We start from the raw sequence: 57,671 nt of genomic DNA on the forward strand, positions 1-57,671 counted from the left end.
AGCTAGCAATTAAAGATTTTAATGAAGCAATTAGACTAAATTCAAAGTACGCATATGCCTACATTGGTCGGGGAAATGCTTACTCCAGTCGGGGAAATACTAACAATAACAAGGATGATTATAAGCTAGCAATTAAAGATTTTAATGAAGCAATTAGACTAAATTCAAAGTACGCATATGCCTACATTGGTCGGGGAAATGCTTACTCCAGTCGGGGAGATGCTAACAATAATAAGGATGATTATGAGCTAGCAATTAAAGATTTTAATGAAGCAATTAGAATAAATTCAAAGTACGCATATGCCTACATTGGTCGGGGAAATGCTTACTCCAGTTGGGGAGATGCTAACAATAATAAGGATGATTATGAGCTAGCAATTAAAGATTTTAATGAAGCAATTAGACTAAATTCAAAGTACGCATATGCCTACATTGGTCGGGGAAATGCTTACTCCAGTCGGGGAAATACTAACAATAACAAGGATGATTATAAGCTAGCAATTAAAGATTTTAATGAAGCAATTAGAATAAATTCAAAGTACGCATATGCCTATAACGGTCGGGGAAATGCTTACTCTAGTCGGGGAAATGCTAACAATAACAAGGATGATTATGAACTAGCAATTAAAGATTATAATGAAGCAATTAGGCTAAATCCAAAGTACACATATGCCTACACCAATCGGGGATATGCTTACAAAAATAAAGGTCGTAAAGATAAAGCTGTAGAAGACTTCAAGAAAGTCCTGGAATTAAAAGATAATATTGAATTAAGCCGAGAAGCCGAACAGCAACTTCAAGAGTTGTCCCCGAAATAGCTCAAAACGTGTAATCAGAGTCTCAAACTTTTCTCGCTTCATTCATGTTCCCCATGCGATCGCCAGGAGAAAAAGCCATTATTGCGCAAGAAGGGTAAACAGCACTGGCGGTATGGTGTCGCCATCTGAAGCGTCTTAAACTATAGCAGTTCTTATCTCCAACGCCGATTTAGCCGCAGTAACCTTTTTATCCGCTCACAAAATCTTTTTACCAGAGGTCTAGGCTTTGATACAGCACTAGGTGAGCCTGATGTCCGTGCAGCGCCCGGATTTCTTAACTCTTGTTCTATTTGTGCAGCTTTATTTAAATCTGAAGCAGCTCTATATTCGTATCCGAGTTGTGAGCAAACTAGCCCACGATATTTATATGCGTCAATATAGTGAGGATTGAGACGAATTGCGTGGGTAAAATCTGCGATCGCATCCTCATATCTTCCTTCTGTAGCATTTTCTACTCCCCAAGTATAGAATGTTTCTGCATCCCAACGATTGACAGATATTTTTGTGGGATTTGTCGGCGAAGATGAAGATGAAGATGGATTTTCACTAGTGAGAGGCTCAGATGGACTTTCAGATTTGAGCTTGTTATAAGCTGCGTTGATTGATTTGATTTTTTCCTCAGCTTCCTGTTTTTGCTTTTGATCAAGAAAGCGATCAGGATGCCAAATTTTCACCAGTTGACGGTAAGCTCGCTTCACCTGTGCTGGCGACGCACCAGGTTCCAACTCAAGAATTTCATAAGCATGATTGAGATCAAGGTCATCGTGCATACTGAGAAATAGGCAACTATGTAAATCTATGTTAACTATTCCCCTAAATCTCCTTCAATTAAGTCAAACCCCCCATTCTGGTTATCACTGGGATGGTAGTAGTCGCCGCTTCTTTGAAGGCTGGTATTACCGCGTCACTTTGCCGGAAATTAGGCAAACATTCGCCTTTATGTACTCCATTGAAGACCCCATCGGCGGTAAACCCTATAGCGGCGGTGCAGCCCAAATCCTCGGCCCAGATGATGAGTATTTATGCCGTACTTTTCCTGATGTAAAGAAATTTTGGGGTAGTCGAGATGTCCTGGGTTTAGGTCATTGGGGTAAAACGGATTTGCAAGTTTCTCCTTTATACCTCCTGCCAGCAGAGTTTGAGTATCATGTTCAAGAGGGTTATCAAGCCACAGCCACCTTGAATCAGGGAATAATTCGCGATGGCTTCGCCAACGCCAAGGGCGAACGTGCCACCAATAATTATTGCCGTTGGCAGTATGAGATTCAACCAGTATACGGTTGGGGCAATCAAAATAGCATTCAGCAATCAACCGCAGGCTGGCTGTCATTCTTGCAGATTTTTGAACCCGGATGGCAAATTTTGATGGCTCACGGTTTAGCCAGTGGGAAGATTGACTGGAATGGCAAAATCTACGAATTCACCAACGCCCCAGCCTACGGCGAGAAAAATTGGGGTGGTGCTTTTCCCCAAAAATGGTTTTGGATAAATTGTGATTCCTTTGAGGGCGAACCCGACTTAGCATTAACTGCTGGCGGGGGACGGCGGGGTGTGCTGTGGTGGATGGAATCTGTAGCGATGATTGGGTTGCACTATCAAGGCAAGTTTTATGAATTCGTTCCCTGGAATTCCCAAGTAAACTGGGAAATTCAGCCTTGGGGCAGATGGCAAATGAGAGCTAGTAACTCTAATTACGAAATTGAATTGACAGGAACTACGCATTTACCTGGTACACCTCTACGTGCGCCCACAGCAGAAGGTTTAAGATACTGTTGCCGAGACACCATGCAAGGAAAGTTAAATTTAGAGTTACGAGAATTAAATGGCAGAAAATCTCAAATAATCCTGAAAGCAGAAAGTTTTCTTTGTGGTTTAGAAGTAGGCGGTGGGTCTTGGGATAATTGTTGGCAGTCTCGCTAAAAATACTGCTATGATTATATATGCTTCGTAATTGGGGTTGTAGCTCAGTTGGATAGAGCGGACGCCTCCTAAGCGTCAGGTCGTGCGTTCAAGTCGCACCAGTCCCGTAAGCAAAAAATCTCTAAGACCTTGACTAAAGAGGCAGGGGGCGGGGAGCTCTTAGCTGGGGAGAAAGATTCACCGAATCCACTGCCAACTGTCTTTTCAGAGCAACTAAATTTATTTATGCTCAAAAGATAAACATTTATTTCGAGCTGCAACACATTCCTAAATAATACGTCCAAGTTTTCAGAGCAACTAAATTTATTTATGGGGGTTCTTCCCCTGCTAAGAACCCCCTGCCCTTTTTCCTCTTCCTTGACTAATAGAAGGTCATAGGGATTTTATCGTAGTCGCTGGAAAACAGTAAAAGTATCCTATGTGTGAACCACAATCCCCGCTAAGGGCGCATAGCTAGCCATTGGTGTCAACTTAAGTGCAAACCCTTTTAAAACCTCGTTTCCAGTCAGAGGCTGGAAACAAACCTGATAGCGGTTCTGCCGCAAGTCTTGAGGCGGCAGCCCCCTATTATATCATGTCTGCTTGATTGCTTATTAAACTCCGAAGAACCCCACCCCCAACCCCTCCCCGCAGGCGGGGAGGGGAGCTAAAGCGTAGCTTTTGCGGGGTGGGGTTCTTTTATTATGGGTAATTTGGCGGACATGATATTACTCATTCCCAGTCAAAGACTCTTGACGAGACAATCGCTAAAAGCTGGTTCTAGACTGACTTTCACTTAAGCTGACAGCAATGACAGCTAGCTAGCTGTGCGCCCCGACAGTATGGTTTAATTACCTAAAAATTGCTGTAACAGAACTCTATATTCAAAAACACTCCAAAATTGTACCTAACAGTACCTTTTTTTGAATTAGATATTTTTATGATTGATAAGATAAACTTATTTTGTATCCGAAATTTTTGGAAGTATTACTTCTAGTAGTATTTCTGCTTATTTAAAATAAAATATCTGGATTGCCTTGTGCTAGATGAAACCTAGATATGAACAATTATCCGGAATACTGCTAATTTAGTTAGTATTTTAAGTGAGATGTACTTAAATTAAGGCAGAAATTTCTTAAAACCAATATATTTATTCAGTAGATTTTGTCATCCCTATTCCTGAGTGAACTCGATTAGTTATGCTCCTAGATTTAGAAAGATTTTATCAGGCTTGCAATCCAAGCAGACCTCTAATGATAGGAAATGCCAGCGATCGCAGGTACTATATCGATTTTGCTGCGGTGCGGGGTGGTAAAATCATTGAGGCTTTGCAGCGCACGATCGCTCGAATATCGCCGGATGCACCAACTTGTCAGCTATTTACAGGACATCTCGGCTGTGGAAAATCAACGGAGTTGTTGCGCCTCAAAGCCGAGTTAGAGGAGCAGCAATTTCATGTAGTTTACTTTGAGTCTACCCATGTCTTAGAAATGGCAGATGTGGATGTGACTGATATTTTGTTAGCGATCGCAGGGCAAGTGAGTGAAAGCCTAGAAGCGATGAAAATTAGGCTCAAACCTACCTACTTTACCAGGTTGTTTGGTGAACTTGTCGATTTCTTGCAAACGCCAATTGACCTTGGGGTAGAAGCAGAGTTGTCTGTGGGAATTGCCAAAATTACAGCTAAAACTAAAGAAAGTCCCCAATTGCGGCGGCGGTTAAGAGATTATTTAGAACCGCGAACAGCAAATATTTTACAGTCAATTAATCAAGAATTGCTAGAACGAGCCATCAAGGAACTGAAAACCAGGGGTAAAAAAGGACTGGTAGTGATTGTTGATAACCTAGATAGAGTCGCAATTCGACCTTTACCATCGGGGCGATCGCTGCCAGAATACTTATTTATTCAGCGCGGTGAACAGTTACGCAAACTGAATTGTCATGTAGTCTACACTATTCCCTTAGCCTTGACTTTCTCCAATGATAGTGCCGAACTTCAGCATCGTTTGGGAGGAGGAGTCGCGCCCAAAGTGTTACCGATGATACCTGTACGTCTGCGCTCTGGGGAGATTTTTCCTCAAGGGCTAACAATGTTGCGGCAAATGGTGCTAGCTAGAGCTTTTCCAGACATTTTGGCCAGCGATCGGTTAGGCTTAATTACAGAAGTGTTTGATAGTCTGGAAACCTTAGATCGGTTGTGCCTGATTAGTGGTGGTCATGTACGCGACTTGCTAGGGTTACTATTTGACTGTCTGCGAGAACAAGATCCACCTTTTGATCGGGAGTGTGTCGAACTGGTGATTCAAAGACAGCGGGATTACCGAACTAACGCTATCGATCCCCATGAGTGGGAATTAATTTTTCAGGTAGTGCAACAGCAGAGGGTCAGAGGTGATATAGAATACCACACCCTATTGCGAAGTTTATTTGTATTTGAATACCGCGATCATCAGGGAGCTTGGTTTGCCGTCAACCCAGTTCTAGCAGAGACAGAAAAATTTAAATCATGGTTGAACGACACCCACAAGCAGATATAACAGCAGCTAACGAGCGTGCTTTGCGGAGTTTGGGGAGAGCAATTGCCCTTTCTAACGGTCAATTCTCCCTGGTTTTGGTGTGCTGCAATTATCGAGTTTTGCAAGAGCAAATGCTGCAACAACTCGAAGAACTCTCTTCGGCAGTAGACCAAATTCAAAAGGTAGTTCTGCCCCATAATGCTAGAAGCCTTTACACAACTATTCATTTACAACTGGTAACTGAAGCTAATCCGCCATCAGCGTTGATGATCTTGGGTTTAGAGTCAGTAGATGGACTTGATGATCTACTTAGGTCTATCAATCATATTCGTGATGAATTTCGCAAACGCCACCCATTTCCGATGATTTTGTGGGTGAATGAGGAAGTATTGCAAAAAGTAGCGCGTTTAGCACCAGATTTCGCTAGTTGGGCAGCTACACCAATTCAGTTTGAAATGACAACTCAGTCATTGCTGCAATTTTTGCAACAGGAAACTGACTCTTTGTTTGCCACAGTGTTATCAACCGATGCTGCACAACACCAACCTCCTCAAGTTGCAAAGCATTATTCCACTGTGGAGCAAGTCTGGGAACATAGCTATGAACTTCACTTTGCCATTAGAGAATTGCACAATCGTGGTATTACCTTAGAGCCAGAATTACACGCTAGTTTAGAATTTGTTTTTGGTTTAGATAATTATATTAGCGATCGGATTAATACAGCTTTAAGCCATTTTCAACAAAGCTTGCAAGTTTGGCAAAAGTTGGTGGAGACAGGGGATGAGGGAGCAGGGGGAGCAGGGGGGGATGAAGAAGTATTTTCTTCCCTATCTCCTCCATCCCCGCCATCTCCCCTACTTCTGCGACAGGGAGTTTTACTGTTTTATATTGGGCTGTGTTATTGCCGTTTTGCAGAGCAAAATCAAACAGAAAACCGCCGCCATTGGTACACAGCTAAATCTTATTTTCAGCAGTGCTTGAATGTTTTGCAGGTGGCTGGGCGTTTAGATATAGTTGCTGGATTTATTAATCAACTGGCTGAGGTTTTGGAATATCTGCAAGAGTGGGAAGAATTGCAGACTGTTGCTCAAAAGTCTCTGGAGTTACATCAAACTTATGGTAGTCAAATCCAATTAGCTTGTGACTACGGTTTTCTGGCGCAAGTGGCTGTGCAGGAGTCGCGGTGGGTACAGGCGAGTATATTAGCACACGTATCACTGCTGAAATTAGCTGAGGCGCAAAAGCACAGCGACCCTTACAACTGCTTCTTTCCATTATTATTAGGGCAGATTTACTATTTAGTTTTAGCGAAAGCACAGCGAAATTTAGGTGAGCTAGAAGTAGCTCGTGAATACCTTGACAAGGCGACAAAAGAACTTTCGGCAGCCTTAGAAAGCAGCACCCATCAATACGATGCCCATCGTTATATTCGCCTATTGCGGAGACTGCGATCGCTGTACTTTGAAGAAGGGCGCTATTTGGAAGCCTATTACATTCGCCAGAAACGGCGTTCTGTTGAGCAGCAGTATGGTTTTCGGGCTTTTATCGGTGCAGGACGTTTACAACCGCAAAGACAGGCGACAAACCCAGCATTGATGTCATCTTCTGGGAGTAGCAGCGTTGCTTTAGAAATTGCTGCTTCTGGTCGGGAGCGTGATATTAATAACTTAATTGGCAGAATTAGCCGCGCCGATCAAAAGCTGACAGTAATTCATGGTCAGTCAGGGGTGGGTAAAAGTTCTACCGTGACTGCGGGCTTAGTTCCAGCATTGCAAAATCGAGCTATTGGCGATCAAATAGCTGTACCTGTAGTGCTACAAGTTTATACCGATTGGGTACGGGAATTAGAGAAATCTTTGAGTGAAGCGATGTCTAGTGACGCATCCCTTGCCATCTACGCTGATATTAAGCCAGAAGCAGCCATTGCACCGGAAGCTTTGCCCTACTCTGCCACACCTATTACCATCGTTAGAATTTTACAACAACTCCAAGAAAATGCTGATAACCATTTGATTACAGTTTTAATTTTTGACCAATTTGAAGAATTTTTCTTTGGTTATAGCGATCGCAATCAAAAGCAAGAATTTGATAAATTTATTAGTGACTGTCTCAAAATACCCTTTGTCAAAGTTATCCTTTCCTTGCGAGAAGATTATTTACATCGGTTATTAGACTTTAAACATCTTTCGGCACTGGAAGCGATTAACAACAATATTCTCGACAAGCATATTCGCTACCAGTTAAATAATTTTACGCCAGAATATGCGAAAGCAATTATCCAAAAGTTAACGGAGCGATCGCAATTTAATTTAGAACCTGCTTTAATTGATGCCTTAATCGAAGATTTATCAACAGAATTTGGAGAAGTCCGCCCCATTGAATTGCAAGTTGTGGGAGCGCAAATCCAAGATGAGCGCATTACTACATTAGAAGAATATCAGCCATATAGACCCAACAAACTAATTGAGCGATATATTAAGGAACTGATCAAAGACTGCGGGCCAGAAAATGAACGAGCCGCTTTACTTGTCTTATACTTATTAACAGATGAAAGTAATAACCGACCTTTTAAAACTCGTGCTGAGTTAGCAGCACAGCTAGCAGAGTTAGAAGATGCTGGCAAATTAGAGTTAGTATTAGACATTTTAGTGCGCTCTGGTTTAGTGGTACAATTTCCTGATGTACCAGAACGCTATCAACTGATTCACGATTATTTAGTAGACTTAATTCGCTACCTGCAACAACAAGAATCGAGCTTACAGGTACAACTAAATCAGTTGCGCTACAAAGTAGAACAAAGTCAAGCTGAGATTGAGCGACTTAAGAGCGAACTTAGCCAAAACAAGCAGCGATCAAAATTGGTAGATCCTCATCCCCAATCGGGATTGGACTTATTGACAGAATTGAGAGAATTACACAAACGGGAAGAATTGAGTCAGTTAGAAATTGAGCAATTGCGAGCCGAACTCAAAGAAAAAGAGTTAACAGCTAAACTTGTAGAAAGTCAAAAAAAACAAAGGCTCAGTGAAGCTCAATTAAATCATTCGTTGAAAATTGCCCTGACTGTTTCTGTTCTCGCCATATTAGGATTAAGTGTTTCCATAGTAACAGCAGTAGATAGCGAAATTAAAACCCTGAGTGTATCCAGTGAAGCCCTTTTTGCCTCGCAAAAAGGTATTGATGCTTTAAAAGAAGGTTTAAAAGCGGCGAGAAAATTACAACAAACAGTCTGGGTAGATTCCTATACAAGAGAGGAAGTACAGACGGCACTTTATCAAGCAGTTTCTGGGGTAAGAGAGTATAACCGCTTGGAAGGGCATATATCTGGGGTAAATAGTGTTACATATAGCCCCGATCGCTCTTTAATTGCCTCAGCCAGTGCGGATACTACAATCAAACTTTGGCGTCCTGATGGTAGCTTGGTCAAAACCTTGTTGGGGCATGAAGATGTAGTTAATAGCGTCAGTTTCAGCCCAGATGGTCAAATCATTGCTTCCGCCAGTCAAGACAAGACAGTGAAACTTTGGAGTCGAGAGGGTCAACTGCTTGCTACTCTATTAGGGCATCAGGGTGTAGTGAATAGTGTCAGTTTTAGCCCTGATGGTCAGATTATTGCCTCGGCGAGTACAGACAAGACAGTGAAACTGTGGAGTCGGGATAACAAGCTGCTCAAAACCTTGCAGGGACATGATGGTGCAGTCTTAAGTGTCGCTTGGTCGCCTGATGGTCAAACTATTGCTTCTGGGAGTGCTGACAAGACGGTGAAATTATGGAGTCGAGATGGCAAGCTGCTCAAAACCTTGCTCTTACATGATGATGCAGTTAAAAGTGTAGCTTGGTCACCCGATGGGAAAGCGATCGCTTCTGCTAGTTTAGACCAGACAATCAAACTGTGGAATCTGGAGGGGAAGCTACTGCGAACCTTATCGGGGCATAGTGGTGGAGTCACCAGCGTCAGTTTTAGCCGTGATGGTAAAACGATCGCTTCTGCAAGTACCGATGAGACAATCAAACTCTGGAGTTCTGAAGGTGTGTTGCTCGGAACCTTGAAGGGACATAATAATTGGGTTAACAGCGTCAGTTTCAGCCCAGACGGTCGCACCCTCGCTTCTGCTAGTCGGGACAAAACTATTAAACTCTGGCATTGGGACGATGTGTTACTGCGAAAGCCGAAAGCTGATAATGATGACTGGGTTACTAGCATCAGTTTTAGCCCAGATGATCGCACCTTGGCAGCAGCAAATCGAGACAAAACTATAAAACTTTTCAGTCGAGATGGGAAACTACTCCGTATATTTACAGGGCATCAAGGTCAAGTTTGGGGAGTTAGTTTCAGCCCCGATGGTAAAGCGATCGCTTCGGCTAGTAAAGATAAAACGGTGAAGCTTTGGAGTCAGGACGGTAAATTACTCAACACCTTACAGGGTCATCAGGATGCTGTCTTAGGTGTAGCTTGGTCGCCTGATGGTAAAGTAATTGCCTCGGCTAGTAAAGATAAAACAGTAAAGCTTTGGAGTCGCAACGGTAAACTGCTCAACACCTTGCAGGGACATCAAGATGCGGTGAATTGGGTAAGCTTTAGCCCAGATGGCAAGTTGCTAGCCTCAGCCAGTGATGACAAAACCGTGAAAATATGGAGTGTAGAGGGTAAATTGCTATACACCTTAACTGGTCATAGCCGCCGGGTAAACGGGGTTGCTTGGTCACCAGATAGTCAGGCGATCGCCTCAGTTAGTATTGATAGCACAGTGAAGATTTGGAGTCGGGATGGTGATTTGCTAAATACTCTCACAGGAGATGGTGATAGTTTTATCAGTGTGAGTTTTAGCCCCGATGGCAAGACTCTGGCAGCTAGCAGTGATGACAAAGTGAGGATTTGGAACCGAGAAGGGACATTGCTAATTGCTTTGAAAGGCGATCGGGATGAGTTAACCAGCGTCAGTTTCAGCCATGACGACAAAACTTTGGCTGCGGGTAGTGGTAATGGCACAGTAATTTTCCGAGATTTGGCAGATATCAAACTCGAAAATTTACTGGCACGGGGTTGCTATTTGCTACACGATTATTTGCAGACTAACCAGAAAGTGATGAACAGCGATCGGGCCTTGTGTTCTAGTAAGTGATGGAGAAGAATGATAAAAGGCGTTATATATATTAATTATCTATCCAAAAAATCCTAATTCATGCAAAAAATCGTATCCGATCCAAAAATAATTATGGGCAAACCTGTCATTTTAGGAACTCGTATTACAGTTGAGTTAATTCTTGAAAAACTTGCTGCGGGTGAAACATCTGAGCAAATACTCGAAGCGCATCTGCGACTTAGAGGATGTCTGAGAAGTATCAAATATTTGTTGATCTCCCCTAACCCCCCTTAAAAAAAGGGGAATAAGAGTCTCAAAGTCCCCCTTAAAAAGGGGGATTTAGGGGGATCTCCAAGGGTTAGGTGTATACAAAAAAACTTTTCAGATATCCTCTTAGCGATGAAGGAATTAAAGCAGCTTTGGCATTTGCGGCTCAAGCTTTGCGTTATGATGTGGTTTATCCAACAATTGAGAAAGCTTCTTGAAGTTTTTAGGAGACGAAAATTTAGATTGGCAAATCGTAATAATCACTTCTGTAGCCAGTAAGTATGACAATTAAACAAATTGAAAAACTTAAAACTCCTAAATTTATCCAACAAATCGAATCGACCCTAAAACCATTAGAGTTTTTGGATCGTTGTGCCAAAAATTATGGAGAACTTTTTTTTACTAATTCTTTTGGTAATTTAGAAACTTTAGTTGTTAGTCATCCCCAGGATCTTCAAGAGTTATTTAATCCCACAAATAAAATTCTTGATGCTCCAGGTGCTGCAAATGAAATCTTCAAACCTCAACTCGGAGAAAACTCATTAATTGTACAAGATGGAGAACGCCATCAGCGTCAGCGAAAGCTAATCATGCCTCCGTTTCATGGGGAACAGATGCTCAATTATGGGCAACAGATTTGTGAGATTACCCAACAAGTAGTACAACACCTCAAACCAGGTGAAACCTTTATTGCTCGTCATCTCAGTGAAGACATTACCATGACGATTATCTTAAAAGTAGTCTTTGGTATTGATCAGGGATTAAGATTTGAAAAACTGAAAAATTTAATGGCAACTTGGCTGGGTTTGACTAGTTCACCACTCAGTGCCAGTGTTTTATTACTTCCGTCTTTACAGAAGGATTTAGGTGCTTGGAGTCCTTGGGGAAGATATCTGCGTTTGCGACGACAGATTGATGAAAAACTGATGGTGGAAATATTAGAGCATCGCCAACAAGCGCAAACAAGTCGTGTTGATATTCTGAGTTTGCTAATAAAAGCAAAATATGAAAACGGAGAGAGCATGAGTGATGCCGAATTAAGAGATAACCTCTTAACTTTACTTAATGCTGGTCACGAAACCACTGCTACTGCAATCGCTTGGGCTTTGTACTGGATTCATCAACAACCAGAAGTCTATCAAAAAGTGTTGCATGAGTTACAAGGTTTAAATACTCCCGATCCGCTCCTCATTGCTCAACTTCCTTATCTGACAGCAGTTTGTCAAGAAACTTTGCGGATTTACCCTGTAGTTCTTTTCACTTTTCCTAGAATTACTCTACGCTCTGTGAATTTAAGGGGATATGACGTTGCTTCTGGAACATATGTGACACCTTGTATTTATTTAACTCATCGTCGAGAAGATTTATATCCCCAACCAGAGAAATTTCAACCAGAAAGGTTTATTAATCGGAAATACTCATCTTATGAATTTTGGCCCTTTGGAGGAGGTTCTCGTCAATGTCTAGGTCAAGTATTTGCTTTGTTTGAAATGAAATTAATTCTGGCGACGATTCTGTTAAATTATCAGTTGAAATTAGAGGAGAAAGCCCCTGTTACTCCAGCACGTCGAGGTTTTTTATTAGCCCCTAAAGGTGGAGTAAAAATGAGTCTTGTGGTGGATACTATTTAAACTACTTATGCGCTTTTCCGTATTTTCTCACGAATGATTCCGGATTGCTATAGGTGTGATTATTTGTCCTCTGGGACGTGCAGAAGTAGAGATTGAATGTATTGTTGATACAGGATTTGAAGGGTTCTTAACCTTGCCATCTACAGTAGTCACAGACCTGAAAGCGTAGCATTAGCACGAGGAACGAGCGTCACTCAAAGGGCTTGCCACAGGCTACTGCAGAGGCGCAGTGAAAAGTCGGAGCGGCGGTTTCCGCTGTTGGCGCAGCCCGCCGCAGGCATCTGTTAGCGCAGCGTTAGCAACGCAGGAGCGTCACTCTTTAAGACAGAGGAAACAGAGAGAAAAAATGCTTAACCCAAGCGTATTGGATAAGAAGCGAATATCTGTTTGTAATCTACAACCCCATCGAGTATAAAATTATCCGGTCATGCAGCTTATCGGGCAAAATATGCTTCAGCACAGATCCAATTTTGGCATCTTGTCCAACAAGATAGCGTGTCTTGGGTTGTTTTGCAGTGAGCGCATGGACAACAGTCTGAGCAACAATATCCGCAGAAATTCCCTTAGATGCGATAATCTGCATTTTCTTCCGGACAATATTTATCGCCTGACCGTAGAGATTTTGTGCCCATTCTGGTAAATCCTGCTGTGCTATTTCAGATTGACTTAGGGACTTTTCCCAGATTGGGGTAGCGATCGCACCAGGTTCGATAATGGAAACGGAGATTCCCCAAGGACGTAACTCCATTCGCATTACATCATTGAGTGCAACGAGCGCAAATTTTGACGTGTTGTAAGCTCCCAGGAACGGTGTTGGACTTCTACCAGCAATTGAACCCATATTGACAATTCGACCCCGACTTTGGCGTAAGAGACCAAGAAATGCTTGTGTCACTGCTAATTGTCCGGTGACATTCACCTGCATCTGGTGTTGAAATTCTGCGATCGGTAATAATTCTAAGGGGCCTGGGACAGCAATTCCGGCATTATTTACTAAACCTAAAATTCCTGCACCACCGGCTGCATTTGTGACCTTATCAACTGCAGATGCGATCGATTCGGCGTCAGTAACATCTAAAAAAATCGGAATGAGCCTTTGTGACCCTTTTTGTTTAAGTGTTTGAGCATCGATATCTTGACGCACGCCAGCAAAAACAGAGAAGCCCATCTTGTCTAAAAGTAAAGCACACGCCTGACCAATTCCTGTTGATGCTCCTGTAACCACTACTATAGGTTGATTTACTGCTATCATTAACTCTCTCCGTACTATGATGGAATTGCTATAATTAGGAATTAAAAATTACGAATTTAGTATCAATCTCTGCAAGTACCAGCGCGAAGGCAATCTTCGGTTTGGTCATCTCTAGCCGATATTTGCCACGAAAATTTGTGTGACTGAGTATTTGTGCTGTAAACGACTAGAGCAGTTATTCTGGAAAGCTGGTTTTCGACAATTGCCACGTCACTACTACAAGTATTACCTAGTTCAGCATTGTATAAATAAATAGGCAATGCCATCAGTCCGATGCAAATTGTCCGATTCATAAAACCTCAGCTAAAAATTTCCGATTGCGCTATGTATAGATGCCACCTTGATGAACCGGATTTTCAAAACTGAGTATTATATGTTGATGTTGTGTCAATTTACTCAGCGCTACTAGCCGCAGAGACGTGATTTCTAAATTATCGGTTCCACTCTATTTTTTAGGTTAAAAATTGCCTACAAGATGGCTTACTACTAACTTATGCAGATGCAACCCCAAAAAACAGGACAAAAAACCCACAGCACCCAAAAACATATCTTGATAGCTGCATTCCCCGGATAAAATAATGAAGGTGCTGAGTTAAAAGTGCTGAGTCACCGAAATAGACGATGACCGACAAAGACTCATCATACAAGCCCATAAATAAATGATGCTGTTGGTCAATTAACTTTAGGTCTGACCCTTCACCATTATACTTGGGGTTTTGGAGGAAATATTTGCTTGAATTTTCTCCCCCTGCTTCCCCTACCCTTGGTGTAACCCCCGATTAATTCGCCAACAACATCATAAATTTAGGGGATTGTAAATGCATGAATTTTGAATTTTGAATTCGGAGCGAAGCGACGTGACGCCTTCACAAGACGTAGATACTGTAAACGTTCCCGACATCGACCCAGAAGGATATAGCAACTCAGACACTGATCCTCTTGATGAGTTGCCAGGTGAAGTCGAAATGTCCCTTTTCGACCACCTAGAAGAGTTGCGACAGCGGATTTTCTATTCGCTGATTGCCGTAGCGGTGGGTGTTATTGGCTGTTTCTTTGCCGTTAAACCAATTGTCCAGCTACTTGAGGTTCCAGCACAAGGAGTAAAATTTCTCCAACTTGCACCCGGAGAATATTTCTTTGTCTCCCTCAAAGTTGCAGCCTATACTGGTTTCGTACTTACTAGTCCTTTCATTCTTTACCAGATTATCCAGTTTGTGCTTCCAGGACTGACTCGCCGCGAACGCCGTTTACTGGGGCCTGTGGTTTTGGGTTCGAGTGTGCTATTTGCGGCGGGATTAGTATTTGCCTATTTACTCCTTATCCCCGCAGCTTTGAAATTTTTCATTAGCTACGGAGCAGATGTAGTCGAACAACTTTGGTCAATTGATAAATATTTTGAATTTGTGCTGCTACTTTTATTCAGCACTGGTTTAGCATTTCAAATTCCGATCATCCAACTGTTGCTCGGTAATTTGAATATTGTCTCGTCTGAAAGGATGATTTCTGGTTGGCGTTACGTGATTATGGGAGCAGTGATTTTAGGAGCCGTTCTTACACCTTCTACTGACCCCTTGACTCAAAGTCTCTTAGCGGGAGCAGTTTTAGGGCTTTACTTCGGTGGTGTTGGACTGGTGAAGCTTACAGGTAAATGACGATCGCATTACTTCAATTCCAAATTCCAAAAAATCTCAACTTAGTTGATAAGTGCAGTTAGTAAGATCCTAATCACTATTTCCAACTCTTCGGTAACTCGATAAAGGTTGATTACTTGCTGAATACACTGTGTCTGTCGATACAATCTGCCAAATTGCCAAACATTCCTTGTTGTTACTGCTCCTAATATTTCTGTTTGAGTGGAATCAGTCCACCGATCAAGAGCTATCATCTCAGTTGCCAGTTGTGTAAATCCCCTATTTATATCTGCTTGCTTGGCTTCAATCACAATTAAATTAGTTTCTGTTCTGAGAAAATAATCAAAATTACCTTGGAGTCGATTATCAACTTTGATAGTGTATTCAATTCGTAATTTAGCACGGGAATAGTGAATTAAATCAGTAACAATGGGCGCAATTAGCATTTCCCGGCGTGTAGATTCGTTCTCCAAATTTACATACGGTAAAACTTCCTCAATTCGCTGCTTGAGATCACCAAGTCGGTCTAATGTGCCAGAATATTGTGGTAAATCAATAAATTTCCGCTCGAACGAATAACCAAATTCAGCAACTAAATCGTCAACCGCAAACCCTAACTCAAAGTAATTACTAAAAGTATATGAACGATTTGGGTCTAGCAATGGTTGGCGGCTCATCTGAGTTTCCTCTAATTTGTCAAAGCAATAGCGGGTCATAATATCCATTCCGAAGAACGTTCACCCAAATCTAGAGGAATGCTAACAGCTTTGCCGAGCCGGGGGCGATCGCGTGTTTGGGCAATAAATTTTTGTACCTGTGTTGACCCACCCAAGGCATGAAGATAATTGGCAATACTATCGAGATGCTCTTGGTACTCCGCCTCGCTTAAGGGAAAAGAAACTTGCTCCAGATATTTCCACATTACTTGCAAAAATATCTTTCCCTGTGCCCGCCGTAACTGGACATCGTAAGAGTATCCCCACTTATCAAGCAACATCTGGCGTAATTCCTGTCCTGTCATAGCTTTTCTCAATCAGATTTTACATTTAGTTATGATGTTAAGTTCCGTGACTCCAGTATGATAAGGATATAAAGAAATGTAATGCTAACAGAAAAGATGCCAAATATATCTTGGAACAGAGAAGTACGGCATCGTTGTGAGCGCTAGCATTTCGACTTAGACAAGAGTTGCTCAAGTACTAGTACTTTTGTCAAAATGCTTAACAAAATACACAAAGAGCGCGTAGATTATGGCTCAATTTTCTGAATCAGCAGACGTGCCCGATATGGGGCGTCGTCAGTTCATGAATCTGCTCACTTTCGGGACTGTCACTGGAGTGGCTCTGGGTGCATTGTATCCCGTTGTCAAGTACTTTATTCCACCTGCAACTGGTGGTGCTGGTGGCGGTGTAACGGCAAAAGACGAGCTAGGTAACGATGTTAGCGTCGCTAAATTTCTAGAAAACCGGAATGCAGGCGATCGCAACCTAGTCCAAGGACTAAAGGGAGATCCCACCTATATTGTGGTAGACAGCAAAGAGGCAATCAAAGATTATGGCATTAACGCCATCTGCACCCACTTAGGTTGTGTTGTCCCCTGGAACGTTGCTGAGAACAAATTTAAGTGTCCTTGTCATGGTTCCCAGTATGACGAAACTGGTAAGGTTGTTCGGGGCCCAGCACCTTTGTCTCTGCCTTTGGCGCATACCAATGTAAACGACGACAAAATCGTTTTGACCCCTTGGACTGAAACCGACTTCCGCACAGGTGATGCACCTTGGTGGGCTTAATCAGTGCTGTTAGCGGATAGCTATGGTTTAGCCCGTGCTGAGTTTATAAAGCTAGAGTCCAAAGTTCTAAATTTTTAAATTTTAGACTCCTAACTCCTGTACAGACGCGATTAATCGCGTCTGTACTCCTGACTCCTGAACCTCGACTGTTGACTAATCCATCAGAGAATCGTTGTCCTTATTAGAGATGAGAAATGTTTTCATAACAGCGAGGTTAACTCGCAGTGCTAGAGCGATTGTAAAAACATTGCTCATAGCGATCGCTACCGTGACATTTTACTTCACCAGCGATCTAGCCCTTCCCCAATCAGCTGCCGCCTATCCCTTTTGGGCACAGCAAACCTATCCCGAAACCCCCCGCGAACCAACTGGGCGGATTGTTTGTGCCAACTGTCACCTAGCGGCCAAGGTTACAGAAGTGGAAGTTCCCCAATCGGTGCTACCTGACACTGTATTCAAAGCTGTGGTGAAAATCCCCTACGATATCAGCGCCCAGCAAGTTGGTGCCGATGGTTCTAAGATTGGCTTGAACGTCGGTGCTGTACTGATGCTTCCCGAAGGCTTTAAGATTGCCCCCGAAGACCGTATTTCCGAGGAACTTAAAGAAGAAGTTGGCGACACTACCTTCCAACCCTACAGCGAAGACAAAGAAAATGTCGTCATCGTCGGGCCTTTACCCGGTGAACAGTATCAGGAAATCATCTTTCCAGTTCTTTCTCCCAACCCCGCAACTGATAAAAACATCCACTTCGGTAAATATTCAGTTCACGTAGGTGCTAATCGGGGACGCGGACAAGTTTATCCTACTGGCGAAAAGAGCAACAATACTGTTTACAATGCTTCCGCTACTGGCACAATTACCAAGATTGCCAAAGAGGAAGATGAAGACGGTAACGTCAAATATCTAGTCAACATCCAGCCTGAATCTGGTAATGTTGTCGTTGATCCGATTCCTGTAGGGCCAGAACTGGTTGTTTCCGAAGGGCAAGCAGTAAAGACTGGTGATGCTTTGACCAGCAACCCGAATGTTGGTGGATTCGGTCAAATAGATGGAGAAATCGTATTGCAAGACGCCTCTAGAGTCAAATGGATGATTGCGTTCATCGCTCTTGTAATGTTGGCTCAGGTTATGTTGGTGCTGAAGAAGAAGCAGGTTGAGAAAGTCCAAGCTGCTGAGATGAATTTCTAAATTCTTTGCTAAATGATTATTTTTAGGACAGGCTTATTGCCTGTCTTTTTTATATGTTATGGTTCCAAATCTGTATATAAAACTTAGAGGTTTATATTGAGACTTAGACAAAAAACACCAAGAAAAAACCCTCAAACCTATATACAGAGAGACTTTGACATCGTTTTGCTTGGTTTATTGATATATCTGGGTTTGAGCCATTTTTGAGCATTTGGTGTATTTACCTTAACCTGCATGGGTTTGAGGCTTGTTTATCCCTCAAAAATGTTTAAGTCCCGATATGCAATTTGCTTTAAAATATATCTACTTAATCAAAAATTCTTATATTAACTTCTAGTCTTTTTTTAGGGAATCTGTTATAGTTTAATTGTAAGTTATAACAGTTGTTATAACAAAACGTAACTTCTCACATCAAATTTATAGTGTCTAGGTATTCTATTTAAATGCCTAGTATCTTCCTATTTAGGAATTAGCTCATGGCTGTAAAAAGTTATCCCGTAACTCATGCAAAGGTAGGAAATCAAGATGGGTTTCGCTTACCTCGTGCATTCTCTAAGGATTATCCCCATTTAGCTAATGCTTCAGGCCATATTGAAGTGCTATCTGATAACACGTTCTTAGTTAGATTAGAAACTGATAATGTTGATGAAGCTGATGGAGATGAGGGCATTATGATGAGCCTTTTTCTTGACTTTCTCATGAAGGATGCTATGCAAAGCCCTTCTAAACTCGTTCCTTATACTCAAGAAATGAGCGATGAAATGGATGATTTACTGGCTGATGTAGTTATAGATTAATGGCTGCATTTACTTGTAGTGGCTGGCAGATTTTTTTCTACCCATTGTTTAACGAACAATGGGTAAAATTGCGTAATAGGGTTCGTGTTTTAAAAAATGACTTACCTAAAGAAGAATTTATTACACGTTCAGATGTCAAATTCTTAAAAGCATTAAATATTGGCATTAAAGAAAAAATTCCTCAAGACCCTTTTGCTAGTCACTTTGCTTTACAAAAACCTTTGCAAAAGTATAGTCGTCTTAAAAAAATGGGGCTACCTGAACGATATAGATTATTCTTTAGAGCATTCAAAGAACCAAAAATTATTATTATTCTTTGGTTAGGTTTTCCTCGGAAGGAAGGCGATAAAAAAGATTGTTATCAAGTTTTTAGCAAAAAAGTAGAAAATGGGGATTTTCCTGAAAGTATTGATAATCTGCTTGCAGAATGTGAATTAGAAAATACTGGCGAGGAAAAAGAAGATTAAAATAAGTTAGATATCGCAAATATCACTACACTGAAATCACACATTAAACTGATTAACAAAACAATTATTCTCTACCTACCACTGATAGAATACTCAACCGAACGAGGGTTATCCATGCGTTTAGAAGCGTCTATTATTTCCAATCCTACTATATTTCCAGCTTCGTCATAGTGTAAAATTATTCCTGGGTTATCTTCATCACTTTCTTCAATTGGCGTATTACTAAATATAATTCTTAAAACGTCAACATCTGGGTCATAGGTAATCTTCATGGTTGTCTCTAATATTTATCAATTTTCGTAGTTCTGTAAATAGTAATTACAACTTTATGGTCAATATCATCTGCAACAATAACACGTAGTAAGAATAGTTTGCCGTTACCAAAGTCAACTGAATTGTAAATGTTGGATTAGGAAGATAACAAGTCTCGACGCGAGAGAAAAAAGCACCCAACCCGCCTTGACGCAACCAACAAACTGGGAGATGGGCGATAGGTGCTTTCAGGGTAAAAGTAAAATCGGTGTAGTCAATCCAACCGTCCTTTCTCAATAATATCTATAGGTTTAGGTTGAACGCAGTGAAACCCAGCTAGAGGTCTTTCAATTTTGAATTCACAGCGGTACTATTTATGGCGATCGCATCTTATACCAATTCAATTAATGATTGCAACACATCCTTGGGTGAAGACGCGATGAATCGCGTCTCTACAGATGATCTATTTGTCGCATTCTTTTTTTAAATTGGTATTAGTTAGTTAACCATAGTCAAATGTTAAATTAAACTTAGCCCTAGTTGAGTTTAAGTATCCGGCCATGACAGCCTCAGTAGAGTATATTCCCGTTACCCCGATTAAATACCCAGACGAGGACGGGAAGCCGATGGCTGAAGGTGATTTACAGCGTAAGTGTCTCGTATACGCTATCACAGTACTGGAAATTTATTTCCAAAATCACCCAGATGTATATGTGGCTGGTAATCTATTTATCTATTACGAAAAAGGTAATCCAGAATCAGTTGTCGCACCAGATGTATTTGTAGTCTTTGGAGTGGAAAACCGTGACAGACGCTCTTACAAAACCTGGGAAGAAAATAATCAAACCCCAGATTTTGTTCTAGAGATTACCTCAAAAAGCACCCGCAGCAAAGACCAAGGGGCAAAGAAAGGAATTTACGCCTTTCTGGGAGTGCGTGAATATTTCCAATATGACCCCACAGGCGATTATCTCAATCCCCAACTCCAGGGTTTACACTTGGTCGAAGGTAATTATTTCCCAGTGGTATAAGGTGGGCATTGCCCACCTTACTGCTATTGATTACTTTTTGTGAGACTATAGCGGACGATAGACGCGATAGTTGATTTCAGGGAAGATATTATCCATTAACTCGACTTTTTCTAGCCAACCACTGTCAATTTTGCCGATTTTAACGTCTTCGTAAAGCTTATTGAATCGCATCAAGTGCGATCGTGTCCGTCTAACCGCATAGGGTACCATAGTTCCCGTCCGCATAATAAATGCCCAGTCAGAAGATTGTGCTAGTAACAATTCCCGCGCTGCTTGATTCAAGGCTTTCCACCCCAGATCATCCTCTGGTTCCAGGTGCGATATTTCAATCATCCGTTCAGCGGCTTTGTGCAAGTGCGGATAAATCCACGCATTTGTTTCGTTCAACCAATACTCGTGGAAACCCTTGAAACCCCAACTCGATTGCGAAGGACGACAGACTTGCTGATTTGGCTGATCCCGCAAATAGTCTGCTAAATGGATCATTGCATAGGTTCCTTGATCATACCATGACTTGCGGAATAGGTAATCGATGAACCAAGGGCCTTCATACCACCAATGTCCAAATAACTCCGCGTCGTAGGGCGAAACGATAATTGCTGGCCGCTGCATTATAGCATAGAGATGTTCAGATTGCCTCTCTCGGTTATACATAAAATTATCAGCATGTTCTGCCGCCTTTTCTCGCGCCCAATAAGGATCGTAGAGTGCCTTATCTGATAGACCTAAGCCACGCCCCGTAATTTTGTGATACTTAATGCCCGTATTTTTCCGTTGACCATTGGGCATGATGTAGGGCTTGATATACTCATATTCTGCTTCCCAGCCCAAATCTTTGTAAAATTCTCGATATTCCGCCGCTCCAGGATAGCCCACCTCAGAAGACCATACCTGTTGGGATGATTCATGATCTCGACCAAAGACAGCAACACCAGTTTCTGTATAAATTGGAGCATAAGTGCCAAAGCGCGGACGGGGACGGGCGTAAAGGATGCCATGCCCATCAGTAAGGAAGTAGCGTAACCCAGCATCGGCTAGCATCCGCTCTAAACCTTCATAGTAGGCGCATTCAGGCAACCAAATCCCTCTGGGTGCTTGTCCAAAGGTTTGCTCATAATGTTCGCAGGCTACCTGAATTTGCGCCCATACTGCTTCTGGATACATTTTCATCAACGGTAAATAGCCGTGGGTAGCACCGCAAGTGATGATTTCCAGGTTGTTACTGTCTTGGAACTTCTTAAAAGCTGTCACCAAGTCACCGTTGTAGCTTTCCCATAGCTGACGCGCTTCCTTAAACTCAGTAACGTAATGTTCGGCTAAATAACGAAGATGCCCGTTATTGACATTATGTTCTGCTTCTAGTTGTATAAGTTCTTCTAGTTGGGCTAAGTGTGCGTCATAGCGTTCTTGAAGTAGAGGATCACGAAGCATCGACACTAGAGGTGGTGTCATACTCATCGTGATTTTAAAGTCGATACCGTCTCGCTTTAAGCCTTCAAATACTTTCAATAAGGGGATGTAAGTTTCTGTAATGGCTTCATAGAGCCATTCTTCTTCCAGCACGTAGTCACTTTCCGGGTGACGAACGAAGGGCAGATGTGCGTGGAGTACAAGCGCGACGTAGCCGATAGCCATAGTGATTTTGGGGTGATACTTGTAAGTTGAAGGTCGAGAGGTTTGGCTGAAATTAACAATATTTTAAGACTTTATGGGGATCGTAAGAATAGTTTTCAATTGAGTTAAAGACAGTACTTGTGGAGGTACAACATAGAAGTGCGACGCTTCGCTATCGGCGTCGCCAGAATTATCCAAAAAAATGCTGAACTCGAATGCAGAAACCTGGTAACAATGGTGATATGATTTCGTCATCAGCCAGCAAGGTTGCTATCAATTTTAATTGGGCAGTTTCTCTGCGATAAACTTCTAACTGCTGTAATTGCCAATTTGCAATCCAATATTCTTGGACTCCTGTGGATGAGTATAGTTTCAGCTTGGCTTCTCGGTCTCGACGTTCGTTGGTTGTCCCAGGAGAAAGCACTTCTGCAATCAGTTCTGGCGCTCCTCTCAAATGTCCTTCATCATCTAGCAATTGTGCTAAACGCTCACGACTAATCCAAACTACATCCGGTATGACATTATCGGCATCTGTAAAAATTATGCCGGGAGTTTGACGAGTTTCCCCCAGCCCACTAGAGCGAGACCAAATTTGTAATTCTAAGCATATATTACCCGCAGTCCCTTGATGTCTCCAGTGAGGCGCTCTAGTCACAAATAATTCTCCGTCAATAATTTCATAGCGCTTCCATTCGTCAGTTGTAAGTAATTCTAAGTCTGAGGTTGTCCAATGGACTTTATTAGATATTGTTTGGTTCATAGCACTATTTTTCCATGCCTATTTTAGAGATAAAATTCTATTTTCAGAAAATTTGCTCAGGATCAATACCTGCGGCTCGCAAGCGTTCTGCCAATATTGCAGCTCGTTGACGTTCTTGTTCTAGTTGTTGGTTTGTTTGCTGTAACTGTTGATTTATTTGCTGCAACTGTTGGTTTGCTTCTTCTTCTGGCAATATTACCAGATGCCCATCTGGGGTAAAAAAGCGTAATTTACCAGACTCAACTCCTAAATACAAATCTAGCTGCTGACTCCACAGCCTACCCAACTCAGTGGGAGCAAGTTCTTGGTATTGCCCATCAACGATGTGAAACCCTTGTAATTCTAGGTTATTTGGGTCAAACCAAAAGTAATCTGGAGTCCGAAATGTGTTTTGATATATCTGCTTTTTCAAACCTTTATCAACCGAAGCAGTGGAATCAGATAACATTTCTATAATCACATTGGGATATTTACCATTTTCTTGCCACACAACCCAGCTTTTGCGGTCTTTTCTTTCTGTATCTAAAACCACAAAGAAATCAGGACCTCGAAATTCTTCTGACTTTTTCTGGTTGGGGAGGCAGCGCTGTGCGGGGATTCCCCCCGTTGAAGCGACTGCCGTACTGAAATAAATAGTCAGGTTATCGGTAGCATAAAAATCCTCACGATCGCGCCACCACCACTTAATCAGGCGGATGAGTAAATCAATTTGTTCGCGGTGTAAATCAGATTCCAAGGGGGGTTCGTCACTGTAGATATCACCTGGTGGAAAAATTATACTCTCAGTGACATCTTGTAAACTATGGGTGGCGGTAGGGAACTGAGACATACAAGATAGGTTTTCTATTTATATCCATGCTATCGCGACCAACTTTTGCATAGGAATGCGACACCGATAGCAAAGCGTTAGCGAGTCTTCTCCCTTCGCGCAGCGTCTCGTAGAGAAGGGGAGACGCCAAGGGCGAACGAGCGTCACAGCCCGTCTTAGACATCGTACTCCTTATTCCTCATCCCGATACAACTCCTGCAAGTCCTGTAACTGAGTCTTGCGGGAAATTCGGCGATATTTTTTACTTTCTAGCTTGGGTTCGTATTGACTCTGCCCTTTGCCTTTGCTTTTTAACTTCATGGTAGATTCTGGATCACCTTGTTGATGAAGTTGAGCTTGATGAGCGATCGCAGCATCCAAAAATTCTAAATAATGTTCATATCGTTCCCAGTCTCCCCGCACTGCACACTCAGGCTCGTCTCGATGCAGACAATCACTAAACCGACAGCTAGCAACTGCTAACCGCTTTCTTGCTTCTGGGAAATAATGGATTAATTCTTCTGGAATACAATCCATGTCCGGCTGATTAAAGCCGGGAGTGTCTGCAAGCATTCCACCGCTAGGTAACTTAAATAATTCTATATGGCGAGTGGTATGACGACCACGAGCTAGTTTGCCAGAAACTTCTCCGACTCGCAGCTGAAGAGAGTCAATTAGCGTATTAATCAGGCTAGATTTGCCAACGCCGGAAGGCCCGGCAATTACAGTAATTTTATTGCTCAAATATCTGGTTGCTTGGTCAGTATTTATACCATCTTTGACACTGATAAATATCGGTTGATAGCCCCAACCAAGTAGACGATCGCTAATTTGTTGCTGTTCGTGCTGTGAAATTAAATCACTTTTATTCAAGCATAAAAGCACATCTAAGCCAGTAGACTCAGCCTTAATTAAAAACCGACTCAGCTGATAAGGTTCCAAAGGTGGATCAGCGACAGCAAATACCAAGAGGATTTGGTTGACATTAGCGATCGCCGGACGATCTAACTCACTTTGCCGGGGTAAAACATCAGCGATCGCTCCCCGTCCTCCAGCCCAATCTGGCTCTTCTACCACAACGCGATCGCCTACCATCACCTGTTGTCCGATTTTTTTCAGACGTGTTCTCCGCGTACAAAGCAGGAGAGGGGGATAAGGAAGATGAGCAGGATCTTGCTCTCTTATCTCCCTTATCTCCCTCATCTCCCCATCCTCTTGATCCAGCTGTACTCGGTAAAAATTAGCCTGCACGGCTACCACCGTACCCAATAACTGTCTAGTTGCGGCAAAATTTTCCCCTGTCATTGGCTAGCAAGTGGACGACGCACTAACAGAGAAAAATAACTAGTACAGTCTATAATTTGTTCCACCTGATAACCTGCCATTGTCAGACTATCAGGAACCTGCTCAATCGGCTCACCTGGATCTAGCCAGACTTCTAGCAAACCTCCCAATGGCATTTTCTCCAAACGTAGTTTTGTCCGCACAAAATTAATTGGGCAAGGGGTGCCGCGTAAATCAAGTTGAGCATCGGGAGTTAAAAGAAAAGAGGGCTTCATTATTTAAATAGATTTCCCAAGAATCCTTCTAGACCGCCTTTACCAGTGCGATCTCCCTTAATTTTAGCCAGCTTCTCCAACAGTTCCCTCTCCTCTGGGGTAACTTTATTGGGAATATCAATTAATACGTTCAGCATATGATCCCCACGACTAACGGGATTACCCAAGCGGGGTACGCCGCGATTTTCCAACTTCATCACCGTATTCGGCTGGGTTCCAGCTGGAATAATCAGTTCTACCGGCCCATCTACCGTATCTACCTCTAACCGACAACCTAAAATTGCTTGCAGGTAGCTAACTTTGATTTCCGAGAGAATATTAATGCCATCCCGTTGGAATTCTTCGTCCTCATTCACGAACAAGTAAACGTATAAATCCCCAGCAGGGCCACTGCGTTGACCGGCATCTCCTTCACTTGAAATCCGCAAGCGTGTGCCATTATCCACTCCAGCTGGAATGGTAATTTTGAGTTTCTTTGTGACTTGATTTGCACCCTTACCATCACACGCATCACACTTATCTTCAATTACCATCCCTGTCCCATTACATGTGGGACAAGTTGAGACTTGGGTGAAACTGCCAAAAGGTGTTCTGGTGACACGGCGGACTTGACCCGATCCGCTACAAGTCGAACAAGTCCGAGGACGGGTTCCAGGTTTAGCACCAGAACCGCTACAGACTTCACAATTTTCTAGATGGGAAATGCGAATTTCTTTTTCACCGCCAAATACCGCTTCCCGAAAGTCTAACTTCAGGTCTAGCCGCAGGTCATCACCCCTGGCTGGCCCGCTGCGCCGTCTTTGTTGCGTGGGACTACCCATACCGCCAGCAAAGCCACTAAAAATGCTTTCAAAGATATCGGCAAAACCGCCCATATCACCGACATCTTGGAAGCCCGCGCCAGCAGCACCTGAGACACCCTCTGGGCCAAAGCGATCATAACGAGCGCGGGTTTCTGGTTCCGAGAGAACCTCATAAGCGCGGTTAATTTCTTTAAAGCGATCCTCCGCTCCCGGTTCTTTGTTCACATCTGGGTGATACTTCCGGGCTAAACGGCGATAGGCTTGTTTGATTTCTTCTTTGTCGGTGTCACGAGAGACACCCAGGATTTCATAATAGTCGCGGGCCATATAGCAAAGGTAAAAGTTAGAAGGAAGAAAGCAGAAGTCAGTAGAACGTCACAGTCACTTGCTACCCTACGGAAAAGCGTTTTGCTTACAGATATGGAAGAGCAACACAGTATCCGTATAGAGGGCGGCTTGCCGGAGGTCAGGTAGAAGATAAAATTAATTTTTGTTAATAACTGATTTTACCCTTTACCTTTTACAAAAATCACCGACAAATCTTGAGCAACAGGTGCTTTCCTCGTGGGAGACGACAAAAGCTATAAAAGTTAAGAGCAGGGGAAGCCTCTGCTCAGACTTCTCACTGCCGAGTCGGCTGTCTCTTTTACAATTGTGCTACGTAGGAGAGCAAAACCCCGCCCATCAACCAGAGGAGCTAGCCGCACCATTAGGTGTGGAAAACCACCCATATGCAATGGAAGTGCATCGGAACTGGCACACTGCCTAGCCCAAAGTAATTTGCTTCTACAATCTAGCAAACCGCTGGGGTCTTGTGAAACTTCGCTAAATTTATAATCAATATATTTAGATATATTAAAGTGTCTTAATAAAAATCTGCAACTCAGTGAGGCAGGGGAAGTAGGGGAAGAAGAACTATTGATTATTGCCCAATACAACTCTTGGAGAGGCTGCGCCCTAAGCGTAACTATGCCGCAGGCTTTACGGCAACTCTTCTCTTCTTAGGCTGCGCCAAGGAGACGCTCTTGCGTTCGCTCAGTACAAGTGCCCAATGCCTAACCCCTAATCTATCGCCTCATAATCAGCCTGTGCAGTACTTTCTTCGTCAAAATCAAAGTTGAATTGTGGTATTAGTGTACCATTCATTGGTGAGTCTATTTCTGGGGTAAAAAGACTAGCTGAAGCCTCCTCAATCTCATCACTTTGGCTGTTAGCTCGATTGTAGACATCAGCACCAATTGCCAGCAGGGTTTGTTGGAAGTCGTCTAAGCGCTGCTTAAATTCCATTGTGGAAATGCTGGAGTCAATCATTGCAGCTTGGAGTTGTAAAACTTTTTCACTAGCCAAGGTTTTCATCTGCTCGCCGATAAAGTTGCCATTATCCTTGATGGTGGATTCGTAACTGAACAACAAATTATCTGCTTGGTTTTTAAGTTCAACCAGTTCTTTACGTTTTCTATCTTCTTCGCTAAACAGTTCGGCCTCTTGGCGCATCCGTTCGACTTCGTTGTGACTCAAGCCACCTGTATTGGTAATCCGAATACTCTGTTCTCTACCTGTACCTTTGTCTTGGGCAGAAACTTTCAGGATGCCGTTGACATCGATTTCAAAGGATACTTCAATTTGCGGCACACCACGGGGAGATGGGGGAATGCCTGCTAGCAGAAACTTGCCGAGACTCTTGTTATCTCGTGACATTGCTCGTTCACCTTGAAGAATGTGAATTTCCACTGAGGTTTGCCCATCAACTGCTGTGGAAAAAACTTGTGACCTACTCGTAGGAATTGTGGTGTTGCGTTCAATGATTTTGGTGAATACTTCACCCAAGGTTTCAATTCCCAAGGACAGAGGGGTGACATCCAATAGTAAGAGATTATCGACTTCGCCACCTAACACACCTGCTTGGATAGCCGCTCCCAATGCCACGGCTTCGTCAGGGTTAATAGAGCGATCGGGGGCTTTGCCATTGAAAAATTTAATTAGCGCGTTTTGGACTGCGGGAATACGGGTAGAACCACCTACCAAAATAATCCGATCTATGGCTTGTGGTTTGAGATCCGCATCTTTGAGCGCTTGGCTCATCGGTTCGATGGTCGCTTCAATTAAATTAAGTGCGAGTTCTTCAAATTTAGAGCGGCTGAGTTCCATTTCGAGATGCTTTGGGCCGGTGTCATCAGCCGTGATAAACGGCAAGTTAACGGAGGTATTCACCATGCTGGAGAGTTCAATTTTTGCCTTTTCTGCTGCTTCCCGCAGGCGTTGCAGTGCCATCTTGTCTTGAGAAAGGTTGATTTTTTCCTCTTGCTGGAAGCGTTCCATCATCCAAAGCACGATCGCATTATCAAAGTCGTCTCCACCTAAGTGGTTGTTACCACAAGTTGCCTTAACTTCAAAAACGCCATCCCCAAGTTGTAGAATCGATACGTCGAAAGTGCCGCCTCCTAAGTCAAATACTAAAATTAGCTGCTCTTGGTCTTGCTTTTCCAATCCGAAAGCTAAAGCCGCAGCTGTTGGTTCATTGATGATTCGTAGGACTTCTAATCCTGCAATCGTGCCAGCATCTTTAGTAGCTTGTCTTTGGGCATCTGTGAAATATGCGGGTACGGTGATCACTGCCTGAGTCACCTCCTCACCCAAGAAGTTTTCCGCATCCTGCTTGAGCTTTTGCAGGATCATGGCGGATAATTCTTGCGGCGTGTAGTTTTTTGAGCGAATTTGGACATCAACGGTATCGTCTCGACCTTTGACACAGTTGTAGGGTACGCGATCGCGTTCTGTTTCAGTGTCTTCCCAACGCCGCCCGATGAATCGTTTAATACTGTAAATTGTATTTTCAGCATTGGTTACGGCTTGACGCTTTGCCAATTGACCAACCAAGCGATCGCCACTCTTTCCAAATCCCACAATACTTGGAGTAGTTCGCCCACCTTCAGAATTGGAGATCACAAGTGGTTGACCGCCCTCCAAAACTGCGACGCAACTGTTAGTAGTGCCTAAGTCGATCCCAATAACTTTTCCCATACTTATCAGTATTTTTACTGAGTTGTTCTGCTGTAATCTGTCGCGGACTAACTTTTTTTGCTCCGAACCAAGGCTAGCGGATAACACCTGTGGAACCCCTGCTGCTAGTAGCAACGCCAGAAGTTGAAACACACAGAGTTATCCAAAGCCTTGTCCAAGTTTAGGTACGCGATGCAAGTCCTTACTAGAACCCAGGCACTTTAGGTCAGCAAGGCGAGCGACTACAGCTTAACTGTTGGCTTGACTCGACTGATCCTCTTGTGCAGCAGGTGTATCTTCCTTGGGAGCAGCTACTTTGACCATTGCATGACGCAGCACGCGCTCGCCCAAGTAATATCCGCGTACTAACTCTTCTAACACTGTTCCTTCAGGATGTTCATCCGTAGGTTCCCGCATTACTGCTTCGTGCAGGTTAGGATCAAATTCTTGACCTTCAGGACGCATTGGTGATACACCCAAGCGTTTCAGGCTATCTACTAATTGTTTGTAAACGCCTTGGTAACTTTTGTGCATTGTCATTTCGCCATCAGATTGCGGTTTGAGGTGCGATCGCGCCCGCTCAAAATTATCGACCACTGGCAACAATTCCAAAATCGTGTTCCGCTTCATCTGCACTTCTAGCTCTTCTTTTTCTTTGCTAGTGCGTTTACGGTAATTCTCAAAATCAGCGGCAATCCGCATATATTGAGTACTACGCTCTTCCAATTGGGTTTTGAGAGACTCGATTTGTTGAGTCAGTTCTGCCAAAGCTGCTATTTCCACTTCAGTTTTCTCAGTTGCAGTGACGCCATTTTCTTGATTGAGACTAGCCGTATCCCCCGGTACATTAGTTTGGGCTGCCACTTGCTCTGTAACCTCGCTGCCAGATTCATTGAAATTAATTTGGGCTGAGGAGTCACTCTTCATTGCTTGCTTTACCTCTGTTGGTTCACCTAATTGCTGGCTTGGATTGTTTATCTGTTTATTTTCATCCATCATTGTCTACTCATTCCAGATGCTTTTTATGGCAGTGTATCTCCACAGCTTGCAACCGTCGTCATCTACAACTTGCCACTGAGGCTAATTTTGTTGCCGACAAGTTCCTGGAAGTGATGTAACCGTCCTTTTATTGTGACAAATGGTGAACACGTTAGCGTAGACGCCATTAATGCAGTAACCCGAACGAGTAGTGTACCTCTAGGAGTAAGTAATTTGGAAGAGTGGCGCTGAATGTGATTCGCCCCTCATCTTATTCATGAGTCAGTTTTTTAATGAATTACTACTTAAAATTTAACCATTTATCAAATATTGTCATTCCTTCAAAAGTGCTAACTGTTGAATGCTGAGTCAGATGTTTTAAATCTTGACTTTTCACGTCATGTGAAAAAATTAACGCGAAATCTAACCCCCAACCCTAGAACAATTCAAAGCCTCTTCCCTACTTGAGCATGGATTCAGTAATCAAAAACCTAACCTCCCAGGCCCCTTCCCGACAAGGGAAGGGGGAGCCAAACTCCCTTCTTTGAAGCAAAGAGGGGTTGTGGGAGAGGTTCTTTCAGAATTACTGGATTGGTGTTCTAGAGAGAGGTTTTCCAGATAAGAGTGAAAAGTTAGGTTCTGAGTCTTGGATTGTACCCCATAACTGAAAGTTTGTGGATTGAGCGAGTCAGGAGTTTCTATTTTCTCCACTACTTCTTTTTGACTCAGCATTTAGCGAGAACTCTGAGGATCACAAGCCGCCACTCAGAAGTTCAGTGATTCAGGACTTTTTTAGTAAATGAGAATTCTGTCTCACAGTAGGGGAATACTTTAAACAGAGGTTTCCCCTACTCATTCGCTCATTTATGACTTACTCGTCACCACAACGGCGCAGTACCGCTCTAACTACCAGAACAGAGTTTTCGCCCTTCGGCAATAAGCTAGTGCTATCTGGCTATGTCAATACCGAACAGATGAGGCAGGCACTAATTGAAAGCCGCAAATCTAGCAGACCTTTAACGGAAGTATTAGAGTCAATCACTGGGCAACAACTATCACCTGAGTTGCTCAGGCAATATAAAAAACAGCAGCTATTTGAACTTAAAATACTATACGGTGTTGAATTCCTTGATCCAGAAGTCAACTCCTTTGGCAGCACGATGATGGCGAACCTGATTGAAACCCTTATCCCAGTGGATATCTGTCGTCGCCATCGTTTAGTACCACTGTCGAAACACGAAGACCAAACCCCGCCCTCAGTTTTAGTGGCGATGGTCGCTCCAGATAATCTAGAGGCTTCCGATGACCTGAACCGCATCTTGCGCCCCCAAGGCTTGGCATTGCAGCGGATGGTGATTACACAGGAAGACTACCAACAGCTAATCAACCAATACTTGGATGAAATGGCTGTTAAGCAAAAGCACCTGGAACAAGCAAAGTTTACAGATATTAATCAGGATTTAGAAAACCTCGGAAATCTCGATATTCAGGATGCTCCTGAAGAAATGGAGGCTGATCTAGGGGCAGCGATGAAGGGTGCAGAGGATGCCCCAGTGATCAACCTAGTTAACAGAATCCTGGCTAAAGCCTTGCATGAGGGCGTTTCTGACATTCATATTGAACCACAAGAAGAAAACTTACGCATTCGCTTTCGGAAGGATGGCATACTGCGCGAAGCTTTCGATCCCCTACCGAAAAAAATTATCCCGGCGGTGACAGCCCGATTTAAAATCATCTCCAATCTAGATATTGCTGAACGGCGTATACCCCAAGATGGACGTATCCGACGGATGTTTGAGGGACGTAAAGTAGACTTCCGTGTCAGCACCTTACCCAGTCGTTACGGGGAAAAGGTGGTGCTGCGGATTTTGGATAATTCCTCCACTCAACTGGGATTGAATAAATTAATTACCGATCCAGAGACTTTGCATATTGTCCAGGAGATGGTTAGCCGTCCCTTTGGTCTGATTTTGGTGACTGGGCCAACTGGTTCTGGGAAAACAACCTCGCTGTATTCTGCACTATCAGAAAAGAATGATCCCGGTATTAATATCAGTACTGTGGAAGACCCAATTGAGTACAGCCTTCCAGGGATTACTCAAGTACAGGTGATTCGGGAAAAAGGGCTGGATTTTGCTACCGCTCTGCGGGCTTTCTTGCGGCAAGATCCAGATGTGCTGCTAGTAGGTGAAACGCGGGATAAAGAAACGGCAAAAACAGCAATTGAGGCTGCCTTGACTGGTCACTTGGTATTAACTACCTTACATACCAATGATGCCCCAGGAGCGATCGCTCGTTTGGGAGAAATGGGTATTGAGCCTTTCATGGTTTCTAGTTCCTTAATTGGCGTTTTAGCTCAACGTTTGGTGCGGCGTGTATGTTCTGAATGTCGTATTCCCTACACTCCTACCGTCCAGGAATTAGCTCGCTATGGTATATCAGCTTCCTCAGATATCGAAGTCACTTTCTATAAGGCTAACACCTTGACATTAGATGCGATCGCAGAAGCCAAAAGTAAAAATCAGCTTTGCCCAGTGTGTAATGGCGTCGGCTACAAAGGGCGTTGTGGTGTCTATGAAGTCATGCGAGTCACCGAAAACCTGCAAACTCTCATCAATGAAGATGCACCCACGGAACGGATCAAGGAAGTGGCAATAGAAGAGGGCATGAAAACCTTGCTGGCTTACAGTTTGGACTTAGTGCGTCAAGGTTCTACCACTTTAGAAGAAGTAGAACGAGTGACGTTTACTGATACCGGTTTGGAAGCCGAATTAAAAGCCAAACGTAAGACTGGCCTTACTTGTCTGACTTGCGATGCCACATTGAAACCAGAATGGCTGGATTGTCCCTACTGTATGACATCTCGGTTTCAAAAGTAGTTATTAGTTATTGGTTAGTAACTTTAAACAAATCACAAATAACAAACATTAAAAGGAAGCACAACTATGGAAATGATGATTGAAGACCTGATGGAGCAGTTGATTGAAATGGGTGGCTCGGATTTGCATTTATCCGCAGGTTTGCCTCCCTACTTCCGGATCAGTGGCAAACTCACCCCTATAGGTGAGGAGGTATTGACAGCTGATCAATGTCAAAGGCTGATTTTTAGTATGCTCAACAATACCCAGCGTAAAACCTTAGAGCAGACCTGGGAGTTGGATTGTTCCTATGGTGTTAAGGGTTTAGCTCGCTTCCGGGTCAATGTTTATAAAGAACGTGGTTCTTATGCTGCTTGCTTACGGGCATTAAGTTCTAAAATTCCTAACTTTGAAAAATTAGGTCTGCCAGATATAGTGCGGGAAATGTGCGATAAGCCCAGAGGACTAATTCTAGTGACAGGCCCTACAGGTTCCGGCAAGACAACTACTCTAGCGGCAATGATCGACTTGATTAACCGCACCAAAGCGGAGCATATTTTAACGGTGGAAGACCCAATTGAATTTGTCTACGAACCAATTAAAAGCTTGGTTCACCAGCGGCAACTGGGAGAAGATACTAAGAGCTTTGCTAATGCCTTGAAAGCAGCTTTGCGGGAAGATCCAGATATTATTCTGGTGGGAGAAATGCGCGATTTAGAAACAATTTCTTTGGCGATTTCTGCTGCGGAAACAGGACACTTGGTATTTGGCACACTACACACCAGTTCTGCCGCTCAAACTGTTGACCGGATTATCGACGTTTTCCCCCATGAAAGACAAACCCAGGTGCGGGTGCAATTGTCTAACTCGTTAGTGGGGGTATTTAGCCAAACCTTGGTGTCCAAGAAAAACCCTAAACCCGGTGAGTATGGTCGGGTGATGGCTCAAGAAATTCTGATTGTCACTCCCGCTATTTCCAACTTGATTCGAGAAGGCAAAACATCTCAAATTTACTCAGCTATTCAAACTGGCGGCAAATTGGGGATGCAAACTCTGGAGAAGGTTTTAGCCGATTTTTACAAAGCAGGAACGATTTCCTTTGAAGCGGCGATGTCTAAGACTTCTAAGCCAGATGAAATTCAACGTCTTATCGGTACTTCTACACCTCCCGGAGCTGCCGCAGGTGCGAAATCCGGTGTGGCTGCCAAAGCGCATTAAAGGAACTGAGGTTTGGGGAGATGAAGCGGATAAAAAACCCTTGACCGTACCAATTTTAGATTTTAGATTTTAGATTTTAGATTGAAGAATTAAAAATTATTTCGGTTCATCCCCCAATGCCACTTGCTTTATGCCGGGAAACCCGTCCACCGCAATGGCTCCCCCTAGTGAGCGGAACAAATCCCAAATTTAAAATTTTTAAGCCCTGTAACCTTGTGGTCAGGGTCAATCCAAAATCAGCAATCCAAAATCAAAAATTGATTGACCATTCTAAATTTTTAATTCGGAATTTTGAATTTATTTATGCCAAACTACGTTGCCCGTGTTCGGGATTCTCAAGGAAAATCCCGAACAGAAAAAATTGTTGCCGAATCCTTGGTACAAGCTCGTACTAATCTCAGAGAACAAGGTTTTGTAGTCCAAGAACTCAAACAATCTCAAGGATTTCAGGCAAATTTTGACCTAAAAAAATTCCAGAATTCCTTAGTTAAGGTTTCTGTGAAAGATAAAGCAGTTTTTTCCCGTCAATTTGCCGTTTTGATGAATGCGGGAGTTGCGATCGTTAGAAGTCTGGGGGTACTTTCTGAACAGTGTAGTAACCCGAAACTGAAACAAGCTCTTGTGGAGATTAGCATTGATGTTCAAAGCGGAATGAATCTTTCAGAGTCAATGCGGAAGCATCCTGACTGCTTTGATGGATTATATGTGAGTATGATTCAAGCTGGCGAAGTTGGTGGTGTTCTAGACGAAGTATTGAATCGTTTAGCCAAGTTGTTAGAAGATGTTGCCCGCTTACAAAACCAAATTAAATCAGCATTGTCTTATCCAGTAGTCGTGGGTTTTATCGCAGTTGCGATCTTCCTCGGCATGACCATTTTTCTTATTCCCATTTTTGCCACGATTTTTGAACAAATTGGAATTACACTACCACCTCTAACGCAATTCTTGATGGATGCTAGTAAATTTTTGAGAAGTCCGAAGGCTGTCATCCTTCTGTTTATTATTGTCGGACTGAAAATTGCTTATTCACAATTCGGTAAAACTCCTGGTGGTCGCCTAACAATTGATCGTCTTTCCCTAAAGGTGCCCTTGTTTGGCGACTTAATTCAAAAATCTTCAGTTGCCCGCTTTAGCAGAACTTTTGGTTCTTTGACTCGTTCAGGTGTACCAATTTTAACTTGCTTAGAAATTGTCCGAGATACATCAGGAAACCAAGTGATTGCCAATGCTATAGATGCAGCCCGCCTTGAGATTCAACAAGGAGGTATGATTAGCATTGCTTTACAAGAAAATGATGGCGTTTTTCCAGCTATGGCAATTCAGATGATTAGTATCGGAGAAGAAACTGGAGAATTAGATGCAATGTTGATGAAAGTTGCCGATTTCTATGAAGATGAAGTTGAGCAAGCAGTAAAAGCAATGACCAGTATTTTGGAACCAGTAATGATTGTAGTTCTAGGGGGAATGGTTGGAACCATTTTACTAGCGATGTATCTGCCTATGTTTAAGGTATTTGAAACGTTGGGATAGAGGATTAAAAGTTAGGAGTTAGGAGTTTAAACTCTTTATTTTTTATCTTCATTCTTAACTCTTAACTACTTAATTTTATTTCTAACTCCTCACTCCTAACTAATTTAATCAACTATGACTGTGCAAAAATCTCACTACGAAGCAAGTTTGGCAGAGTACAGCAATCATCTAGCTGCGATCGCCTTACTAAAACAACATCGGCCATACTTGGAGATGATTCCCAGTCTGCGCCGTCCAGATGAAAGTGTTATCACTATACCCTTGCCAATTGTCCGTCTTCGCAACACTGCTACAACAGCCCCACAAACGATTTGTTTACCCTGCGATGTGGCAATTTTGATGTGCGATCCAGAGTGGAAAATCAAAACTGGAGCAGAAATTTTAGTCTTTATTCATCGTCCTCATGAAGACTTTTCTGATTTGTTAAGACGTTGGCGACAAACCCAAGTTTGGCTGGACAATGATTATGAGTGGTTGATGCCTCTGCGCCACAGTCATATTTTGAGTGAGGGAGCTAATACTATATATCCTCTGTTTGTCGTTTTTAGTGATACTTTAGAACGCATCCAAAGAGGTCTAGTGGGAGCCGAACTTCCATTTATTATGCAAACATCAGATTCGCTGCTTGAGGAGAATTTCACAAATATTTTCTCTCCACAAATTCCACCAGCTTAGAAAAAGTTAAGAGTCAAAAGTGAGGAGTTAAGAGTTTTAAATTACAAATTTTAAACAAAGCCAGAGATTTTTAAGTCTCAAGTTTAGGTTTTTAACTCCTAACTCCTGTAGAGACGCAATTAATCGCGTCTCTACTCCTAACTATTACCTGACAAATTGGGGCATAATTTCGGCAGCGGTGAATATTCCATAAATGCCGCGTTGGTGCAATTGCTTACCAGCTTTGAGATAGCCAAAGGCAGGGCCGCAGACATTGGCTGCCATACTGGTTTCATCTCCCAGAGTAAAGGTATGGGTGGAAATCTTCCCTTCAAAGGTGCGCCCTGTTACCTTAACGTTAGTGCTGAGGGGCTTTTTGGAATTGCGAGTATCAACTACACCACCAACAGTAACGCGATCGCGCCCCACTATTCCCGCTACCTCTAGCATCACATCATCGGCGTGTTCCATATTCGTCAAGGTAAGCACGCCATTAGTTTTATCTAGTAGTGCTTCTACTTCGGCATCAGTCATCGCCTTAGCAGTTTCTACTGTGTAACCAGGCATATGCCCGATGTCTTCCCGAACGGTGGCGCGGTAAGCTTCCCAGTTGGCTATTCCCACCCCAAAGGTAATTTCGACTTGATGAATTTCGGCGTAGCTTTGGGCGGCTAAAGCGGCGGCGGCGGTTAACAGTCCGGGTGTAGCACCACAGCCTGTCATGTACGTAATTCCAGCTGCTTGCAGTTCCTCTTTCATTGCTAGTAGTTGTTCTACAGCAGTAGTGCGCTTAATCGCATCCACTAATACACCACGCCAACCAGATTTGATAAACTGCTTGGCTACAGAGGGAATAAAATCATTTGGTAGGTTGGGTAAAGCCAGAAAATACCCATCCACAGATTGAGCTATTTCAATTAGATCCTGAATACTTTGATTTGTTAACGTACCAACTGGCTCTAAATGACCTACCGAATCTTGGGACTGGTAGGTGGCGATGCATTCTTGAGTATTTAAACCATCAGCAGCGTAAGCGTAGCCTTTATGATCTGCTGCTGCAACTAAAATCATTTCCTGTTTAGCAGCAAGTACCTTGGCGGCGGCTTGTCCGAGTCCGCCGAAACCCAGTACTCCTATGCGTATCGCTGGCGAAATATTTGCTGTACTCATAGTCAATTACTTAAGTTGAATCACAATCCTTCAAACTTTACCATCTCAGCTTGTGGCTGATGGCTGACAGCTTTTAGCTATAAAGGTTAATTATGCTTCATTATCCTGGTTTCTTGCCCAACCAAATCAGTTTTTTCACCAGAAATTCTTGGTGAGTGATTTAGGCTTGAGCAAATTTTCACGCGAAATAGCATCAAAAATCCAAAGGACTGCTAACACGACGACCACCACAATTAAGAACACAAGTATAAATACATGGTTATTCTTACATCTTTGTGACCCAGTAACTTTTGTACTGTGCGGATATGATAACAATTTTGTAGTAAATGTGTTGCAAAACTGATGATGAAGACGAGCTGCATTAGTTTTTTAGGGCGCTGTTCGATTGGATATTATACGAAAAAATTATACACAATCACCCTGTGAAGGATATTTATACGGAAAAATTCTGTATATTCTGTATATTCTGATAGTAAATGGCTGTAATGTTTGTATATCATCCTCGAAACAAACAATTGGAAACTTTCTGTATAATAAATAGTTAGACTGCCAAGCTGTCAATCTTAAATGACAAATGATTCTATATGTTGTAATTCTTATTTCCCTAACAATCTTTCTTTGGATATTTATAGCTACGGCTTGGGGTGCCCCATATATTCCTTCTAATATTAGAACAATTAATAAAGTACTCAAATGGCTAGAATTAAAGTCAGATCAAGTAGTTGTCGATTTGGGTGCAGGCGATGGTCGTGTTATTGTTTTAGCATCTCTGTTATACGGTTCCAAATCTATAGGTGTTGAGATTGACTCGATTCGGTACGTACTTGCTAAGTTCTTGATATTACTTCTTGGATTAAAAGGTAAAGCTACAGTGATTAAAGGTAATTTGTATAATTTCGATTTGTCTAATGTTGATATAGTCATGTTTTCTCTTTTACCAGCATCTATTCAGCGTCTTCAGCCAAAGCTAGAGTCTCAACTTCCTAGTGGGAGCAAAATCGTATCATTCCAATTTCCTATACCTAGTTGGACATCTGCTTTTGTAGATGAAGAGAAAAGAATCTTTGTCTATGAAATTGATGATAATCGATCAACTTGTTTGTGATATCAGATGAAACCTCTTATCGAATGGGTTTTTACTAATGTACTGATAGCTTTTGTGCCGATATTAATGAAATTGGCTATTATCATTTTATCCAAAATTAAGTTACCGAAATGGTATGAAGTTATTCAGGATGGTGAACTATACATATTTTCTCTCACCTTATCTGCTTCGGCTATTGTATTACGAGTTTTTCAAGAACAAAATATTAACTCCTTAGAAGGTGTATTTATTATCATCCTCAGGGTTGATGTTATAGTTTCTGCTCTTATGTTTAGCCTAGCTAGTTATCTAAAATTAATAAAAAGTGATCTAGAAACTGCTCTAAATCTAAAGATTTATGCTATTGCTTCTATAGCTTGTTCAATCCTTGCAATTTTTTCTAGTTATTACATATCGGGTGTTAGATAATGACTAATGATAATAACATTAATGGATTGCTGAAGCTTTCAGAAAAGCTTAGACTTCAAGAGATTATGGGTAAAATAGTATCTCAAAGATTGCTGCTATCAATCTTATCCAACTCTGAACAACAGGATTTATTTTATCTGCTAAATAAATTGGGTATCATTGTAGATATTGTTGAAGATACTGAGTCAAATATTAAAGTAATTCCAAGTGAGAATAGCTTAATTCGAGATTCAAATACAGGAAATTCATTAAGTCGTCGAGTTATCTATATTATTGCACTTATTGCAATTTTTCTTGCAATTGTCACAATTCCTGCAATGATAGCTATGGCAATAACTGGCTCCCAATTTTTGGCTGCTTTAATCGTGGTTGGGTTAACATTAGTTTTGATTTTTGGCGTTGGGGCATTAATGGGTAAAGTAAGCTGGGGAAGCTTTGTGTTAACTTTAGGAGGTGTAACTATTGTTGCTGCAATTGCTTTTTTTATCTTACTTCAATTTCTTTCTTGATAAGAATTCTTCCTGTTCAATAGAAGATGACTAAAAGTACAATTAAGTTGCTCGATGTAGTAGCATTGACAGTTGATTTGCCTGAATACAACTTATACCGTGGTCAAGTTGGCACAGTAGTAGAATTATTAGCCGATAGTGCTGCATTTGAAATGGAATTTAGCGATCGCAACGGACGCACTTATGAATCTGTTGGTTTACGCGCAGAGCAAATTATGGTATTGCATTTCGAGCCAGCATCCCCTGATTCAGTCCCGGAAATGGTGACAGCGTAAGCAACAAAAAGCGGTCTATACATAATACATATAGAACATTATGTGATCGCCTATTGTTGTGATGAGTGCGATCACATCATCATAGAGCATAAACTGATCGCAGCTTTATCAGATATTCTGAAATAAAATCATATCTATAAACCTTCCGGATGACTCTGAGACAACCTAAAGACTATCAACCCAACCGGGCTATGTCGGAGCATATTATACATATACCTGAAAGTGCGATCGCCTGTTGTAGCGCCCAGAGTGATCGCTTAATAAATATACAGTAGAGAGCGATATATTACCCTTGTAGTAGTAATTCCGAGTTAGGATCATAGAGAAATATTGACAAACAAAGCTTCAATAGGTATAAGGCTAGCGATCACATTATAACTGGTGAACCCGGAGGATGTACGCCGTTCATGATAGCTACTAAGCTGTTCCACATTTAACTTGCATAATTAGGGAGGGCTTTTCGACCTACCCCATAAGAGTTATGTTTAATTCGGTTATGCAAATTAGATGTTTTTCAGATGATCTTGGGGAAACCCTGGAGGAATAGGGCAAACTTAATAATGATAAAATTTTTCAATAATTTCTATATTTTTGTAACTCACCTAGCTAGCTATATTACGTCTAATACTTGTTTTTAGGGCTTTTGCCGCTTACATAGCAAACTGAGTTGTTACCTTGACTAATCGAAGAGGTTAAGAGAAACTAACTAAATACTGATGTGTCTACTTATAAAATTAATAATTTTTGTAAAGATTTTGAGATATATGTATTGAAAGATGGAACATTATTTAACAAATGGCAAGTTTGTATCTAAGTAAAAATGTTCCTACGGCTATATTTATAGCCTTCTGCTAAGACAGTACAATTTAAGCGTACTTATCGTGGTTGGCCAAGAGCATGGAGACATTAGAGTTCATAATCTATCCAGACGGTCGGGTACAAGAGAAAGTCACTGGCATTATGGGTGCTTCTTGCGCTGAAGTTACAGCAGCAATAGAGGCACAGCTAGGGCAAGTACTTAATCATGAGCCAACCTCAGAATATTTCGCCGCTAAGGTGCAGCAATCTAATCTGGCGAATACACACACCACTTACAGCGATTGGTAAGTTTTCACAGTAGTTTAGTGTTATTAATTCACAACCACCATGTCACACTTTAGCCAAATTAAGACTCAAATCCGTAACCTTGATTCTTTGAAAGATGCTTTAACTGAATTGGGCGTAGACTGGAAAGCCGGCCCACGCGAAGTCCGTGGCTATCGCGGTCAAACCCATCCTGCCGAAGTTAGTATTGAGCAGGAAAATGGCTATGACATCGGCTTTAGATGGAATGGCAAGGAATATGAACTGGTGGCTGACTTGCAATATTGGCAGCAAAACCTATCTGTGGACGGATTTTTGCGCCAGGTAACACAGCGCTATGCTTATCAAACAGTTGTAAAAGAAACCGCTCGTGTTGGTTTTCAAGTCTCTGAACAACAAAAAAATGAAGATGGTTCAATTCGCCTGGTAGTACAGCGCTGGAGTGCGTAATGGCTGATTTTCTGCCGTCGCCGGAAGAACAAGAAGACAACCGTTCCGGTTTGGAACCAGAATTAGGGGGTTTTTTACGGGATGCCCCAGAACGTTCTGGTTTAGAACCGGAATTGGGAGGTGTGCTGCGCCAAAATGGTGTTTATGTTGACGAAATCACCTGTATTGGTTGCAAGCATTGCGCTCATGTTGCGCGTAACACCTTTTACATTGAACCAGATTACGGGCGATCGCGCGTGGTTCGGCAAGATGGGGACAATGAGGAAATTATCCAAGAAGCAATTGACACTTGTCCGGTTGATTGCATTCATTGGGTTGATTACACTGAATTGAAAAACTTAGAACAAGAGCGCAAATATCAGGTAATTCCTGTAGTGGGTTATCCGGTAGAACATGCAGTTGCTGCTAGCGAACGTCGGCGTAAAAAACAAAAGTTAAAGACCAAAAAATCCCGTTATTAAGATAAAAACGTTAAATCAATATAACAAAGGACTGATATATCCAGTCCTTTTGTTTTTGGTCATATGGTTGATTTATGATGTGTAAATCAGATAAATGGCAAAAGATAGTATTGTTTAATATTCCTGAAACGGCTTTTTGATAAAGCCTTTTAATCCAAAATTGGCAATCCTTTTGGCTAGGTGCAGTTGCTCATGGGGGATACCCCTACAGCCCTTTGGGCATCCTACGGTAGGCGCTATCCTCTCCCTTTGGGAGAAGCTAGCGCTACCTCACCAAAATCCAAAATTGGTATGACTGCCTTCATTTGAAATTTAGAGGATCGTGTTGTGAAAGCAATTTTTCTACTTTCGCCTCGTCTAACCTAGCGGTTAATCTTCTAGTTTCGTGCAAGTCTCTAGTAGTTTTCCCCAAAGTAAAAGTTGAGCCAATAGAAAAAGCTAAACCCATGCCCATAAAGCCTTTCACCCAGCTATCCACAGGCAAATTTATAATGCCGAAAGTGGTCATAGAAATAGAAAGTACAAAAGCTGCCCAAGTTTGAATAACCCAAGCTGAACTGTCTTTTTGATTACCAATTGTTTGCATATTTCTTACCTTTGATATGAGTGAGTTATACCAATTCGTAATTAAGAGGCGTAAGATTTAATCTAGATTTCCAGACTTTTATCTATAGTTTCATTTAGGAGAATTGGTGTTAACAGTAATTGTATTGATTGGTAAGTTTACTGGTATCAATAGTAAGACCAGTTTGGTAACTGGACTCCAAAAGGTAAGCTCAAGAGCAATTGGAGTAAATAGAAACTGGCACAAGATTTGTACCAGTTTTACAAGTGGCATTAAACTGAAATTTTTCAGCATTCAGGGTAAGCCAACCAGCCTGCCTTGCACTTGAAGTGCAAGGCTAATAGCCCAAGTCCATTTAACTGGACTAAAACCGTTTACTAGTCGTCTTTAAAAGACTTTAGCTATTAGCCTAGTTATTCATTACTAGGCGGTTGTTGGGACTAGTGCAATATCTCAGATGAAACAGATTAGTTTATTTATTCATCTGGAAAAGTCTGTACCTTGCCATCAGGACTGAGAACAACTCGAATTCTGACATTTTGTCCGCGTTTATTGGCGGAAACAAAAGGTTTACCAACTTCAGGCATCCCAGCACTATTAACAAATTCTCTTGCTGCCTTATTAAGGGGAAAAATTCGTTCAATTGTGCCGTCAACACTGACTATCAAACTGTACTCTAATGTTTGTCCAAGTCCAGTGGGTGGTTGCCAACGCTTTGTTAAATATTCTCTAGCTTCTGCTACTTGAGGTGTGTCAAATAATGTGCCTGTAGCTACTTCTGTGGATGTGGGGGCTTTGCGTGCGTTCCCTAATTGATCGATAAATGGATTATTAGCAGCAGCCCCAGAGGAGGGAAGTTCTGAGGAGGGTTTATCTCCAGGTGAAGGAGGCTGTAGGGAATTAATTTTTTCCTCTAGTTGTTGTGAGTTTAGTGGAGAGGGTTGGGCAGGGGTATTGCCACGATTATTATTGGGTATGGTGTCAAGAGACGGGGGGGAAACTGGTGAGATATTGGATGATAAGCTGCCTGTGGTAGAAGATAGCCTGGGTGGCAAATTCCGCCGCAGAGGGAGAGTACCAACTTGGGGACTTAATCCTGTAGGGTTCTGTCCAAGATTTGGTAATATGGCAATTTGGCCTGGGATTTTGCTAGATGGTGCATTAGCGTTCGCGGAGCGTCCCGTAGAGAAGCTCGCCGTTGGAGCGTCTTGTAGAGAAGGCATCGCTCGATTAGTGGGAATGGTTGAAGTCATGCCCTGAGGTCTAGTCACTGCATTATTTGGAAATAGAGATAGAGGTGGCGGTGCAGAGAAACTGGAACTAGGGGCTGTTAGAGGTGCTTGGGGCAAAGTGGATGTGGGAAGTGGAGGAGTGGAACCTAGCAAATTATCCGATTGAGTGGTAAGTCCAGGTTGAGGCGTGGGAAAGTTTAGTGAGGGTGAAGGTTCTAGAGCAGTCTTTACCGCTGCTGGATCTGCTGTTTTGGCTGTCTGCTGTTGCTTTTCTCTAATGTTATTAGCATATTGCCAAGTCACTGGTAAAAAACCTACACCTAATACTAATACTGCTGCAACAGGCGCCCAAGCAGGGAACCTCAGACTCGAACTCGTGCTGTTGAGAGTTGGGAGTGCCATGACATCAGTTGAGTATTCATCTAAAGCACTTGCCAAATCAAATAGTTGCAGCAGACTGAGTTGAATTACAAGACCAGATGAGTAGTTAGCGAGAGAACCGAGAAATAAGTTGTGAGTTAAATAGCTATTTGGTTCTAAGTATATATTTGCCCCTAGAGTCTGGGTACTAAAAGAATTTAATGTTTTTGTTGAGGACTTTAATTCCGGCTCATCCAGTGCTGTGCTTGACTGCTGGGTACCGGAGAAACTGACTCTAAAGCTTTCTGGAGACTGTTGGAGGAATTGCTGTATGTAGCTGGTGACGGCATCACATAAAGCTTCGAGTTGTTCGCGATCGCCCCGAATTGGAACTCTCTTTTCTTCTGGTAGTCGTGGATCATCAAAACGTAGCTCAAAGCTTAGGTGCTTGAGGACAGTTTTCCCCATCCAACGGGACAGAGGTGAGCTTTGCGCGAATACTTCTAGCGTGCAAGTAGGGGGTGTGTAGCGACGAATGACAGAATTTGATAGAGGCATGGCAGGAACTGCGAGGAAGACTATTTAGAATTTTGCAAAAAGTTGAGCCAGTTGCTTGCAAAGAAAAGTTGAAACGGCGGATTCCTCCACTCAGAACTTTGTCAGGTTCCTTCCGCTATGCAAACTGGTGTGCAAGGAGGAAGCAGTGCTGATAGTGCATCGCCCAAGAACTAATGACCATCAAAAAGAAATCCTTGTCTAGCAAACTTTCATGAGCAAATTTTGGTTGAGGAATTTCAAATCTAAAATCTAAAATTTTGTTGAACGGTCTATAAGTGCTAGCCAGAGACGGCGATGCCCACCAGGAGCACTGTAAAAAAGTAAATCTACAAGCAGTTTTAGTGCCAGGTTGGTAAGTAAATCTGTTGAGATTTGCTCGTCCTCTTCCATCCGCTCTTGGTAAGTGTTGCAAAAAGCATCAATATAATCTCCAAGTAAAGCAGCCTGGTGAGGTTCCCGGTTGTTTTCTGCCATTTGTTCCAACAAACCGACAGCGCGGCGAATCAATTCCTGGTGCTGTTTGGCTAGATAGCAGATGATCAGAACAAGCGATCGCGCTTCTTCGACATCTAGCTTTTTTCGCCCTCCTTGACCTTTGCGTAGGGGATTTGATTGGCGCAGTCGCCATAAAGCTACGCGGTCTGGCACTCTTGACTCTAAATTCAGATCAGTTGCCGCCGAAAGCATAGCCTCTGAACCAATGCCAGTTAAGGTTTCTAGCGCCAACAGCACCAAGTCTAATTGGGTTTTGATATTGTCCCATTGAACTGTGTTTGGGGCTGGAAGCTTGATTAAATCCTCCCACTGGGAATTTGGAGTGGCTGAGTTGGCGGCCGAGTGCATAACTTTTAGCATAGGTGATCAAGCTGATAAGGGATGTTGCTGTTACCCATTTTGAAACCAGACTCTCAAGCATCAAGCTTGGTTTCCCATAGCTATCAGCCAGAGGCTTCAGCTAGCTTCTTTCTATGTGGTAAACAGCAGGTATCTTTGTCTTACTCTAGATGAAAATTTATTTTAGACAAAGTAGAAAATTATCAATTCTAGTTAAGGTTTACCCGACTTTCGCTGCTAGCTCCGTACAAGAGTAAAAATAAACAATTGTTTTGAATGCTAACCGCTAATTATCGCTAAGTAATTATTTAGAATACCTCCTAATTTGTTTGCGGTTTGAAATTTTGAAATTTCTTGATGTTTATTACTTGGTCTTCATGTATACATAATTACTATACAAACTTTTTACCTGTTTGCTAAAGGCGCTTCTTGCTGCTTTCCAGCATCCTACCCCAGTTTCGCTTGTGTGTAGCCTGTTATTTCAGGACAGGCTGGGCAACATCAGGACGATTGATTGATGCCTCCATGAAAATGTCACAGGATTAACGTGTTTAACCTCACGGCTAATTCAAAAAACTTAGTATTAGCCTTAAGCAAACAATAGACGCCGTTACTACTTCCATCATCCGCCGCCGCCTAGCTCTTTAAAGATTTAATGTATGAATGGTTTGGAAATATATTTTTTTGTTAAAAATTATTTATTAGGTAACTTTTCCAAAAATTTACATAAAAAAAGCATAACTTTTTCTTGCTTTTAAGTTGATGGGTGTAAGCTATAGGATTAATATTTAATTTTTGAAAAAGCTCCGTACATCTGGAGAGACATAAAATCAAAAGCAGTGTTTTGGATAAACCACTTAAACATCCACTTTAAATGAGAAAACGAAGGTACTAAAGCACAAAAACGTCTCTTCGAGACGCTGCGCGAACGAACCCAAGTTTTAGCCTGCAACCAAATATCCTCAATTGGATTTTGTGACGGACAATTAGGAGCAAACCGGACACAGTGAATTTTCCATTGTTCTGGTGGTAAACCTTCGTTCACCTCACCTAAAAAGCCTTGAACAACATGAGAACGATGGTAAGAAGTACCATCCCAAAAAAGAAGTAATCGTTGGTTCGGGGACTGGTCTAATAAATAACGTAGATAATCAATAGTATTGTCTGAATTGCCTGCATTATATGCTTTCAGGAGTAATTTTCCTTCGATATAATCAACCGCCCCATAGTATGTCTGCCTATCTTTTTCATTAATAACTGAAACGGTTACTTCTTGGTCAGTTTTACCCCAGATATACCCGGTTAAATCTCCCCATAGTAAATGGCATTCATCAAGCAGCAATACTCTCAACAATCCTGTTTCAATTTCCTCTCGGTGCAATGCCTACGCAATGTTTCAATCTCTTTTTTTTTGCAGCAACAGCCTCTGGGTCTGCCTTTGGATTCTATGAAGTAGTTTTCTTCCAACTAATTCCTGCCGCTTCAAATAAATCATAATAGCTCCGTTTTGATTCGTAAGTTACATCATATTCAAATGCTAATTTATACTCTAGTTCACTAAGCTCCCAAGTATCTTTCGTTTGCAACCAACTTAATACTGCTTCTCGCTGTTCATTGGTCAGATAACTCTTTCTTCCTTTATGATTTAAGCGTAGTCCATCTATTCCAAGTTGCTCATAATCTTGTTTCCAGCCTGTTATCGAACCTAGTGACACATCTAAAATCGTCTGAATTTCTTCGTACAAGTAGCCTTGATAAACCAGCTTGACTGCCAAAGCTTTCCTGACCTCACGGGCTTCTGGACAAAGAGCGATAAATTCTTGCAGTTCTGCGTTAGCGAAGCTCACCGAAGGTATCGCGTCCTGTAAATGCTGGTTTATCATTGTTTACTGTTAGACAGATGTACACCTACGTATTCTCTCGTAGTCTTTTTCAAAAATCAAATCTGATTCCTATATTGGACAATTAGTTGCTTTTAATATGTTGGTGGGTAACGTCTTGAGTCCTTTCCAGAGGCTATCTATGCTGTGGAATGAATTGCAGGAAGTTGTGATTTTCACAGAACGCATTAATGATGTGTTGGAGGCGGAACCAGAAGAAGACTCAGAAACTAAACCCCGGAAGTCGTTGGGTAAACTCCACGGTAATATTCACTTTCAGAATGTCACCTTTCGCTATCACTTAGAAAGTCAGACTAACGTATTAGAAAATCTCAACTTTGAAATCCAGCCAGAACAGATGGTAGCAGTAGTGGGGCGGAGCGGTTCTAGAAAAACAACCCTCAGTAAGTTGATTTTAGGTTTATACCCACCAACAGATGGCAAAGTACTCATTGATGGTGACGACATTACTAGTATATCCATGCGATCGCTCCGTTCTCAAATCGGCGTTGTAGACCAAGATACTTTTCTGTTTGGTGGGACTATTCGGGAAAACATCGCGATCGCTCATCCAAATGCTTCTTCAGAAGAAATTATCCAAGCAGCAAAATATGCCGGAGCCGATGATTTTATTCAAAAACTACCGATGGGTTACGAATCCGAAATTGGTGAAGGCGGCGGTATGCTCTCTGGTGGACAGCGCCAACGCCTAGCGATCGCTCGTGCTTTGCTCAGAAATCCTCGGTTATTACTGTTTGATGAAGCCACCAGCCACCTAGATTCGGAATCAGAACGAATTATTCAAAACAATCTCAAAACAATTCTTCAAGGGCGCACAAGTGTAATTATTGCCCATCGCCTCTCTACAGTCCGCAACGCTGACTTAATCCTAGTTTTAGATCAAGGCGTTTTGGTAGAAAGAGGTACCCATGAGGAATTAATCGCTAAAAAAGGTCATTATTACTACCTGAATCAACAACAATTGGCTCAAGTCAGTTGAGCTTGGGGATGGAGCATTGCTCAATAATTAATAGTTATTTCTTCCCCTACTCCTTCATATATATATGTACCTTTATCAGAAATAAAACCATGCTATATCCCAATAGATCATCCCCACTTCCCAAAGATGAGCATCAAAGTTACACACAGCAAGAGGAATCTGTAGAGTTTAATGAGCAAACAGAGGCAGAAAATGACAGTCAAGATTTGCACTACGGTACTGAAGGATTGCTCAATGCCTTACCTCGAATTTGGACTCGTGGTTTGTTGTATGCACTCATTGCCTTTGCTAGTGTATTCTTGCCTTGGGCAACTCTCTCTCTCGCAAGTAGATGAGACTGGTAGCGCCAGAGGGCGTATGGAACCTAAAGGCGCAACTCAAAAATTAGACGCTCAAGTTAGTGGGAGTGTCAAAGCAGTTACGGTCAAAGAAAGAGATACAGTCAGAGCCGGTCAGGTTCTATTGGAACTGGACTCTGATCTGTTACAAACAGAACTGCAAGAAGGCATAAGCAAATTGCAAGGGTTACAAAATCGGCAATCCCAACTGGAATTGCTCAAAAATCAACTCCTAATGTCAACTAGCCTCTTAGAGCAACAAAATAAATCCCAAGAATTAGAAAAAATGGCTCAAGTTAAGCAGGTGCAGCAAAACCTGGATGCCAAACTGAGTAGCTATAACCTCCAAAAGTTAGAAAAACAAGCATTAGTTAAGCAAGCAGAAGAGCAGATTTACACTACTCAGGATGATCAGCAATCCGCTATAAGCCGTTTGAGTATAGATTCTAGGCAAGTTAAACGCTTTAGCAAACTCGTTAACGATGGCGCAGTTTCTGCAACCCAAATTGATCAACTCAAAAAGAAGAACAAGAAAGCAAACGACTTTATAAAAAAGCTATATCAGATATAAAACAAGCTCAATTGCATTTGGCGGAAGAGCTAAATCGTTATCAAGTAACTATCAAAACGTTGGAGTCTGATATCAAACAAGCAAAACTCCGACTACAAGAGGAACAAAGTAGCTATAAAAGTGTCATCAAAGCCAGAGAACTGGCTGTAATGAAAAATCAGGAACAGTTCAAAGACATACAGACACAAATAACAGCAACGCAATTAGAAGTTGCTCAGACTAAAAGCCAGATTATATCTATTAGACTTCAAATGCAGCAACGAGTAGTGCGATCGCCGATTAATGGGGTGATTTTTGAATTACCCACTACTAAGGCAGGAGCAGTAGTACAAGCCGGTCAAAGGATTGCCCAAATCGCACCCAAGAATGCAGACTTCGTACTCAGAGCTAATATGCCTAATCAGGATAGTGGTTTCTTGAAGGTAGGAATGCCAGTTAAGGTCAAGTTTGACGCCAGTTCTCTTATGATTTTTTAGCAGGTTTAGATGAGACAGCTAAAGAAATTGAAAATCCCAAGGTTGAATATAACCAAGCTCAGTCTCAAACCACTTTTTTGGTGTTAGATACCACAAATCCCAATAATCCCGTAGTATTAGATTATTTTGGTCTCCAGGGTAGCTTAATCTCCTCTAATAAAACCGCCGCTCTGACCTTTGGTAGTAGTGCCCATGTTAAGATTAATACTTTTAATAAAAGTTTTGATATTAATGGCAATAATGGTAGTGACAGAAGAGGGATAGACCTCTTGCAAAAGTCCCTAACACCCCACCCCCAACCCCTCCCTGCAAGCGGGGAGGGGAGACAAAGCGTAGCTTTGGCGGGGTAGGGTTCTTATTTTTGATTTATGCAAGAGGTCTAATGGAAGAATGAGCAACAGAAGAATTGAAAACTTGCAGATTTAGCTAAAACAACACTTTCAAGTGTTACAAGAAGTCCCTAAAAAAGTTGAAATAACTTTTGACCGATGGTTGAAAGGAGATGTGAATGGTAAAAATCTGGGAGATTTAGATTTAAAGGGAAAGGACAATACAAAACATTTACATTCCCCCAATTCAAGCGACAGACACTCGTTTGCCTTTGGCGTCTCCCCTTCTCTACGAGACGCTGTGCGAAGCGAGAAGACTCGCTAACGCTGCGCTATCAATTTACTAACAATAAAATTACGTTGTCAAAAATAGGGAAAGTAAAAGTAATTCGTTCATCTATAAACATAAAAGAACCGTGTGCCCCACGGTCTTAAAGCTGTACGATTGGTAGCAGTCCCACACGGTTCTTAGAGTTTGTTTGAAAAGTGTTTCGCTGTGAATTTAGGCACTTTTAGATCCCCCCTAACCCCCCTTACAAGTGGGGAACCGGAATCAAAGTACCCCTTTTTAAGGGAGATTTAGAACTTTTGATACCGACAAGAGGACTTTTCAAACATCTTCTTAGGTGAGAGACGAGGGGCGACTCTCAACCCTTACCCGCTCACACGATGTCATTTTATTTGATGTGAGCTACGGTAACACCACTGCCACCATCTGCTTGTTCTGCTGGTTCGTAGTTGTTCACTCTGGAATGCTGTTGCAAAAAGGCGTGAACTCCTTGTCGCAGCTTACCAGTGCCGTACCCGTGAATAATCCAGACTGGGCCTGTAGCTTCCGAGATGGCTTTATCTAGAATGTATTCGGCATCAGCCACCCGCTTACCACGCAAATCAATAGTATTTTGGGAAGTCCGAATTTCCGGGACACTTTGCGGTGGTGGGGTTACTGCTGCTGGGGCTGGTTTGGGTTTGACGACTGGTTCAGCTTTTTGACCATCTAGAGATTCTACGTCTTCCAACTTTACAGTCATCTTCATTAGCCCAAACCGAACGCTTAACTCCCCATCTTCATCAGGGGCAGTGATCACATCCGCTATCTGTCCCAGTTTCGGAATACGGACACGATCGCCTACTTTGGGCATAAACCCAGCTTTTGGTTTTGCTGGTGTTGCTGGCTGATATTGCTGGCCAATTTGATTCAAAGCACTGGTGGCTAGCTGGGCTTCTTGGGCTGTGGGCGTACCTTTTTGCAAGCGGCGAATCACTTGAGCAATTTCACCTTTTGCTTGGGCGATCGCTTGTTTTACTGTTATTTCCTGTGAAGCCCGCAAACTGCTTTCCCTCTCCTCCAAACTTGCGGCTTTTGCGGATACTTCTTTGTATAAACGTTCTGCTTGCTGCAACAAACTTTGGGCTTCCGCAGCTTTGGTTTCCTGACGGCGGCGTTGCGCTTCTAACCCAGCAATCACCTGGTTAACTTCATCTGTGGCCTCTCCCACTTGAGTTTTCGCCTCTTCTACCACTTCTGGTTTTAATCCCAAGCGTAGGGCAATTGTTAAGGCATTAGAACGTCCAGGGATACCCCACAGCAAACGGTAAGTTGGCGAGAGAGTACTTTCGTCAAATTCTACAGAGGCATTTTCAAACCGCTCATCTTCGTATTTCAGGGCTTTTAATTCCCCGAAGTGAGTGGTAGCAATCGTTAGCTGGGCGTGGTTAGCTAGATATTGCAACAAGGCGATCGCTAAGGCACTACCTTCAACTGGATCAGTACCTGCACCGACTTCATCGAGTAAAACAAGTGCTGAGTTAGAAGTAGAAACTTCCCCCTCTGCTTCCCCACTCCCCAATGCTTCTAAAATCCGACTAATCCGGCGAATATGACCAGAGAATGTAGATAAACTTTGCTGTAAGGATTGTTCATCGCCAATATCTGCCAGCACTTTATCAAACCAAGGTATTTCCACTGGTTCGCGGGCGGGGACAAATAAACCCACTTTAGCCATCAGTGCTGCCAATCCCAGAGTTTTTAAGGTTACAGTTTTACCGCCAGTATTTGGCCCGGTAATTGTCACTACCCGAATTTGCGGACTAATCAGTAAATCTACAGGAACTACTGGTTGCCCTTGTTCGTGCTGTTGTTGCCACACTAACAGTGGATGCCGTAAGTTCCGCAAGGTAATCATTTCACTTTCTTGACGCTGGATAAATCGCGGGGGATTAGCTCCTAGCCAGAAACTATATCGTGATCTTGCGGTTGCCAGATCCAAAGTGGTAGCGATCGCTAACAATCTCTCCAAATCTGGTTTGACTGCGGCGACAAGTTCGGTCAAAACGCGGCGAACCGCTTCTTCTTCGGCTTGCTCTTTTCTGATGATCTGCCGCAGTTGGTTGCCCAGAGGCACTACTGAATTAGGTTCCACGTACAGGGTGGCACCGCTGGTAGAGGTATCGTGGACAATACCGGGGATGGCATCTTTTTGGGGTGCTTTTACCGGGATGACAAAGCGATCGCTCCGTTGGGTAATTAGCTGTTCTTGAACTGCTCCAGATTTTGCTTGTAAGATATTTTGCAGCTTTTGAGTAATTTGGCTGCGTAATCGCCGCAAGTCTGTGCGAATTTCTCCCAGTTTTTGACTAGCGCGGTCGGTTACCTGGGCCCGTTCATCAATACAACGGTGAATTTCCTGTTCTAGTTCTGGATAAGTCCGCAAATCGGCAACTAACTCAGTCAGGATCGGCAAATCTTCCTGATTGTCAATCACACGGCGCAAATTTCTAACACCAGCGAGGGTGGTGGCGATCGCTAACAGTTCATCCCCTGTCAAAATTCCGCTGCGTTCTGCCCGTTCTAGGGAATCGCCAATATCTTGAATTCCCTCAAATGACAATCCCGTGGTCAGGCGAGTTTCCAGTTGGTAAATTTCTTTGGTTTGCTCTAACAACTGTTCGCTTTGGGACTGAGAATCAGGTATTTTCAGATGACGCGCAGCTGTCGCCCCCAGCTTAGTTGCCGCAAAGGTGGCAAGGTGCTGGCAGAGGCGATGCCATTCTAATAGTTCTAAGGTTTCAGATTGGATCAAGGTTTCAACATCTAATCTGAAATCATCGTAACAATTCTAGCTCCTAGATGGATGAATCTTAAAGGAGAAAATTTTGCTTTAGTCAAATTAGCCAGCTAGTGCGTGGCAATAACCAAGTAATAACTGACACATCAAGCTATCTTTCCTGAGAAACTACCCCAACACTAACTGTGATCGAAAACAACACAGGAACTAATTTAAGCAGAGACTATTTCCTTCACCAAAACGTAAGGCTGAACAATGAGAGTATTAAATCGCTTATTGCGATCGCCATTCCATTCTCCCACTTGTACTGTCGTGGGTTTGGTAATTAATTGCTGATCAATCCACTGTTCCACTGATGGGATATTATCACTGGCGATCGCTACTCCAACATCCAGCAAGTTTAAATCAGGTGCCACCAAAATTACTGCATCTCGTTGTACATGAGGAATTAGCCACTCCCACTCTGCCTCATCCAAAATTTCTGTTAATTCTGCTCTTAAATCCGACATCATTTCCTAATTTTGTTTTGGCTAACAACCTATTTTACATTAATTACTACAGACGCGATTAATCGCGTCTCTACTCCTAACTTTTGTACAAACGCGACTAATCGCGTCTCTATTCCTAACTTTTGTACAAACGCGACTAATCACGTCTCTATTCCTAACTTTTGTACAAACGCGATTAATCGCGTCTTTACTCCTAACTTTTGTACAAACGCGACTAATCACGTCTCTATTCCTAACTTTTGTACAGACGCGATTAATCGCGTCTCTAAACTTCTGATTTCATTTCATCAATTTCAAACAAAGATACAATTACTCCAGCGATCGGAATAGATATAAAAACTCCTAGTAACCCTGCTACTCTAGCGCCTACTAGCAAAGCAAAAAATATTACTACAGGATTAAGATTCAGCGCACCTTGCATAATTCGGGGCGCAATCAAGTTGTCTTGTATCTGCTGAAGAACAATACAAGCTATCAAGACTTTCAATGCCAACCAAACACCTTGAGACAACACAAATAGAGTTACTGTGCTTACTGCTAATGTTGCTCCTATGCCAGGAATGATATCAACAATTCCGATGATCACTGACAATATCAAAGCAAAAGGCACTTTTAATATTAAAAAAACTATAAAAGTTGTAATTGTGAGAAACGCACTTAATAACAATTGACCTCGAAAAAATCCGAGAAAGGAGCGTCTGATTATATTTGTAAATCTATTACGGCGCTGTTTCGGTACTATTTTTATGATAAAATTCCACAGCTTGTCTCCATCTAATAACATAAAAAAAGCCACAACTGCAATCAATATAAAGGTAAGAAAATTCGTCATGAATCCTTGTAAAACAGCCAAGCTAGTAACAAGACTAGATACAGCTTGATTTCGTAATTGTTCTTGAATAAAACTTAAATCTATCTGCAAATTACGGTTTTGCAAAAACCCTTCTAGTTGCTCTAGTAGAGGTATTAAAGAATTTACAAAGCCAGTTATACTGTCAATTAATTGTTGTCCTTGAGATAAAACCGTTAAGCCTACGGTAATGATCAGACTGCCAATAATTACAATACTGAGCAAGAAAACGAAACCAACAGCTACACCGTGGGGCAAAAAACGCCGCAGCCATTGTACAGGATAGCTGAGTAAAAAAGCCAAAATTGCAGCAAATGTAAAAATAACAATGACCGCTTCAAAGTAAGCTAAAAGTTGTACAATTGCCCAGCCAGAAGCAACTAAAAGCAAAAAGCGGACTAACGCCAGATTATTTAATCGCTCCCAAAAATTCTTGGCTTCAAAGCCGCTCATATGCTATTTAGGGGGAAATTGATCGTAGATTTGCCTAGCAGCTGCATTTAAGCACAAAGTCTGACTCATTGCTAGAGTCCGTTGACCTTAAACATACAGTGGCTAAGGGGCCTAGTTTACCGCCGTAGGCATCGCTACCTCCCTAAAGCATATATTTCAGCTTTTCTAACTCATCGTCCTAAATTATGCATCTGGTTAATTACCGTGGCACACTTTTGTGTCAACGCTTCCAATTCCTCTTTATTAGTAGAACTGGGAGGATAAATCAAGTTACCAATTCTCACAGTGATGGGAACTGCGCGAGGTAGGGACGATCCTTTTTGTAAAATCCCTTCAGTACCCCAGACACTAACCGGCAATATTGGGGCTTTTGCTTTCGCCGCCAGCAGCAATGCGCCTCTTTTGGGATCTGTAATTTGACCATCTGGGGTGCGAGTACCTTGCAAGAAAACACCGACAGCCCAACCTTTATTGAGATATTCTAGGGCAGAACGGATGGCTGTGCGATCGGTATTTCCCCGACTCACCGGGTAAGCACCGTACAATTTAATCGCTTGCGCCAAAATGGGGATATTGAATAACTCTTCCTTAGCCATGTACGCCACTGGACGACGTACACAGTTGGAGACAATCGGCGGATCAAAGTAACTAGCGTGATTACTCACTACCAGTAGCGGCCCTGATTGGGGGACATTTTCCGTACCATAAATCTGGCCCCGGAAGTAAGCGTGAAGCATGGGGCTGACGACCGACCATTTAAAGGCGTGGTAAAGTGCCAGACTGATAAACGGTTCGCGGTTTTTGTCCACAGAAGATAATGCAAATCAAACTGAATTTAGCATAAGCGATCGCAAGACCCAGAGCAAACTCAAAAAAGCTGTAGAAACACAAGGTACGAATTTCGGCAATTTCAGTTGATGCTTGGTGAGCTTTTTTACTACATTCCCTACCTTTTAAAACATCATTTTAGAAACTTCCACTTCTTCTAAAATACAAGGGTGCGTCAGGCGAAACGCTGTAATGCATCGTCAGCAATCAGATAGATATGCTGCGTTAACGAAGTGTAACGCACTCTCCGAATATCGGATAATTTCTTTTTTGGTATTCATTTAAATTATCAATTGCTTCACCCATCTGGGAATACTAAATCTGGAATCGTCAGGATTTAGCAGTATGGTTACCACTCTAGTTACTATTCCCAGATATCAAGTTAAGGAACAACTTTATAATGGTTCAAAAACCCTAGTTTATCGCGGTTATCGAGAAACTGACTCCTTAAGAGTAGTGATTAAACTACTGAAAAATCCTTATCCGGGTTTGGGCGAATCAGTGCAGTTTCGCAATCAATACACCATTACCAAAAATCTCAACTCACCCCTAATCATCCAAACCTACAGCCTAGAACCTTACCAAAATGGCTATGTGTTGGTGATGGAAGACTTCGGGGGAATTTCTCTTAAAGAATGGGGAACAGGGTCAAGTCTACGAAATCTCACGGAGTTTTTACAGATAGCGATCGCACTGTGCAATACCTTAGATATATTGTACCGCCATCGTATTATTCATAAAAATATTAAACCCGCAAATATTTTAATTAATCCCGAAACAAAACAAATTAAATTAATTGACTTTAGTATTGCATCTTTACTACCACGGGAAACTCAAACACTAATTAGTCCCAATGTGTTAGAAGGAACACTTGCTTATATTTCCCCAGAACAAACTGGAAGGATGAATCGGGGGATTGATTACCGCACTGATTTTTATTCTTTGGGTGTAACTTTTTATGAATTACTCACAGGAGAGTTACCCTTTAAGTCCAACGATATGATGGAGTTGGTGCATTGTCATATTGCCAAACAACCTGCTCCTTTGGAGCTATTCAAAATTCCTAAATCAATTTCAGATATTGTGATGAAATTGATGACGAAGAATGCCGAAGAACACTATCAGAGTGCATTAGGACTAAAATATGATTTAGAAAATTGTTTAACTCAACTTCAGTTAACTGGCAAAATTGAGAGTTTTCCAATTGCACAAACAGATGTGTGCGATCGCCTCAAAAATATTAGCACCAGTCTCTGCACTTTCTCCCATGTAGATAAAGATTACAAAGTGCCATTTAATATCCACGAAGGTATTGATAGTACGATTTTAATTCTCAAGCATCGCCTGAAAGCAAACGACCAACGTCCAGCAATTGAAGTGATAACTGATTATGGTAAATTAACCAAAATTGAATGTTTTTTTGGACAATTAAATCAGGTATTTATTAACATCCTAATAAATGCTATTGATGCGCTGTATAAATCAAATACCAGACGAATTTTTGAGAAAATTAAGACCAATTTCAACCGAATTACAATTAAAACCTCGCTGGAAAATGAAGGTGTGAAAATTGCTATCACTGATAATGGCAGGGGAATAAATGAATCAGTAAAGCAAAAGATTTTTGACCACTTATTTACTACAAAAGGTATGGGTAAAGGAACGGGATTAGGATTAGCGATCGCTCATCAAATCGTTGAAGAAACCCACAGTAGTAAATTGAGTTTTAACTTTGTTATCGGTGAGGGGACAGAATTTTTAATTGAAATTCCACTATAAACTTTTGCTCTGGTTGCTAAACAACTGCACATATCCGGGAACACTAAAGAAAAGAAGTCTTAAAGATTTTGCAGTATGGTTAGCACTAAAGTGAGCATTCCTGGATATCGCATCAGCGAAGAACTGTACAATGGTTCGAGAACCCTAGTTTATCGCGGGTATCGAGAAACTGAC

Annotated in this window: 50 protein-coding genes, 1 tRNA gene and 6 pseudogenes (1 of these 57 running past the window's edge); 32 read left to right on the forward strand and 25 right to left on the reverse strand. The window is 42.2% G+C overall.

Annotation, left to right across the window (positions count from 1 at the left end; translation table 11 throughout):
- On the forward strand, nt 1-818 hold an 818-nt coding region (locus V7K48_RS17095), incomplete at its 5' end, for a tetratricopeptide repeat protein (protein ID WP_335074444.1).
- A gap of 152 nt (nt 819-970) precedes the next feature.
- Here V7K48_RS17095 and V7K48_RS17100 read toward each other — a convergent pair.
- Entirely contained in the window at nt 971-1,588 is a 618-nt protein-coding gene (locus V7K48_RS17100; protein WP_335074446.1) for a J domain-containing protein, read from the reverse strand.
- A gap of 28 nt (nt 1,589-1,616) precedes the next feature.
- On the opposite strand from V7K48_RS17100, the gene V7K48_RS17105 reads away from it, so the two are divergent.
- The 6 genes from V7K48_RS17105 (at nt 1,617) to V7K48_RS17130 (ending at nt 12,215) form a co-directional block, all read left to right on the forward strand.
- Complete coding sequence (locus V7K48_RS17105; RefSeq protein ID WP_335074448.1) at nt 1,617-2,738, forward strand: tocopherol cyclase family protein; 1,122 nt, start codon at nt 1,617-1,619, stop codon at nt 2,736-2,738.
- A gap of 33 nt (nt 2,739-2,771) precedes the next feature.
- Nucleotides 2,772-2,845, forward strand: a tRNA-Arg gene (locus V7K48_RS17110).
- 1,071 nt (nt 2,846-3,916) lie between these two features.
- A complete protein-coding gene (locus V7K48_RS17115; protein WP_335074450.1) occupies nt 3,917-5,254 on the forward strand; it encodes a P-loop NTPase fold protein in 1,338 nt (445 codons plus the stop codon).
- Entirely contained in the window at nt 5,224-10,356 is a 5,133-nt protein-coding gene (locus tag V7K48_RS17120) for an nSTAND1 domain-containing NTPase (RefSeq protein WP_335074452.1), read from the forward strand. Before V7K48_RS17115 ends, V7K48_RS17120 begins: the two co-directional genes overlap by 31 nt.
- Nucleotides 10,357-10,416: 60 nt before the next feature.
- Nucleotides 10,417-10,611 carry a DUF433 domain-containing protein gene (locus V7K48_RS17125; protein WP_335074454.1) on the forward strand — a complete coding sequence of 65 codons (195 nt, stop codon included), beginning with the start codon at nt 10,417-10,419 and terminating at the stop codon, nt 10,609-10,611.
- Between the two features lie 254 nt (nt 10,612-10,865).
- Entirely contained in the window at nt 10,866-12,215 is a 1,350-nt protein-coding gene (locus V7K48_RS17130; protein WP_335074456.1) for a cytochrome P450, read from the forward strand.
- Between the two features lie 394 nt (nt 12,216-12,609).
- Here V7K48_RS17130 and V7K48_RS17135 read toward each other — a convergent pair whose 3' ends face one another.
- Nucleotides 12,610-13,467: an SDR family NAD(P)-dependent oxidoreductase gene (locus tag V7K48_RS17135; protein WP_335074458.1), complete on the reverse strand. Its 858-nt coding sequence runs from the start codon at nt 13,465-13,467 to the stop codon at nt 12,610-12,612.
- Nucleotides 13,468-13,529: 62 nt separating this feature from the next.
- Nucleotides 13,530-13,760: a hypothetical protein gene (locus V7K48_RS17140; protein ID WP_335074460.1), complete on the reverse strand. Its 231-nt coding sequence runs from the start codon at nt 13,758-13,760 to the stop codon at nt 13,530-13,532.
- Between the two features lie 564 nt (nt 13,761-14,324).
- Between V7K48_RS17140 and tatC the strand changes: the two genes are divergently transcribed.
- Nucleotides 14,325-15,119 (forward strand): twin-arginine translocase subunit TatC, encoded by a 795-nt coding sequence (tatC, locus tag V7K48_RS17145; protein WP_335074462.1) that lies wholly within the window; start codon nt 14,325-14,327, stop codon nt 15,117-15,119.
- A gap of 41 nt (nt 15,120-15,160) precedes the next feature.
- Here tatC and V7K48_RS17150 read toward each other — a convergent pair whose 3' ends face one another.
- Both V7K48_RS17150 and V7K48_RS17155 read right to left on the reverse strand, forming a co-directional pair.
- On the reverse strand, nt 15,161-15,775 hold the full coding sequence (locus V7K48_RS17150; protein ID WP_335074464.1) for a hypothetical protein: 615 nt from the start codon (nt 15,773-15,775) through the stop codon (nt 15,161-15,163).
- Between the two features lie 35 nt (nt 15,776-15,810).
- The gene (locus V7K48_RS17155; RefSeq protein WP_334979277.1) at nt 15,811-16,119 is read right to left on the reverse strand and encodes a DUF3067 family protein; all 309 of its coding nucleotides are present in this window, start codon (nt 16,117-16,119) and stop codon (nt 15,811-15,813) included.
- A gap of 229 nt (nt 16,120-16,348) precedes the next feature.
- Between V7K48_RS17155 and petC the strand changes: the two genes are divergently transcribed.
- The 4 genes from petC to V7K48_RS17175 all read left to right on the forward strand — a co-directional run bounded on the left by petC (nt 16,349) and on the right by V7K48_RS17175 (nt 19,341).
- On the forward strand, nt 16,349-16,888 hold the full coding sequence (gene petC / locus V7K48_RS17160) for a cytochrome b6-f complex iron-sulfur subunit (RefSeq protein WP_334814631.1): 540 nt from the start codon (nt 16,349-16,351) through the stop codon (nt 16,886-16,888).
- 187 nt (nt 16,889-17,075) lie between these two features.
- Nucleotides 17,076-18,077 carry a cytochrome f gene (gene petA / locus V7K48_RS17165; protein WP_335074466.1) on the forward strand — a complete coding sequence of 334 codons (1,002 nt, stop codon included), beginning with the start codon at nt 17,076-17,078 and terminating at the stop codon, nt 18,075-18,077.
- 476 nt (nt 18,078-18,553) lie between these two features.
- On the forward strand, nt 18,554-18,874 hold the full coding sequence (locus tag V7K48_RS17170) for a hypothetical protein (RefSeq protein ID WP_335074468.1): 321 nt from the start codon (nt 18,554-18,556) through the stop codon (nt 18,872-18,874).
- Nucleotides 18,874-19,341 (forward strand): type II toxin-antitoxin system YhaV family toxin, encoded by a 468-nt coding sequence (locus V7K48_RS17175; protein WP_335074470.1) that lies wholly within the window; start codon nt 18,874-18,876, stop codon nt 19,339-19,341. Before V7K48_RS17170 ends, V7K48_RS17175 begins: the two co-directional genes overlap by 1 nt.
- Before the next feature lie 71 nt (nt 19,342-19,412).
- On the opposite strand, the gene V7K48_RS17180 is transcribed toward V7K48_RS17175, so the two are convergent.
- Nucleotides 19,413-19,613 carry a DUF2283 domain-containing protein gene (locus V7K48_RS17180; protein ID WP_335074472.1) on the reverse strand — a complete coding sequence of 67 codons (201 nt, stop codon included), beginning with the start codon at nt 19,611-19,613 and terminating at the stop codon, nt 19,413-19,415.
- Nucleotides 19,614-19,659: 46 nt separating this feature from the next.
- Nucleotides 19,660-19,890, reverse strand: coding sequence for a hypothetical protein (locus V7K48_RS17185; protein WP_335074474.1), 231 nt, complete (start codon nt 19,888-19,890; stop codon nt 19,660-19,662).
- Between the two features lie 263 nt (nt 19,891-20,153).
- Here V7K48_RS17185 and V7K48_RS17190 point away from each other — a divergent pair, with 263 nt between their 5' ends.
- Complete coding sequence (locus V7K48_RS17190) at nt 20,154-20,624, forward strand: Uma2 family endonuclease (protein ID WP_335074476.1); 471 nt, start codon at nt 20,154-20,156, stop codon at nt 20,622-20,624.
- Nucleotides 20,625-20,669: 45 nt separating this feature from the next.
- Here the strand turns inward: V7K48_RS17190 and V7K48_RS17195 are convergent, their stop codons facing one another.
- The 6 genes from V7K48_RS17195 to dnaJ form a co-directional block, all read right to left on the reverse strand.
- Complete coding sequence (locus V7K48_RS17195) at nt 20,670-22,259, reverse strand: glycoside hydrolase family 57 protein (RefSeq protein ID WP_335074479.1); 1,590 nt, start codon at nt 22,257-22,259, stop codon at nt 20,670-20,672.
- Between the two features lie 169 nt (nt 22,260-22,428).
- The gene (locus tag V7K48_RS17200; protein ID WP_335074481.1) at nt 22,429-22,998 is read right to left on the reverse strand and encodes a Uma2 family endonuclease; all 570 of its coding nucleotides are present in this window, start codon (nt 22,996-22,998) and stop codon (nt 22,429-22,431) included.
- Between the two features lie 43 nt (nt 22,999-23,041).
- Nucleotides 23,042-23,827, reverse strand: a complete 786-nt coding sequence (locus V7K48_RS17205) for a Uma2 family endonuclease (RefSeq protein WP_335074483.1) — start codon at nt 23,825-23,827, stop codon at nt 23,042-23,044.
- A 171-nt stretch (nt 23,828-23,998) separates the two neighbouring features.
- Nucleotides 23,999-25,111 carry a small ribosomal subunit biogenesis GTPase RsgA gene (gene rsgA / locus V7K48_RS17210; RefSeq protein WP_335074485.1) on the reverse strand — a complete coding sequence of 371 codons (1,113 nt, stop codon included), beginning with the start codon at nt 25,109-25,111 and terminating at the stop codon, nt 23,999-24,001.
- The gene (locus tag V7K48_RS17215) at nt 25,108-25,365 is read right to left on the reverse strand and encodes a sulfurtransferase TusA family protein (protein WP_335074487.1); all 258 of its coding nucleotides are present in this window, start codon (nt 25,363-25,365) and stop codon (nt 25,108-25,110) included. The genes rsgA and V7K48_RS17215 overlap by 4 nt, the downstream gene beginning before the upstream one ends.
- A complete protein-coding gene (dnaJ, locus tag V7K48_RS17220) occupies nt 25,365-26,495 on the reverse strand; it encodes a molecular chaperone DnaJ (protein ID WP_335074489.1) in 1,131 nt (376 codons plus the stop codon). The genes V7K48_RS17215 and dnaJ overlap by 1 nt, the downstream gene beginning before the upstream one ends.
- A 163-nt stretch (nt 26,496-26,658) precedes the next feature.
- On the opposite strand from dnaJ, the gene V7K48_RS17225 reads away from it, so the two are divergent.
- Entirely contained in the window at nt 26,659-26,937 is a 279-nt protein-coding gene (locus V7K48_RS17225; protein ID WP_335074491.1) for a hypothetical protein, read from the forward strand.
- A 293-nt stretch (nt 26,938-27,230) separates the two neighbouring features.
- Here the strand turns inward: V7K48_RS17225 and dnaK are convergent, their stop codons facing one another.
- Nucleotides 27,231-29,189, reverse strand: a complete 1,959-nt coding sequence (dnaK, locus tag V7K48_RS17230; RefSeq protein WP_335074557.1) for a molecular chaperone DnaK — start codon at nt 29,187-29,189, stop codon at nt 27,231-27,233.
- Nucleotides 29,190-29,417: 228 nt separating this feature from the next.
- Nucleotides 29,418-30,167, reverse strand: a complete 750-nt coding sequence (grpE, locus tag V7K48_RS17235; protein WP_335074493.1) for a nucleotide exchange factor GrpE — start codon at nt 30,165-30,167, stop codon at nt 29,418-29,420.
- Nucleotides 30,168-31,012: 845 nt separating this feature from the next.
- On the opposite strand from grpE, the gene V7K48_RS17240 reads away from it, so the two are divergent.
- The 4 genes and pseudogenes from V7K48_RS17240 (at nt 31,013) to V7K48_RS17255 (ending at nt 36,427) form a co-directional block, all read left to right on the forward strand.
- On the forward strand, nt 31,013-33,025 hold the full coding sequence (locus tag V7K48_RS17240; protein WP_335074495.1) for a GspE/PulE family protein: 2,013 nt from the start codon (nt 31,013-31,015) through the stop codon (nt 33,023-33,025).
- 63 nt (nt 33,026-33,088) lie between these two features.
- Nucleotides 33,089-34,222: pseudogene (locus V7K48_RS17245) on the forward strand (type IV pilus twitching motility protein PilT); the annotation flags it as partial.
- Nucleotides 34,223-34,525: 303 nt separating this feature from the next.
- Complete coding sequence (locus V7K48_RS17250) at nt 34,526-35,752, forward strand: type II secretion system F family protein (RefSeq protein ID WP_335074499.1); 1,227 nt, start codon at nt 34,526-34,528, stop codon at nt 35,750-35,752.
- Between the two features lie 114 nt (nt 35,753-35,866).
- On the forward strand, nt 35,867-36,427 hold the full coding sequence (locus V7K48_RS17255; RefSeq protein ID WP_335074501.1) for a hypothetical protein: 561 nt from the start codon (nt 35,867-35,869) through the stop codon (nt 36,425-36,427).
- Nucleotides 36,428-36,571: 144 nt separating this feature from the next.
- Here the strand turns inward: V7K48_RS17255 and bioU are convergent, their stop codons facing one another.
- Nucleotides 36,572-37,576 (reverse strand): (S)-8-amino-7-oxononanoate synthase BioU, encoded by a 1,005-nt coding sequence (bioU, locus tag V7K48_RS17260; protein WP_335074502.1) that lies wholly within the window; start codon nt 37,574-37,576, stop codon nt 36,572-36,574.
- 233 nt (nt 37,577-37,809) lie between these two features.
- A complete protein-coding gene (locus tag V7K48_RS17265) occupies nt 37,810-37,938 on the reverse strand; it encodes a tyrosine-type recombinase/integrase (RefSeq protein WP_442949445.1) in 129 nt (42 codons plus the stop codon).
- 212 nt (nt 37,939-38,150) lie between these two features.
- On the opposite strand from V7K48_RS17265, the gene V7K48_RS17270 reads away from it, so the two are divergent.
- The 8 genes from V7K48_RS17270 to V7K48_RS17305 all read left to right on the forward strand — a co-directional run bounded on the left by V7K48_RS17270 (nt 38,151) and on the right by V7K48_RS17305 (nt 41,867).
- Nucleotides 38,151-38,681, forward strand: a complete 531-nt coding sequence (locus tag V7K48_RS17270; protein WP_335074503.1) for a hypothetical protein — start codon at nt 38,151-38,153, stop codon at nt 38,679-38,681.
- Between the two features lie 6 nt (nt 38,682-38,687).
- On the forward strand, nt 38,688-39,089 hold the full coding sequence (locus V7K48_RS17275) for a hypothetical protein (protein ID WP_335074504.1): 402 nt from the start codon (nt 38,688-38,690) through the stop codon (nt 39,087-39,089).
- On the forward strand, nt 39,089-39,598 hold the full coding sequence (locus V7K48_RS17280) for a hypothetical protein (protein ID WP_335074505.1): 510 nt from the start codon (nt 39,089-39,091) through the stop codon (nt 39,596-39,598). Before V7K48_RS17275 ends, V7K48_RS17280 begins: the two co-directional genes overlap by 1 nt.
- A 26-nt stretch (nt 39,599-39,624) precedes the next feature.
- Nucleotides 39,625-39,873, forward strand: a complete 249-nt coding sequence (locus V7K48_RS17285) for a DUF4926 domain-containing protein (RefSeq protein ID WP_335074506.1) — start codon at nt 39,625-39,627, stop codon at nt 39,871-39,873.
- Between the two features lie 149 nt (nt 39,874-40,022).
- The gene (locus tag V7K48_RS17290) at nt 40,023-40,148 is read left to right on the forward strand and encodes a hypothetical protein (RefSeq protein WP_335074507.1); all 126 of its coding nucleotides are present in this window, start codon (nt 40,023-40,025) and stop codon (nt 40,146-40,148) included.
- A 622-nt stretch (nt 40,149-40,770) separates the two neighbouring features.
- Nucleotides 40,771-40,980: a DUF2997 domain-containing protein gene (locus tag V7K48_RS17295; RefSeq protein ID WP_335074508.1), complete on the forward strand. Its 210-nt coding sequence runs from the start codon at nt 40,771-40,773 to the stop codon at nt 40,978-40,980.
- A gap of 39 nt (nt 40,981-41,019) precedes the next feature.
- On the forward strand, nt 41,020-41,406 hold the full coding sequence (locus V7K48_RS17300) for a DUF1257 domain-containing protein (protein ID WP_292820798.1): 387 nt from the start codon (nt 41,020-41,022) through the stop codon (nt 41,404-41,406).
- The gene (locus tag V7K48_RS17305; protein ID WP_335074509.1) at nt 41,406-41,867 is read left to right on the forward strand and encodes a ferredoxin; all 462 of its coding nucleotides are present in this window, start codon (nt 41,406-41,408) and stop codon (nt 41,865-41,867) included. Before V7K48_RS17300 ends, V7K48_RS17305 begins: the two co-directional genes overlap by 1 nt.
- A gap of 301 nt (nt 41,868-42,168) precedes the next feature.
- Here the strand turns inward: V7K48_RS17305 and V7K48_RS17310 are convergent, their stop codons facing one another.
- The 4 genes and pseudogenes from V7K48_RS17310 to V7K48_RS17325 form a co-directional block, all read right to left on the reverse strand.
- Nucleotides 42,169-42,453: a YiaA/YiaB family inner membrane protein gene (locus V7K48_RS17310; RefSeq protein WP_335074510.1), complete on the reverse strand. Its 285-nt coding sequence runs from the start codon at nt 42,451-42,453 to the stop codon at nt 42,169-42,171.
- 455 nt (nt 42,454-42,908) lie between these two features.
- On the reverse strand, nt 42,909-44,582 hold the full coding sequence (locus V7K48_RS17315; protein WP_335074511.1) for a DUF4335 domain-containing protein: 1,674 nt from the start codon (nt 44,580-44,582) through the stop codon (nt 42,909-42,911).
- Nucleotides 44,583-44,831: 249 nt separating this feature from the next.
- Entirely contained in the window at nt 44,832-45,437 is a 606-nt protein-coding gene (locus V7K48_RS17320; RefSeq protein ID WP_069069205.1) for a DUF3038 domain-containing protein, read from the reverse strand.
- Between the two features lie 760 nt (nt 45,438-46,197).
- Nucleotides 46,198-47,299 (reverse strand): annotated as a pseudogene (locus tag V7K48_RS17325) (IS630 family transposase).
- A 70-nt stretch (nt 47,300-47,369) separates the two neighbouring features.
- On the opposite strand from V7K48_RS17325, the pseudogene V7K48_RS17330 reads away from it, so the two are divergent.
- From V7K48_RS17330 to V7K48_RS35050, 3 pseudogenes are all read left to right on the forward strand, one after another.
- Nucleotides 47,370-48,296: pseudogene (locus V7K48_RS17330) on the forward strand (peptidase domain-containing ABC transporter); the annotation flags it as partial.
- 89 nt (nt 48,297-48,385) lie between these two features.
- Nucleotides 48,386-49,660, forward strand: a pseudogene (locus tag V7K48_RS17335) (HlyD family efflux transporter periplasmic adaptor subunit); the annotation flags it as partial.
- A gap of 456 nt (nt 49,661-50,116) precedes the next feature.
- Nucleotides 50,117-50,262 (forward strand): annotated as a pseudogene (locus tag V7K48_RS35050) (RNA-guided endonuclease TnpB family protein); the annotation flags it as partial.
- Between the two features lie 425 nt (nt 50,263-50,687).
- On the opposite strand, the gene V7K48_RS17345 reads toward V7K48_RS35050, so the two are convergent.
- The 4 genes from V7K48_RS17345 to V7K48_RS17360 form a co-directional block, all read right to left on the reverse strand.
- The gene (locus V7K48_RS17345) at nt 50,688-53,093 is read right to left on the reverse strand and encodes an endonuclease MutS2 (protein ID WP_335074512.1); all 2,406 of its coding nucleotides are present in this window, start codon (nt 53,091-53,093) and stop codon (nt 50,688-50,690) included.
- Between the two features lie 197 nt (nt 53,094-53,290).
- Nucleotides 53,291-53,587 (reverse strand): DUF2288 domain-containing protein, encoded by a 297-nt coding sequence (locus tag V7K48_RS17350; RefSeq protein WP_334979211.1) that lies wholly within the window; start codon nt 53,585-53,587, stop codon nt 53,291-53,293.
- 265 nt (nt 53,588-53,852) lie between these two features.
- The gene (locus tag V7K48_RS17355) at nt 53,853-54,890 is read right to left on the reverse strand and encodes an AI-2E family transporter (protein WP_335074513.1); all 1,038 of its coding nucleotides are present in this window, start codon (nt 54,888-54,890) and stop codon (nt 53,853-53,855) included.
- Nucleotides 54,891-55,060: 170 nt separating this feature from the next.
- Entirely contained in the window at nt 55,061-55,699 is a 639-nt protein-coding gene (locus V7K48_RS17360) for a lysophospholipid acyltransferase family protein (protein WP_335074514.1), read from the reverse strand.
- A 364-nt stretch (nt 55,700-56,063) separates the two neighbouring features.
- Here V7K48_RS17360 and V7K48_RS35055 point away from each other — a divergent pair.
- The 3 genes and pseudogenes from V7K48_RS35055 to V7K48_RS17370 all read left to right on the forward strand — a co-directional run.
- A pseudogene (locus V7K48_RS35055) lies at nt 56,064-56,948 on the forward strand (serine/threonine protein kinase); the annotation flags it as partial.
- A 147-nt stretch (nt 56,949-57,095) separates the two neighbouring features.
- A complete protein-coding gene (locus tag V7K48_RS35060; protein ID WP_442949446.1) occupies nt 57,096-57,497 on the forward strand; it encodes a sensor histidine kinase in 402 nt (133 codons plus the stop codon).
- 75 nt (nt 57,498-57,572) lie between these two features.
- Nucleotides 57,573-57,671, forward strand: the 5' end (the start) of a protein-coding gene (locus V7K48_RS17370) for an ATP-binding sensor histidine kinase (RefSeq protein ID WP_335074516.1). It continues 5,340 nt past the right edge of the window; only the first 99 of its 5,439 coding nucleotides appear in the window; the start codon lies at nt 57,573-57,575; its stop codon lies beyond the right edge, outside the window.

It is taken from the genome of Nostoc sp. (assembly GCF_036919615.1).
Classification (GTDB): Bacteria; Cyanobacteriota; Cyanobacteriia; order Cyanobacteriales; family Nostocaceae; genus Nostoc.

Bases quoted from the DNA above. Each gene is read 5' to 3' on its own strand.
- V7K48_RS17100 (WP_335074446.1), bottom strand. From the start codon at position 1,588: ATGCACGATGACCTTGATCTCAATCATGCTTATGAAATTCTTGAGTTG.
- V7K48_RS17105 (WP_335074448.1), top strand. From the start codon at position 1,617: ATGTTAACTATTCCCCTAAATCTCCTTCAATTAAGTCAAACCCCCCAT.
- V7K48_RS17115 (WP_335074450.1), top strand. From the start codon at position 3,917: ATGCTCCTAGATTTAGAAAGATTTTATCAGGCTTGCAATCCAAGCAGA.
- V7K48_RS17120 (WP_335074452.1), top strand. From the start codon at position 5,224: ATGGTTGAACGACACCCACAAGCAGATATAACAGCAGCTAACGAGCGT.
- V7K48_RS17125 (WP_335074454.1), top strand. From the start codon at position 10,417: ATGCAAAAAATCGTATCCGATCCAAAAATAATTATGGGCAAACCTGTC.
- V7K48_RS17130 (WP_335074456.1), top strand. From the start codon at position 10,866: ATGACAATTAAACAAATTGAAAAACTTAAAACTCCTAAATTTATCCAA.
- V7K48_RS17135 (WP_335074458.1), bottom strand. From the start codon at position 13,467: ATGATAGCAGTAAATCAACCTATAGTAGTGGTTACAGGAGCATCAACA.
- V7K48_RS17140 (WP_335074460.1), bottom strand. From the start codon at position 13,760: ATGAATCGGACAATTTGCATCGGACTGATGGCATTGCCTATTTATTTA.
- V7K48_RS17150 (WP_335074464.1), bottom strand. From the start codon at position 15,775: ATGAGCCGCCAACCATTGCTAGACCCAAATCGTTCATATACTTTTAGT.
- V7K48_RS17155 (WP_334979277.1), bottom strand. From the start codon at position 16,119: ATGACAGGACAGGAATTACGCCAGATGTTGCTTGATAAGTGGGGATAC.
- petC (WP_334814631.1), top strand. From the start codon at position 16,349: ATGGCTCAATTTTCTGAATCAGCAGACGTGCCCGATATGGGGCGTCGT.
- petA (WP_335074466.1), top strand. From the start codon at position 17,076: ATGAGAAATGTTTTCATAACAGCGAGGTTAACTCGCAGTGCTAGAGCG.
- V7K48_RS17170 (WP_335074468.1), top strand. From the start codon at position 18,554: ATGGCTGTAAAAAGTTATCCCGTAACTCATGCAAAGGTAGGAAATCAA.
- V7K48_RS17175 (WP_335074470.1), top strand. From the start codon at position 18,874: ATGGCTGCATTTACTTGTAGTGGCTGGCAGATTTTTTTCTACCCATTG.
- V7K48_RS17180 (WP_335074472.1), bottom strand. From the start codon at position 19,613: ATGAAGATTACCTATGACCCAGATGTTGACGTTTTAAGAATTATATTT.
- V7K48_RS17190 (WP_335074476.1), top strand. From the start codon at position 20,154: ATGACAGCCTCAGTAGAGTATATTCCCGTTACCCCGATTAAATACCCA.
- V7K48_RS17195 (WP_335074479.1), bottom strand. From the start codon at position 22,259: ATGGCTATCGGCTACGTCGCGCTTGTACTCCACGCACATCTGCCCTTC.
- V7K48_RS17200 (WP_335074481.1), bottom strand. From the start codon at position 22,998: ATGAACCAAACAATATCTAATAAAGTCCATTGGACAACCTCAGACTTA.
- V7K48_RS17205 (WP_335074483.1), bottom strand. From the start codon at position 23,827: ATGTCTCAGTTCCCTACCGCCACCCATAGTTTACAAGATGTCACTGAG.
- rsgA (WP_335074485.1), bottom strand. From the start codon at position 25,111: ATGACAGGGGAAAATTTTGCCGCAACTAGACAGTTATTGGGTACGGTG.
- V7K48_RS17215 (WP_335074487.1), bottom strand. From the start codon at position 25,365: ATGAAGCCCTCTTTTCTTTTAACTCCCGATGCTCAACTTGATTTACGC.
- dnaJ (WP_335074489.1), bottom strand. From the start codon at position 26,495: ATGGCCCGCGACTATTATGAAATCCTGGGTGTCTCTCGTGACACCGAC.
- dnaK (WP_335074557.1), bottom strand. From the start codon at position 29,189: ATGGGAAAAGTTATTGGGATCGACTTAGGCACTACTAACAGTTGCGTC.
- grpE (WP_335074493.1), bottom strand. From the start codon at position 30,167: ATGATGGATGAAAATAAACAGATAAACAATCCAAGCCAGCAATTAGGT.
- V7K48_RS17240 (WP_335074495.1), top strand. From the start codon at position 31,013: ATGACTTACTCGTCACCACAACGGCGCAGTACCGCTCTAACTACCAGA.
- V7K48_RS17250 (WP_335074499.1), top strand. From the start codon at position 34,526: ATGCCAAACTACGTTGCCCGTGTTCGGGATTCTCAAGGAAAATCCCGA.
- V7K48_RS17255 (WP_335074501.1), top strand. From the start codon at position 35,867: ATGACTGTGCAAAAATCTCACTACGAAGCAAGTTTGGCAGAGTACAGC.
- bioU (WP_335074502.1), bottom strand. From the start codon at position 37,576: ATGAGTACAGCAAATATTTCGCCAGCGATACGCATAGGAGTACTGGGT.
- V7K48_RS17265 (WP_442949445.1), bottom strand. From the start codon at position 37,938: ATGCAGCTCGTCTTCATCATCAGTTTTGCAACACATTTACTACAAAAT.
- V7K48_RS17270 (WP_335074503.1), top strand. From the start codon at position 38,151: ATGATTCTATATGTTGTAATTCTTATTTCCCTAACAATCTTTCTTTGG.
- V7K48_RS17275 (WP_335074504.1), top strand. From the start codon at position 38,688: ATGAAACCTCTTATCGAATGGGTTTTTACTAATGTACTGATAGCTTTT.
- V7K48_RS17280 (WP_335074505.1), top strand. From the start codon at position 39,089: ATGACTAATGATAATAACATTAATGGATTGCTGAAGCTTTCAGAAAAG.
- V7K48_RS17285 (WP_335074506.1), top strand. From the start codon at position 39,625: ATGACTAAAAGTACAATTAAGTTGCTCGATGTAGTAGCATTGACAGTT.
- V7K48_RS17290 (WP_335074507.1), top strand. From the start codon at position 40,023: ATGACTCTGAGACAACCTAAAGACTATCAACCCAACCGGGCTATGTCG.
- V7K48_RS17295 (WP_335074508.1), top strand. From the start codon at position 40,771: ATGGAGACATTAGAGTTCATAATCTATCCAGACGGTCGGGTACAAGAG.
- V7K48_RS17300 (WP_292820798.1), top strand. From the start codon at position 41,020: ATGTCACACTTTAGCCAAATTAAGACTCAAATCCGTAACCTTGATTCT.
- V7K48_RS17305 (WP_335074509.1), top strand. From the start codon at position 41,406: ATGGCTGATTTTCTGCCGTCGCCGGAAGAACAAGAAGACAACCGTTCC.
- V7K48_RS17310 (WP_335074510.1), bottom strand. From the start codon at position 42,453: ATGCAAACAATTGGTAATCAAAAAGACAGTTCAGCTTGGGTTATTCAA.
- V7K48_RS17315 (WP_335074511.1), bottom strand. From the start codon at position 44,582: ATGCCTCTATCAAATTCTGTCATTCGTCGCTACACACCCCCTACTTGC.
- V7K48_RS17320 (WP_069069205.1), bottom strand. From the start codon at position 45,437: ATGCTAAAAGTTATGCACTCGGCCGCCAACTCAGCCACTCCAAATTCC.
- V7K48_RS17350 (WP_334979211.1), bottom strand. From the start codon at position 53,587: ATGTCGGATTTAAGAGCAGAATTAACAGAAATTTTGGATGAGGCAGAG.
- V7K48_RS17355 (WP_335074513.1), bottom strand. From the start codon at position 54,890: ATGAGCGGCTTTGAAGCCAAGAATTTTTGGGAGCGATTAAATAATCTG.